This window comes from Loigolactobacillus zhaoyuanensis, from assembly GCF_003946385.1.
Lineage (GTDB): Bacteria > Bacillota > Bacilli > Lactobacillales > Lactobacillaceae > Loigolactobacillus > Loigolactobacillus zhaoyuanensis.
The window spans coordinates 1-57,671 of sequence record NZ_RHOE01000004.1 but is presented as its reverse complement, the minus strand read 5'-3'; the positions used below and the strand labels follow the sequence as shown (position 1 = coordinate 57,671).

The 57,671-nt window shown below is 41.8% G+C and carries 53 protein-coding genes (1 of these 53 running past the window's edge); 4 read left to right on the top strand and 49 right to left on the bottom strand.

Annotated elements, in window-relative coordinates; all coding sequences use genetic code 11:
- The 12 genes from EKM76_RS01665 to dapB form a co-directional block, all read right to left on the bottom strand.
- Positions 1-619, bottom strand: partial view of a ribonuclease HII gene (locus EKM76_RS01665; protein ID WP_125548936.1) — the 5' portion only. Its footprint begins 140 nt before the window's first position; only the first 619 of its 759 coding nucleotides appear in the window; its start codon is at positions 617-619; its stop codon lies beyond the left edge, outside the window.
- Entirely contained in the window at positions 619-1,470 is an 852-nt protein-coding gene (gene ylqF / locus EKM76_RS01660) for a ribosome biogenesis GTPase YlqF (protein WP_125548935.1), read from the bottom strand. The genes EKM76_RS01665 and ylqF overlap by 1 nt, the downstream gene beginning before the upstream one ends.
- A 137-nt stretch (positions 1,471-1,607) precedes the next feature.
- On the bottom strand, positions 1,608-3,080 hold the full coding sequence (locus EKM76_RS01655; protein WP_125548934.1) for a S41 family peptidase: 1,473 nt from the start codon (positions 3,078-3,080) through the stop codon (positions 1,608-1,610).
- A gap of 21 nt (positions 3,081-3,101) precedes the next feature.
- Positions 3,102-3,329, bottom strand: a complete 228-nt coding sequence (locus tag EKM76_RS01650; RefSeq protein ID WP_125548933.1) for a YozE family protein — start codon at positions 3,327-3,329, stop codon at positions 3,102-3,104.
- A 41-nt stretch (positions 3,330-3,370) separates the two neighbouring features.
- Positions 3,371-3,979: a YpmS family protein gene (locus EKM76_RS01645; protein WP_125548932.1), complete on the bottom strand. Its 609-nt coding sequence runs from the start codon at positions 3,977-3,979 to the stop codon at positions 3,371-3,373.
- Between the two features lie 9 nt (positions 3,980-3,988).
- Positions 3,989-4,864, bottom strand: coding sequence for an SGNH/GDSL hydrolase family protein (locus tag EKM76_RS01640; protein ID WP_225417851.1), 876 nt, complete (start codon positions 4,862-4,864; stop codon positions 3,989-3,991).
- Positions 4,865-5,054: 190 nt separating this feature from the next.
- Positions 5,055-5,900, bottom strand: coding sequence for a DegV family protein (locus EKM76_RS01635; RefSeq protein ID WP_125548931.1), 846 nt, complete (start codon positions 5,898-5,900; stop codon positions 5,055-5,057).
- A gap of 145 nt (positions 5,901-6,045) precedes the next feature.
- Entirely contained in the window at positions 6,046-6,546 is a 501-nt protein-coding gene (locus tag EKM76_RS01630) for a dihydrofolate reductase (protein WP_125548930.1), read from the bottom strand.
- A gap of 37 nt (positions 6,547-6,583) precedes the next feature.
- On the bottom strand, positions 6,584-7,531 hold the full coding sequence (locus EKM76_RS01625) for a thymidylate synthase (protein WP_125548929.1): 948 nt from the start codon (positions 7,529-7,531) through the stop codon (positions 6,584-6,586).
- A 53-nt stretch (positions 7,532-7,584) separates the two neighbouring features.
- Positions 7,585-9,471, bottom strand: coding sequence for an ABC-F family ATP-binding cassette domain-containing protein (locus EKM76_RS01620; protein WP_125548928.1), 1,887 nt, complete (start codon positions 9,469-9,471; stop codon positions 7,585-7,587).
- Between the two features lie 123 nt (positions 9,472-9,594).
- Positions 9,595-10,806: a CCA tRNA nucleotidyltransferase gene (locus EKM76_RS01615; RefSeq protein WP_125548927.1), complete on the bottom strand. Its 1,212-nt coding sequence runs from the start codon at positions 10,804-10,806 to the stop codon at positions 9,595-9,597.
- Positions 10,803-11,591, bottom strand: coding sequence for a 4-hydroxy-tetrahydrodipicolinate reductase (dapB, locus tag EKM76_RS01610; RefSeq protein ID WP_191986891.1), 789 nt, complete (start codon positions 11,589-11,591; stop codon positions 10,803-10,805). Before dapB ends, EKM76_RS01615 begins: the two co-directional genes overlap by 4 nt.
- Positions 11,592-11,743: 152 nt before the next feature.
- On the opposite strand from dapB, the gene EKM76_RS01605 reads away from it, so the two are divergent.
- Both EKM76_RS01605 and EKM76_RS01600 read left to right on the top strand, forming a co-directional pair.
- A complete protein-coding gene (locus EKM76_RS01605) occupies positions 11,744-12,616 on the top strand; it encodes a YitT family protein (RefSeq protein ID WP_125548925.1) in 873 nt (290 codons plus the stop codon).
- Between the two features lie 92 nt (positions 12,617-12,708).
- A complete protein-coding gene (locus EKM76_RS01600) occupies positions 12,709-13,524 on the top strand; it encodes a site-specific integrase (RefSeq protein ID WP_125548924.1) in 816 nt (271 codons plus the stop codon).
- Positions 13,525-13,570: 46 nt separating this feature from the next.
- Here EKM76_RS01600 and EKM76_RS01595 read toward each other — a convergent pair whose 3' ends face one another.
- The 13 genes from EKM76_RS01595 to EKM76_RS01535 form a co-directional block, all read right to left on the bottom strand.
- Complete coding sequence (locus EKM76_RS01595; RefSeq protein ID WP_191986889.1) at positions 13,571-14,839, bottom strand: tetratricopeptide repeat protein; 1,269 nt, start codon at positions 14,837-14,839, stop codon at positions 13,571-13,573.
- Positions 14,840-14,969: 130 nt separating this feature from the next.
- Positions 14,970-16,034 (bottom strand): DUF916 and DUF3324 domain-containing protein, encoded by a 1,065-nt coding sequence (locus tag EKM76_RS01590; RefSeq protein ID WP_125548922.1) that lies wholly within the window; start codon positions 16,032-16,034, stop codon positions 14,970-14,972.
- A gap of 35 nt (positions 16,035-16,069) precedes the next feature.
- A complete protein-coding gene (locus tag EKM76_RS01585; protein ID WP_125548921.1) occupies positions 16,070-16,786 on the bottom strand; it encodes a WxL domain-containing protein in 717 nt (238 codons plus the stop codon).
- Positions 16,787-16,798: 12 nt separating this feature from the next.
- Positions 16,799-17,116, bottom strand: coding sequence for an LPXTG cell wall anchor domain-containing protein (locus EKM76_RS01580; protein WP_125548920.1), 318 nt, complete (start codon positions 17,114-17,116; stop codon positions 16,799-16,801).
- 13 nt (positions 17,117-17,129) lie between these two features.
- Positions 17,130-18,512: a cell surface protein gene (locus tag EKM76_RS01575; protein WP_225417850.1), complete on the bottom strand. Its 1,383-nt coding sequence runs from the start codon at positions 18,510-18,512 to the stop codon at positions 17,130-17,132.
- Between the two features lie 195 nt (positions 18,513-18,707).
- On the bottom strand, positions 18,708-20,180 hold the full coding sequence (locus EKM76_RS01570) for a helix-turn-helix domain-containing protein (protein ID WP_125548919.1): 1,473 nt from the start codon (positions 20,178-20,180) through the stop codon (positions 18,708-18,710).
- A 306-nt stretch (positions 20,181-20,486) separates the two neighbouring features.
- A complete protein-coding gene (locus EKM76_RS01565) occupies positions 20,487-20,774 on the bottom strand; it encodes an HU family DNA-binding protein (protein WP_223877021.1) in 288 nt (95 codons plus the stop codon).
- A gap of 220 nt (positions 20,775-20,994) precedes the next feature.
- Positions 20,995-22,305 (bottom strand): ribosome biogenesis GTPase Der, encoded by a 1,311-nt coding sequence (gene der / locus EKM76_RS01560; RefSeq protein ID WP_125548918.1) that lies wholly within the window; start codon positions 22,303-22,305, stop codon positions 20,995-20,997.
- A 197-nt stretch (positions 22,306-22,502) separates the two neighbouring features.
- On the bottom strand, positions 22,503-23,753 hold the full coding sequence (rpsA, locus tag EKM76_RS01555) for a 30S ribosomal protein S1 (RefSeq protein ID WP_125548917.1): 1,251 nt from the start codon (positions 23,751-23,753) through the stop codon (positions 22,503-22,505).
- A gap of 80 nt (positions 23,754-23,833) precedes the next feature.
- Positions 23,834-24,526: a (d)CMP kinase gene (gene cmk, locus EKM76_RS01550; RefSeq protein WP_125548916.1), complete on the bottom strand. Its 693-nt coding sequence runs from the start codon at positions 24,524-24,526 to the stop codon at positions 23,834-23,836.
- A 68-nt stretch (positions 24,527-24,594) separates the two neighbouring features.
- Positions 24,595-25,167: an SAG1386/EF1546 family surface-associated protein gene (locus EKM76_RS01545; RefSeq protein WP_125548915.1), complete on the bottom strand. Its 573-nt coding sequence runs from the start codon at positions 25,165-25,167 to the stop codon at positions 24,595-24,597.
- A gap of 149 nt (positions 25,168-25,316) precedes the next feature.
- Complete coding sequence (locus EKM76_RS01540; protein ID WP_125548914.1) at positions 25,317-26,777, bottom strand: RecQ family ATP-dependent DNA helicase; 1,461 nt, start codon at positions 26,775-26,777, stop codon at positions 25,317-25,319.
- Complete coding sequence (locus tag EKM76_RS01535; RefSeq protein WP_125548913.1) at positions 26,770-27,804, bottom strand: helix-turn-helix domain-containing protein; 1,035 nt, start codon at positions 27,802-27,804, stop codon at positions 26,770-26,772. Before EKM76_RS01535 ends, EKM76_RS01540 begins: the two co-directional genes overlap by 8 nt.
- Before the next feature lie 26 nt (positions 27,805-27,830).
- Here EKM76_RS01535 and EKM76_RS01530 point away from each other — a divergent pair, with 26 nt between their 5' ends.
- Positions 27,831-28,061: a ferredoxin gene (locus EKM76_RS01530; protein WP_125548912.1), complete on the top strand. Its 231-nt coding sequence runs from the start codon at positions 27,831-27,833 to the stop codon at positions 28,059-28,061.
- A gap of 95 nt (positions 28,062-28,156) precedes the next feature.
- Here the strand turns inward: EKM76_RS01530 and EKM76_RS01525 are convergent, their stop codons facing one another.
- The 11 genes from EKM76_RS01525 to dnaE all read right to left on the bottom strand — a co-directional run bounded on the left by EKM76_RS01525 (position 28,157) and on the right by dnaE (position 40,121).
- Entirely contained in the window at positions 28,157-28,888 is a 732-nt protein-coding gene (locus EKM76_RS01525) for a pseudouridine synthase (RefSeq protein ID WP_125548911.1), read from the bottom strand.
- Complete coding sequence (gene scpB / locus EKM76_RS01520; protein WP_191986893.1) at positions 28,888-29,472, bottom strand: SMC-Scp complex subunit ScpB; 585 nt, start codon at positions 29,470-29,472, stop codon at positions 28,888-28,890. The genes EKM76_RS01525 and scpB overlap by 1 nt, the downstream gene beginning before the upstream one ends.
- Positions 29,473-29,474: 2 nt before the next feature.
- On the bottom strand, positions 29,475-30,230 hold the full coding sequence (locus tag EKM76_RS01515; RefSeq protein ID WP_191986887.1) for a segregation and condensation protein A: 756 nt from the start codon (positions 30,228-30,230) through the stop codon (positions 29,475-29,477).
- Complete coding sequence (locus EKM76_RS01510) at positions 30,205-30,588, bottom strand: N-acetyltransferase (protein WP_125548908.1); 384 nt, start codon at positions 30,586-30,588, stop codon at positions 30,205-30,207. The genes EKM76_RS01515 and EKM76_RS01510 overlap by 26 nt, the downstream gene beginning before the upstream one ends.
- Positions 30,589-30,748: 160 nt before the next feature.
- Positions 30,749-31,636 carry a site-specific tyrosine recombinase XerD gene (gene xerD, locus EKM76_RS01505; RefSeq protein ID WP_125548957.1) on the bottom strand — a complete coding sequence of 296 codons (888 nt, stop codon included), beginning with the start codon at positions 31,634-31,636 and terminating at the stop codon, positions 30,749-30,751.
- 24 nt (positions 31,637-31,660) lie between these two features.
- The gene (gene fur, locus EKM76_RS01500) at positions 31,661-32,152 is read right to left on the bottom strand and encodes a ferric iron uptake transcriptional regulator (RefSeq protein ID WP_125548907.1); all 492 of its coding nucleotides are present in this window, start codon (positions 32,150-32,152) and stop codon (positions 31,661-31,663) included.
- A 93-nt stretch (positions 32,153-32,245) separates the two neighbouring features.
- A complete protein-coding gene (locus EKM76_RS01495; protein ID WP_125548906.1) occupies positions 32,246-33,124 on the bottom strand; it encodes a CvfB family protein in 879 nt (292 codons plus the stop codon).
- A gap of 49 nt (positions 33,125-33,173) precedes the next feature.
- Positions 33,174-33,638, bottom strand: coding sequence for a DUF441 domain-containing protein (locus EKM76_RS01490; RefSeq protein ID WP_125548905.1), 465 nt, complete (start codon positions 33,636-33,638; stop codon positions 33,174-33,176).
- A gap of 181 nt (positions 33,639-33,819) precedes the next feature.
- On the bottom strand, positions 33,820-35,580 hold the full coding sequence (gene pyk / locus EKM76_RS01485) for a pyruvate kinase (protein WP_125548904.1): 1,761 nt from the start codon (positions 35,578-35,580) through the stop codon (positions 33,820-33,822).
- A 97-nt stretch (positions 35,581-35,677) separates the two neighbouring features.
- Positions 35,678-36,637 (bottom strand): 6-phosphofructokinase, encoded by a 960-nt coding sequence (gene pfkA / locus EKM76_RS01480; protein WP_125548903.1) that lies wholly within the window; start codon positions 36,635-36,637, stop codon positions 35,678-35,680.
- A 142-nt stretch (positions 36,638-36,779) separates the two neighbouring features.
- On the bottom strand, positions 36,780-40,121 hold the full coding sequence (gene dnaE, locus EKM76_RS01475; RefSeq protein ID WP_125548902.1) for a DNA polymerase III subunit alpha: 3,342 nt from the start codon (positions 40,119-40,121) through the stop codon (positions 36,780-36,782).
- Between the two features lie 229 nt (positions 40,122-40,350).
- Between dnaE and EKM76_RS01470 the strand changes: the two genes are divergently transcribed.
- Positions 40,351-40,533, top strand: coding sequence for a YjzD family protein (locus EKM76_RS01470; protein WP_125548901.1), 183 nt, complete (start codon positions 40,351-40,353; stop codon positions 40,531-40,533).
- Between the two features lie 34 nt (positions 40,534-40,567).
- Here the strand turns inward: EKM76_RS01470 and clpB are convergent, their stop codons facing one another.
- The 13 genes from clpB to EKM76_RS01405 form a co-directional block, all read right to left on the bottom strand.
- The gene (gene clpB, locus EKM76_RS01465) at positions 40,568-43,177 is read right to left on the bottom strand and encodes an ATP-dependent chaperone ClpB (RefSeq protein WP_125548900.1); all 2,610 of its coding nucleotides are present in this window, start codon (positions 43,175-43,177) and stop codon (positions 40,568-40,570) included.
- Positions 43,178-43,375: 198 nt separating this feature from the next.
- A complete protein-coding gene (gene pepT / locus EKM76_RS01460) occupies positions 43,376-44,614 on the bottom strand; it encodes a peptidase T (protein WP_125548899.1) in 1,239 nt (412 codons plus the stop codon).
- 80 nt (positions 44,615-44,694) lie between these two features.
- The gene (locus EKM76_RS01455) at positions 44,695-45,819 is read right to left on the bottom strand and encodes a Nif3-like dinuclear metal center hexameric protein (RefSeq protein ID WP_125548898.1); all 1,125 of its coding nucleotides are present in this window, start codon (positions 45,817-45,819) and stop codon (positions 44,695-44,697) included.
- Positions 45,812-46,510 (bottom strand): tRNA (adenine(22)-N(1))-methyltransferase, encoded by a 699-nt coding sequence (locus EKM76_RS01450; RefSeq protein WP_125548897.1) that lies wholly within the window; start codon positions 46,508-46,510, stop codon positions 45,812-45,814. Before EKM76_RS01450 ends, EKM76_RS01455 begins: the two co-directional genes overlap by 8 nt.
- Positions 46,511-47,018: 508 nt before the next feature.
- A complete protein-coding gene (gene rpoD / locus EKM76_RS01445) occupies positions 47,019-48,134 on the bottom strand; it encodes an RNA polymerase sigma factor RpoD (protein WP_125548896.1) in 1,116 nt (371 codons plus the stop codon).
- A gap of 91 nt (positions 48,135-48,225) precedes the next feature.
- Positions 48,226-50,079, bottom strand: coding sequence for a DNA primase (dnaG, locus tag EKM76_RS01440; protein ID WP_125548895.1), 1,854 nt, complete (start codon positions 50,077-50,079; stop codon positions 48,226-48,228).
- Between the two features lie 158 nt (positions 50,080-50,237).
- On the bottom strand, positions 50,238-52,319 hold the full coding sequence (glyS, locus tag EKM76_RS01435) for a glycine--tRNA ligase subunit beta (protein WP_125548894.1): 2,082 nt from the start codon (positions 52,317-52,319) through the stop codon (positions 50,238-50,240).
- A gap of 2 nt (positions 52,320-52,321) precedes the next feature.
- A complete protein-coding gene (gene glyQ, locus EKM76_RS01430; RefSeq protein ID WP_125548893.1) occupies positions 52,322-53,224 on the bottom strand; it encodes a glycine--tRNA ligase subunit alpha in 903 nt (300 codons plus the stop codon).
- 274 nt (positions 53,225-53,498) lie between these two features.
- The gene (gene recO / locus EKM76_RS01425) at positions 53,499-54,272 is read right to left on the bottom strand and encodes a DNA repair protein RecO (protein ID WP_125548892.1); all 774 of its coding nucleotides are present in this window, start codon (positions 54,270-54,272) and stop codon (positions 53,499-53,501) included.
- Positions 54,273-54,292: 20 nt separating this feature from the next.
- Positions 54,293-55,204 (bottom strand): GTPase Era, encoded by a 912-nt coding sequence (gene era, locus EKM76_RS01420; RefSeq protein ID WP_125548891.1) that lies wholly within the window; start codon positions 55,202-55,204, stop codon positions 54,293-54,295.
- A 276-nt stretch (positions 55,205-55,480) separates the two neighbouring features.
- Positions 55,481-55,870, bottom strand: a complete 390-nt coding sequence (locus EKM76_RS01415; RefSeq protein ID WP_125548890.1) for a diacylglycerol kinase family protein — start codon at positions 55,868-55,870, stop codon at positions 55,481-55,483.
- The gene (ybeY, locus tag EKM76_RS01410; protein WP_125548889.1) at positions 55,854-56,330 is read right to left on the bottom strand and encodes an rRNA maturation RNase YbeY; all 477 of its coding nucleotides are present in this window, start codon (positions 56,328-56,330) and stop codon (positions 55,854-55,856) included. The genes EKM76_RS01415 and ybeY overlap by 17 nt, the downstream gene beginning before the upstream one ends.
- A 32-nt stretch (positions 56,331-56,362) precedes the next feature.
- Complete coding sequence (locus tag EKM76_RS01405; RefSeq protein WP_125548888.1) at positions 56,363-57,325, bottom strand: PhoH family protein; 963 nt, start codon at positions 57,323-57,325, stop codon at positions 56,363-56,365.
- Positions 57,326-57,671 lie beyond the last annotated feature (346 nt).

The following is a 57,671-nucleotide window of genomic DNA, read 5'->3' as shown; positions in this document are numbered from 1 at the left end:
AAGCTAGCATCAAACGATCACGAATCACTTTGGCCACGATACTGGCTGCAGCAATACTGATACTATGACTATCGCCTTTAAACATACTGATCGTCGGAATATCAGTTTTTAGCTTAACAGCATCGATCAATAAATGGCCGGGCCGCACGCTGAGTCCCGCGACCGCCTGCTGCATGGCTAATTTTGTTGCTTCTAAAATATTAACTCGGTCGATCGTTGCGGCGTCACTAACACCAATTGCAACACTGACTGCTTGTTCTAGGATCTGGGAGTAAAGCTGTTGCCGCAGTGTAGCGGTCAGCTGTTTGGAGTCATTGACCGCATAAACCGCAAAGTCATGGGGTAAAATTACTGCCGCAGTGACCACTGGACCAGCTAGTGGCCCACGCCCGACTTCATCGATCCCGGCAATTTGTGGATATTGTGGCCAAAGTTGCTCTTCATAATGACGCCGTTCCAAAAAAGCAGCACGTTGTGCGACTAATTTGGCTTGCTGCTTCTGATATTGCAGTAAACAACGTTGAACCCCTTTACGCGGATCACTTGCTAATTGGGCCAAATATGCAGCGGTAGGTTGAGTCATTAAATGTTGTTTGATCTGGACAATTGATTCACTCATTAGCTGCCCGCTTCAATGACTTGATCTAGCGTGTAACGGCCTAACTTACCTTTGCGACAATCAAGAATTAATCGTTCACTAGCCCGTTCGTAATCCTGCTTAAGTCCAAAATCAGCGGTTAATTTCATCAATAAATCAGGATCGGTCAAAGTAAGATCTTCTTCAGTTATATGGTAACGTTGCTGTAGGCGTTCAGGAAAATATTGCTTAAAGAATGCTAGCATATAAAGGGCAACATCATCTGAATGATAGAGTGAATCTTTGATCGCACCAGTTAAGGCTAATTTTTGACCAACCAAGGGATCTTCAAATTTAGGCCAGAGAATCCCGGGAGTATCCAACAGTTCTAAGTGCTTGCCGGCCTTTAGCCACTGTTGTCTTTTGGTGACACCGGGATGATTCCCGGTGATCGCAATATTTTTTTTGACTAGTCGATTGAGGATGGTTGACTTACCTACATTGGGGATGCCAATACAGATTGCGCGGATCGGCTTATTTTTGATTCCTTTAGCCTGTTGCCGAGCGATTTTATCGGCTAAGATCACTTGTGCCTGCTTTTCGATTTGCTGCACGTTATGATTATGTTGTGAATCAATACTGATGGCGGGTAAGCCTTGACGCTTAAAATAATCAAGCCAAGCAGCATTTAATGCGGCATCAGCTAAATCGGCCTTGTTAAGGATCATTAGCCGCGGCTTCTGTTGAATGATCTGATCTAAAATTGGATTGCGGGAAGCTAACGGTAAGCGAGCATCAACGATCTCTAAAACAATATCTACCAAATGTAATTTTTCTTGAACCTGCTTCTTGGCTTTTGCCATGTGGCCAGGAAACCATTGAATCGTACTCATATATAAAAATCCTTTCGTTTGCCGGCGTTAAACGCCTGGCTTCGTTCTGTTTTATTCTATCATATTTTTAAACCGAATTTGCGCAGACGAAAAAACAAGGTACTGACAACTTATTTTATCAGTACCTTGTCACTTAATTATTCTTTAGTTAATTGTTCGACTGCTTTATTATAAGCCACATCATTATCGCTAATTTGTTTAGTGATCGCGGTTTGTAATTTATCGATCGTTGCTGGGTCTAACTTGCCGGATTGGGTTAAGTTATTGGCAGCTTGGAAAGCAGTCACAGCTTGTTGTGTTGTGTCACTAAAGTAGCCATTGATCGTTCCTGGATCTTGCCCTACGGCTTTTAATTCAGTTTGTATGGTTTTGATCTTACTGGAAACATCATTCAACTGGTAAGTCTTTGCATCACTGACAACAGGTAAATAAGCGTAACTAGGATATTTAGCCACAATATTAGGCGTTAATCCACGTTTGTTGATCCAGCTACCATTAGGTGTTAACCACTTGGCAATCGTCAACTTAAATTCACTCTTTTTATCGAGCTGGACGACCTGTTGCACAGTGCCTTTACCAAATGATTTGGTCCCGATCAATTCTACATTAGCAGATTGATTTAAAGCCGCCGCAAAAATTTCGGAAGCACTGGCACTACCGTCATCGATCAAAACTTTAACGGGTTCTTTGACTTTAAAGCCGCCGTCCTCAGATTTACTGGCGTGATAAACCGTTGCTTGTCCAGTCCGCGGTTTAACTTGCATTAGTGGCTTGCCATTAGCAACAAACATACTAGATATCTTCAGGGCTTGTTGCATAATACCACCAGGATTACTGCGCACATCGATCACAAATGATTTTGCCCCTTGTTTGCGTAACTTAGTAATTGCCGCTTTAGTTTCCTTGAAGGTTGGTTCTGAGAAACTTGTGATCTGGATATAACCAATGGTTGGTTGATTTTTGTCTAAATGGGCATTCACTGTTTTCACCGGAATCACATCACGCTTCAGTGTTACTTTAAAGCTTTGCTTATCCCGCTTGATCGTTAATTTGACCGTCGTATTCTTTTTACCACGAATCTTATTAGTTGCTTTAGTTGCACTCCAGCCAGCCGTTGATTGGTCATTGATCGCGGTGATCACATCATTGGCCTTCAAGCCAGCTTTTTTAGCTGGACTACCGGCAATTGGCGAAACGATCTCGATGTACTGGCCTTTTTTCTGGATCTCTGCACCAATACCTTCGAAGCTACCGGAGATCGTATTATCTAGGGTGCTGGCGTCACTACCGCTTAAATATTCTGAGTATGGATCGCCTAAGCTAGCGATCATACCCTTGACCGCTCCGTTGATCAATTTATTTTGGTCAGTTTTACGATAATATTGCTGATTGATAGTTTGGTAAACTTGACTAAGTTTACTAAAACCTGTAGTAGACGTATCTAACGATTGACTAGTGCGACTATTTAAGCCGATCACCAAGATCGTCATAAAAATACCGACAAAAAGGGCTAATAACGTTGAACTAATATAAACCAATAAACTAACCCGGCGTTTACGCCGTTTTGGTGCTTTTGGATCTGATTGTGGTTTCTCTTCCAATAAATTCACCTACTTATTTAGCTGCCTCGATTAAAGTTCACGTGCTTGTTCTTGATATTTTAGAAAAGCATCATCAAAAATAGTCATACTAGGTAAATAACCTGCATTTTCTTCCAGATAATGGGATAACGGTTCATAAGCTTGTTCCAACTTGGGGAAACTTTGATCGAAAAAAGCATTGGCGGCAAATTGGGAAATTTCATCATGACTTTCTGGGTCACGTAGCGTCATTAAAAATTGATAAAAACTTTTGCGCATTGATTTCACACCTCTACTTCACGATTATAGTTATTTATTGATCAATTAAATTGGGGAATATAAATATTAAGATTGATTTTATCATTTGGTAAGTCGATTCGAGTTGCCTTGATCTGCATACCGTTTTTCATTTTAAATTCATTCAATTTCAGTAAAATTGTTTTTTGCTTACTATCAAGCACGACCCATTTAGGAAATTTATAACTATGACTAATATAATTCATTACCGTCGTAATTGGTACAGATAAACTACCGATCGCCATTCGCCGCGCCTTCAATTGCACGTCGCCATTTTCTCTAACGTAGGGATCAAAATAAATTGAAAACGGGACCGGATAACCTAATAGCTTAAATTTTCCCTTGAGAACTGCTTGATCGTCCAAGGTAAATTCATACTTGATTTTACTGTTTTTCAGATAATGGCTCAGGTAATAACTGGTGACCGCATTGACCTGCGATTTATTCAAGTTTACAGCAAAGGTTGGCTCACGTTTGATTAATTTTTCGCTACTAGTCGTTGTAGCTGGTGGTGTCGTTAATTTAGTTCCTAAATAAGCCCCACTGCCGATAATGATTGCGACTAAACCGATAAAAAGCCACTTCCACCAATTAAGCGGTGCCTTTTTTGTTGTTCTTTTTTTTGTGTTCATATTCATATCCTATCTATATAACCACTTATTCTTTTGTTGCATCATTACTTGATATAGATCATCCGCCATGACCTGATAGCCGGAATGGTTGGGATGAAAGTTATCTTCCGTAAAAATCAAACTATTTTTGTCACTACTACTGTCGCTGGTAGCTTTAGCCGTTGTCTTTTTCTGAGTTGTCAGTTTTTCACCTTTCGATAATTGATCACAGATATCGATCAAATAACTATTTTTTTGTTGTTTAATGATCTTAGCGGAGGCACTATTCCAATCCTCAACTGCAGTCTGCATCTTAGTCATCTTGGGGAAATAAAGGTAAAACGGATTATAGATGCCGAAAACAAAAATCGGTGCCGTTGTATTTTGTTGACGGACATCTTGTAATAATGTTGTCAAATGACCGAGATAGGCGGTTTGCGCTTTTTTGATGTCCGCTTCATTCAGGTTAAGCATTTGTTGGCGCAGGACCGCCATTAAATCATTGCCACCGACCGACATTGTAATTACGTCCGCTTTTTTTAAAGCTTGTTGTAAAGATCGATCAGTCTTTACCCGCTGATCGATTTGGGTACTCGTTTCACCAGCGATCCCGTAATTTTGGGTCTGGGTCTTAACCGTTTGCTTAGTAGTCAGCTCATCTTTGATGATTCCAACGTAGCCGCCTTGCTTTTGACCGTCACCGATCCCTTCAGTTAGAGAATCGCCAACAGCCACTAGCTGGATGGTTTTCTTCTTTTTAACTGTTGGTTTTGGACGCGTATTAGTCACTTGATCACTAGCTGTGCCTGGAGCAAAATAATTAAGTCCAGCATAAATACCACCGGCAATAACACCAATGATGACGACGACCAAGACGATCTCTTTTAGAATTTTTAAACCGCGCAATGTTGCAACTCCTTGTATATTGATATTTCTTCTAGTAAATTCTCAGCTAAATATTTACAGCTATATTAAAAGGGCTTTGACAAACGCGTCGCAGCCCCATTTTACTACAAATTTTTGATGAGCATGTCTTTGAGATCATCTTTTTAGACACATTTACATTTAATCGGTCAGTAAAGACTTCATTTACTGACTAATCCTCCGTATAATACATGATCGCAAAAGCACCCATACCCGCGTAAGTCGCAATAATTGGACTGGTATCGCGGATCAATAACGGCACATTAGGTAAAGCTGCCTGAATGTCGGCCTTAAATTTTTCCATCACACTATTAGCAGCAACATGTGAAATGCCGATTCCTTTAATGTTAGGTTTAGTTGCTAAGTCAGCAATTAAGTCACGCATAAAATTATTAACGGTTTTTGTTCCGCGCCCTTTAGTTCTGACGTTCAACTCACCATCGATCATTTCAAAAATAACTTTCATGTTTAAGATGCTCGAAATTAAACCAGTTACTTTGCTGACCCGACCACCCTTAACAATGTTATCTAAAGTCATAACAGCCATGTACAATTTGGTACTGTTACGTACCCGGTCGATTGCCGCGATGATAGTTGCCTTATCAGCACCTGATTGTGCTAATTGAGCGGCCCGTAAAACTTGAAAGGCCATACCACGATCAGTTTCACGCGAATCGATCACGGTTACATCGCTTTTACTGAGGTTAGCCGCTTGCCGTGCTGTATTCACAGTACCACTGATCGCGTCAGTCATATGCAACGCAATGACTTGGCTACCGTCAGCCCCTAGCTGATCAAATAATTCAATGAATTCCCCAATTGGTGGTTGGCTAGTTTTAGGTAGCGCTACTGATTGGTTCATTAACTCAACGAACTGTGGGCGGGTAATGGTTTTACCATCGATATATACGGTACCGTCAATCATAACTGAAAGTGGAATGACCGTGATGTTGTATTTTTCAACTTCTTCAGAGGTTAGTTGAACCGACGAATCGGTTACGATTTTTATAGATGCCACGAACTTCAGCCACACTTTCTTACAAATTGTTTTCAACCTGTTATTACTGGAACAAAATTACAGTTTTTAATGATTTGAGCCCAGTAACTAAACACTAATTTAGTATAGCAGATTAACCCTGATTTTTCACTTGCCACTCAAAAAATTATTCATTTGTACGTTGGTAAGTAGCAAATGAATAGGGATATTTATTTTTAGCGTCAACTACCCCTGGCTGAAACGCAACACGCGTAAAAGCTGGCCAATCTAATTCAGGCATATAGGTGTCACCGCTGAAACGGGCCGCAATCTTAGTGACATATAAGCGCGTAACCTGATCCTTGAATAAGTTGAAAATTTGTGCGCCCCCAATAATGATCGTTTCCTGCTGTGGATGCGCTGCTGCATACGCTAAAACTGCCGCAACATTATTTAATAGGATCACGCCAGGTGCAACTGGATAATCAGTTTGTTGGCTAAGAACAATGTTAGTCCGCTGCGGCAACGGCTTGCCCATACCCGCATAAGTTTTCCGGCCCATTACTACGATTTGATTCACCGTGACTTGCTTAAAATGCTGTAGATCAGCAGGTAAATGCCAGGGCAATTGCCCCTTAGCACCAATTAAATGGTCTTGCGCTTCCGCCCACATAAATGCAATTGTCATTTAGTGTCCTCCTCTAAAATCTAATGTAACGTGGGTTCTACACCGCAACTGGTGCCTTAATTACTGGATACGGATCGTAATTTTCTAATTGAATGTCCGCCACATCATAATCAAAAATACTATGTTTATCAGGATTTAATTTCAATGTTGGCACTGACCGTGGGGTGCGGGTCAACTGTTCCTTGACCTGGTCCAGATGATTACTGTAAATGTGCGCGTCACCTAATGTATGCACAAATTCGCCGACTTCTAAGCCTGCTTCTTTGGCAATCAAAGCGGTCAGTAAAGCGTAGCTAGCAATATTAAATGGTACACCTAGAAAAACGTCGCCACTGCGTTGATAAAGTTGGCAGCTAAGTTTACCATCGGCCACATAAAATTGAAATAATGTGTGACATGGTGGCAATGCAGCTGTTGGTACATCTTCGGGATTCCACGCCGTCACGATCATGCGCCGCGAATCCGGCGTTGTCTTGATCATTTCGATCACGTTTTTGATTTGGTCGATGGTTTCGCCATTACGCGTCTGCCAAGCGCGCCATTGTTTGCCATAAACGTTACCTAATTCACCATATTTAGCTGCAAATTGATCATCGTTTAAGATTTGGTCACAAAAAAGTTGCTTCTGTTCCTTATAAGCTGCTGCAAAAGTAGCATCGGTCAATTGCCGATGACCAAAATCAGTCATATCAGGGCCTTGATAATCACTACTTTCCACATAATGCTTAAACGCCCATTCGTCCCAAATATGGTTGTTATGCTGTAACAGGTAGCGAATATTGCTGTCGCCTTTTAAGAACCACAGCAGCTCGCTTTTAATTAAGCCAAAAGGTACTTTTTTTGTTGTCAATAACGGAAAGCCTTCACTGAGATCAAAGCGCATTTGATAGCCGAAAACACTATAGGTACCAGTCTGTGTACGATCATTTTTATGATGACCTTCTGCTAAGATTTTACGTGCTAAATCAAGGTATGCTTCTTCCATAGTCGTTATTTCCTCCTACTAGATAAATGTGGTCACTCACCAGTCAATATTCATTAGGCTTCAGCGTACTGGCTTAGGTAATCCCAGCGTTGCATTTTATCTTCGATCTGTTGATTCAATTGCTCAACTTCACGTTGTTGCTCAGCTAATTTACCATAGTCAGCGCCATTAGTTTGCATCGCTGTTTGTACCGCAGCCAATTGTTGTTCTAGTTGATCAATATCAGTTTCGATAGTCGCCCACTCTTTTTGCTCATTATAAGTTAACTTAGTTTTTGCTTTGGTCACTGACTCAGCGGGCACTGTCGGCTGAGTAACCACAGTTGCTTTAGCTGCTGGCTGCTGTTGTTGGGCTAGATAGTCACTTAAATCACCGGTAAAGCGATCGACCTGTGCATCACCATTAAAAATAAGTAAGTCATCCGCGACTTGATCCAGAAAATAACGATCATGAGAAACTGTGATCACCGCGCCATTAAAGTTGGCCAAATAATTTTCTAAGACAGTCAAAGTACTGATATCTAGATCATTAGTTGGTTCATCTAATAACAGGACATTGGGCTGCTGCATTAAAATTTTCAGCAAATACAAGCGGCGTTGCTCACCGCCAGATAACTTACGAATTAGTGTTCCGTGCATGAAACGAGGGAAAAGAAATTGTTCCAATAACTGCGTTACGCTCACTACCGATCCATTACGTCCGGTAACTGCTTCGCCGACTTCTTGCAGGTAGCTGATTACTCGTTTGTCCGGATCCAACTGTTCAGTCATCTGTGTGTAGTAACCTAAACGCACCGTTTCACCTAAAGTAATAATTCCAGAATCAAGTGGTAGTCGCCCAGCTAAAACGTTCAAAAAGGTCGACTTACCGGCCCCATTCTCACCAGTAATACCCAACCGTGCATGATTTTGTACCATCAAATCAAAATCTTTAATAATGGGATGCTGGTGAAAGCTCAGACTGGCCTGCTTTAGTTCTAATACCTGTTTACCTAATCGTTGTTGGCCTAAATCAATATCGACCGCGGCAGCCTGCTCGATACCCTTATTAACTTGGGTCTTAAGATCATTGAACCGATTAATGCGGGCCTGTTGCTTAGTTGAGCGTGCTTTAGCGCCTGCATGCATCCAGTCTAATTCTTTTTTATAAAGTTTCTCTTGTTTTGCCGCCTGTTCGCTGGCTTGCTCAGCGGCAACGGCACTTTGCTGTAGATAATCCTCAAAATTACCGGTATAAGTAGCTAGTTGGCCAAATGCTAGTTCATAGATTTGATTAGTTACTCGATCCAGGAAATAACGATCATGGGTCACCACTAACAGCGCGCCTTTGTAACTGGCCAGATAATCTTCCAGCCAAGCGATTGAGGCAAAATCCAGATGGTTCGTTGGTTCGTCTAAAATCAGTAAGTCAGGTGATTCGATCAAAACTTGCGCTAAACCGACCCGCTTTTGCTGACCACCAGACAATTCACTGATCGGCTGATCTAAATCAGTGAGTTTTAGCTGTGATAAAATCGTTTTGATCTGCGTATCAACATTCCAGGCATCGCCTTGATTCATCGCTGCTTCAGCCTTAGAATAAGCCGCCTGCGCTTTAGGATCATCACCAGCAACGCTAAGTGCAGCTAAAGCCCGCTCATAGGCAGCAATTACCTTAAACAGTGGATTATCACCGGTAAAAATAGCTTGCATAATAGTGAGCTCTTGTGGTAATTGTGGAACCTGTTGTAAGTAGCCAATTCGGTATTGTTTCGGCGTGGTAATATCCCCTTGATCAAAGGTATCGTTGCCGGTTAAGGCATTCAATAAGGTTGTTTTACCGGCGCCATTGGTTCCGATCAAGCCGATCCGGGCACCTTCTTTAATAAAAAAGGAAATATGATCGAATAGCATTTTTTCGCCATAAGTTTTGGTTAAATTTTCCGCGGTTAAAGTTTGCATTGATTTATCTACCTCAGTTTCTACTTCGCACTCATCATAAAAGATTGCAATAGAAAACGCAATCATGGTTACTTACAAAATAAAAGTGAGAGTCACTGATACAATATCAGCACACTCACTTTATTAAATATGACTCAATTTTTCAGCTGCCGCAATCAAAGCTTTTTTTTGATTTGGCAATGTTGCGGCGACCACTGCCTTTTCTAATTCAGCTAATAATTGGCCTAGTTGTGGTCCTGGCTTCAAGCCTAGTGCTTGTAACAAGTCACCACCGTTCACAGCAAGCTCACTACGCCGCTTTATTGGTAATTGCTGGTATGCAGACTGCAATACCGCTTCCGCTTCACCAGCACCGTATAAATGAGCGATCCGATTAGCAGCTAAAATATTAGCTGATCCAGTTTCATAATAATTCCAATTGGTTAACGGGCTATGCGCTAAAAATTGTTGCAATATGGGTAAACTAAGACTAACGGCTTGAATCAACTCGTTTGCTGATTTCCATTGTCGCAAGAACGACTTAGTTGCTTCAATACTTAGATTCAATTGATGGGTGATCAATAACCAGACATCTTGTTCGTTAACTAACGGCGTTGCTGGCAATTCAGCAATTATCTTTAGCGCTGCCTGAGCTTGAGCAAGACCTGGACATTGACTATATAATTCAGTTTCAATAAAACTAGCTAGGCCATTTCGCCGCGCTTGCCCCAGCATTAGCTTAACAAATTCATCATGAATTCGTTCAATGGCAATTTTACTTAGCAATTGATGCTGGGTTTGAATCGCCAGCGCCGTTGCTGGCTCAATGGTGAAAGCTAACTGGCTTTCAAACCTTACCGCCCGCATCATCCGTAGCGCATCTTCATGGAACCGTTCGTTAGGATCGCCCACAGCACGAATCAACTTATTATCTAAATCAGTTAGACCGTCAAATAAATCGATGATCGTTCCATCGTGTTGTAGTGCTAGGGCGTTGATCGTAAAATCACGGCGCTTTAAATCCTCGCGCAATGAACGTACAAACGTGACTTGATCTGGTCGGCGAAAGTCCTGATAAGTCGATTCAGTTCGAAAAGTAGTGACTTCGTATGCATCGTCTTGCTGTAAAACAGTAACGGTACCATGTTGGATACCCGTATCAACTGTCCGCCGAAAAATCTGCTTAATTTCTTCTGGGTACGCACTAGTGGCAATATCCACATCATGAATTTTTTTACCAAGAAGTGCATCACGCACACTACCACCAACAAAATACGCCTCAAAGCCAGCTTGGATAATTGCATGTAGCACCGGTAACGCTTGGACAAATTCATCAGGTAACTGAGTTAATTTCATAGTAGATATTCAAGTCCATCGTAGAGTTGACTAGCTTGGCGAACTTTACGACAAGCTAAAGCGACGCCAGTCATAAAGGATTCACGGTCATAGGTATCTTGGCGAATCGTCAGCCCTTCCCCAATGCCACCAAATTGAACTTGTTGATGCGCAATTAAGCCGGGTAAACGTACGCTGTGGATCCGCATGCCCGCATAATTAGCACCACGCGCACCAGGAATACTTTCTTTCTCATCTGGATTACCTTGTGGCTTGTCGCCGCGAACTTCGGCCAGCATTTCAGCTGTCTTAACGGCCGTTCCACTCGGTGCATCTAATTTATTATCATGGTGCATTTCAATAATTTCAACATCAGGGAAATATTTAGCCGCTTGCTTAGAGAATTGCATCATCAAAACGGCACTTAAACTAAAATTAGGCGCAATTAAGCCACCAGTTTTCTGTTGTTCAGCTAATGTTTGCAAAGCTTTAATGTCCGCTGCCGTAAAACCAGTCGTCCCCACAACTGGCGATATTTTGTGTTCCAAGGCGAATTGAGTGTTAGCCACTGCCGCTTTGGGAATTGTAAAATCGATCCAAATTTCTGGTTCAGCTACCAACGTTGCGTTCAATTCAGTGAAAACTGGTGCGTGTTGACCAGCAAATTCAGGTAACTCAGCTAAATCTTTTTCAGTAGCGATTGGATCATAAACCCCCACCAATTCAAAATCAGCATTTTTTAAAACCATTTGTGTTGCAGTAGCGCCCATTCTACCTTTGAAACCTGCGACAAGAATTTTTGTCAAAAAGATCACCTTTTTCATTTAATTTAATTCGTTACTTAACATACTAACAAATTCTCGTGGCAATTAAAATATCCGTAAGCGCTAAAATCCGGTATAATGCAGGCAGGGGTAACGTTTATTTTCTTCTACTATCAAACAAGGAGGCGGTATTTTTGGTAGAGCAACATGGTATTCGGGGACGCGATTTATTTTTAATTGCTTTAGGTTGTGCACTTTATGCACTGGGTTTGGTGAGTATTAATATCAATAATAATTTAGCTGAAGGCGGAATTACGGGGGTTACATTGATTCTGCGCTTTTGGTTCCATCTGGATCCAGCCTATTCCAGCTTATTACTTAATATTCCGTTGATCATCGTTGGTTATAAATTTCTCGATCGTAACGCACTTATACTAACGGTTTATGGAACGGTAATGTTATCGCTGTTTCTGTGGTTGTGGCAACGATTACCGGTGCAGCTTAATTTACACCATGATTTATTTATCGCTGGGGTTATGGCGGGACTTTGCGGTGGTTTTGGCAGTGGGTTGATCTACCGAGCTGGTGGGACTACTGGCGGTAGTGATGTTGTCGCCCGTGTCATCGAACGGCAACGCGGCATTTCAATGGGCCGTTCACTACTTTTCTTTGATATTATCGTATTGGTTTTATCATTAAGTTACCTTGATATCCGGCATATGATGTACACCCTGCTCGCCTCTTTTATTTTTTCGCAAGTCGTTGATTTCACTCAAGAAGGCGCTTATGCCGCGCGTGGTATTTTGATCATTAGCGATGATTATCAAGTAATTGCTGACGATATTATGGCCCAACTAAATCGCGGCACTAGTTTCTTACAAGCTGAGGGTGGCTATCAACACGCTGAAAAAAAGGTGATTTATTGCGTGGTGGCACCAAATGAAATCGCCCTTATCAAACGCATTATTGCTCAACATGATCCACAAGCCTTTATTTCAATTATTAATGTCCATGAAGTCTTAGGCGAAGGTTTTACTTACGAACGTAAACGCCGGTCTATTTTTTAAATTTATGCGCAGCTTGTCTGCGCTATTTGTTTTTTATTAAATAAGTTAAAGTAACTTTTTTATGATATACTTGCTTAAAGGAGTTGGTATCAATGGCCTATCCCTATCAAAAAAACTTTCAGCATTTCTTAGCTGAAAAAGAGTTAGCGGAAATAACGATTGCTGAATATTCCCGTACGCTCGAAGACTTCTTCACCTACCTACAGCGCTTCAACTGGGCCTTTAGTAGTGATCCCAGTCTAGATAATATTCTAGAAAACGACATCCGCGATTACTTGAGCATGTTGCTAAGCCAGCGTGAGTTAAAAAATGACACCTACAATAAAATACTTTCGCACCTCAACGGCTACTTTAAATTTTTATTCACCCATGAATTGATCGCGCATTACCCAACTGTTGGCTTGAAAGGATTAAGTAAAGAAATACTACAACCAACAATTGACTTTACTTGGCTTGAACAATTGGCAGCACATCTGCAAAATCAGCAATTAAGTTTCTATACCCGTGCGCTACTGTTGTTTAGTGCTCATGGTTTTACCAGCCAAGAAATGTTAGCCCCTGATTTTTATACGATTGCGGCTGAGCTAAGTTTTAATGCAACCGAGCGCGTGTTTATGCAGGCTTTTCATGACTATCTGCGGCCACGCCAACTTTTACAGAATAGCGCTGAACTGTTTTTAAAAACGCGGCTCGACCGGCAGCATCCCAGATTATCGGCGCCAGCTTTACACAAGTATTTAAAAAAAGATGCCCCTTTATTAGATTTCGCCTTAACGCCACAGAAACTACATCAAGGCTATATCCTCCACTATTTAATCCAGCACCGTGCTGCCAGTCAAACTGAACTGCAACAGCAATTAAGGCTGGATCCCGCTTCACTAGACTACTACCGCAGTTTACTGCCTTAAATTAGTCACAAAAAATGCGTAACCACTTGGCTACGCATTTTTGCTATCAATTTTCATCCGCTAAATAATCATCAAGCAGATAAGCCATTTCATCATCCGTTGGCACGATCTTCACGTAGCGTTGTAAAGCAGCCAACGTTTCAGCACGTAACCCCATACTGCGGAAGAAATTAATGATTTCTTTCAGAAAATTAGCCTCATTTTTAAAAGTCGGATAAGCCAACAAGTAGTTTTCACGCGCGATAGCAGCATGATCTAATTCAGCCGCCGAACGCGCAAAGTTCCAGTAAGCTTGCGGATCGACATCTCCTTGTTGCAATGCGGATTCAAGCAAGTCGTAATTTTCTTCGTGGCGGGCTGATTTAACGTACAAATTACTTAATTCGATCAATGCCTGCATGTTTTCCGGATCGATCGTCAATAGTTGCTGTAAATATTGCTCTGCGGTGGCGTCATCTTCTAAACGTAACGCCAAATGGGCCCCTTTATCGAATAACACCTCGTTATACTGGTCAACGGCTAAACCAGCTTGCACCACCCGTAACGCTGCTGGTAATTGCTGATCAGCTTCCAACGCTTCGGCATAATAGGGATAAACTGAACTATACTGCGCATCTTGTTCCACTACCCGTTCAAAACTATCGATGGCCCGCGTATAATCTTTCAACTGCAACGCAATAAAGCCACTTTGAAATAAAGTATTACTATCCATTTCGGCTTCCGTGATCTGTGCTAGATAATCGCGAGCCTGTTCAAACTCACCACTATTGGCATAGGCGACCCCTAAGCGTTGGTAAAGATTGACTTGAGCAATCGTTGTTTCACCGGTAGCCACCAATGCTTCGTAATGAACGATCGCCTTTTGAAATTCGCCGCTATCAAAATAAAATTCGGCCAAAGCAAAACTAATGATCGGTTCATCAGGAAATAAGCGGCGGGCGGTCAATAATTTCTGCTCACTGACTTCGTACAAACCCTGTTGTTGATACAAATCAGCGCTGACCAACAGACTTTCTGCGTACGCTGGCGATTCTGGTTTAACTTCCTGTAAATAAGTCAGCGCCTCATCAGTTTTACCATCACTGATAGCAATATCGGCTAATGTTGTTCGTAGCTCATCTTCAGTGGGGTATTTTTTTAGTAACTGTAAATAGGTGCGCCGTGCTTGCCGTAAAAAACCTGAAGCGTACAGATCCTCTGCTAAACTGTATAACGTTTCATCATCATCCCGGCGTAAAGCGTGATTAAATGCTGTTTTGGCTTCTTCTAATCGTCCAGCTTGCAAGTCATCTAACATTTGTTTTGCGTAACTCAATTGACCGCACCTTCCATTCATCCGAATTCTTTCAAACTAAGCTATTCTAGCATATTTAGACTTAAATTTAAAAAAATCAGCTGTCGAACCAAAATAGCGGTGGACTGCAACCAGTCACACCGCCATTTTTTTAATGCTTATGCTTATCTAATTCTGCTCGTAAAGCCGCATTTTCTCGCTCTTTAGCCTTTAACTTACGCCGGCTATAGAACCAAAAGCCACCAATCAGCGCTAATAAAATGATCACGCCAATCAAGGTATAAAGCCAAGTATAATCAGGCTTGATCGTGACATCCCGCTTATTCAACTTAGCCGCCCGCTGACCATCGATCTCAAAGTTACGTTTAAAGTGCCATTTATGCCCTTTAGAAGTCGCAACCAGATCCATAGTGTATTTACCAGCCTTTAGTGGTTGACCATTTAAACGAACTGGAAATACTAGTTGAGAGTTAGGCGCCATTTGCATCCCTTTATTGGTCTGCTGGTACTTCACTTTTTCACTACCGCGGGGATAAATCTTTGCTTTAACCGTTAATTGATTGATATAGGTTGCGGTCACGTTGCGTAACGTTGCGTTGATCACATTACGGTAGTTGGACTGACTAGCCTTGACTTGACCTAATTTCATCTGTGGGGTCATCGTCTTCGTGTTTTGGTGCAAAACAATGCCGATCACGTAGGCATATTGATTTTGTACTGTTGTCCCTTTTTTGGCCTTTTTTTGGGCCGCGATCGCGTTGACATCTTGTAATCTGAGACCACCAGCGATGATCCCGTTAAAATGACCTGCCGGCATAGTGACGTTTAATTTGACCTGTCGTTGTTGGTGCGCTGGTATGTCGACCGTCGCTTGTTCCGGCTTAACATAATCAGCTAACGAATAACGCAAAGTAGTGTCTGCTTTAGCTTTGGCCTTAGTATATTCCACAACGCCATTTATATTAGTTGTCGCTGCATTAACTTCCGGTTTTAATTTAACCGTCTTATCGGTCAGATTAGTCACCGTTGCGCTGATCGTTTGCTGCGTCCCTGGCGCTAATTTTAAATCAAAATAATTAACGTCTTTGGCGACTTGATTATCTGGTAGATTGGTTTCTACCCCAAAAGTCAACTCACTAGCGGCGGCCGGCCGAAGCCAGACAAACATCCCTAAAATTAACGCTAAAGTAGCTAATACTAAATTTTGTCGTTTCAACAGAGACACATCCTTTGTCCGTTAGTTTTTATTGATTACGCAGTTGCAGGCACGTCCGTTAAGGTCCACGTTAAGTTTGATGTGTAGGTAGCCGCATCTGGATGCGCCGCAACCGGTACTTTTAATGTAGCAGTCGAAACGTCTTCTTCATCGGTAACTTTGCCCCATTTATCAGCCCAAGTACCGAATCCAGCGCCAGCGCCAGCATCCATAATAACTGCTGAAGTCCCGGGATCTAAAGTAACAGCATGGGTCGTAGGCGCCTTTTCAGTATTCCCCGTTGTAGTAACGGCTGTTCCTGAGAATTTTAATTGTGCACCCTCTAATTTTCCGTTCGCATCATTTGTAAATTGGGCATCTTGCATAACGGTCAAGGTCCAACCTTTAACCGCACCAGAACGTTGGTCAGTCACCTGCACAAAGTTAGGAATTGCTTTACCATCAGTAGTTTTATCATTTGCCGCTGTATAGGTTGCATCTGCTTTTGGGACATCATGAGTTCCAAAATCTAAATCTGAAACGTAATCAATGGTCAATGGGCCTGTTTCACCGGTACCAGGGCCAGGACCAGGATTACTAGGATCAGGATCTTCGGGATCGATTGGATTAGTTGGATCGGTCGTATCAGTGAAAGTCGCTGTTGCCGTTGACTTCTCGGTTTGGGATACAGCTGCACTCACACTTGTTGCTAACCCACCCGCTAATAAGCCACTTAACATTGTCATTGTTACCAAAGCACTTTTTTTAATCATTTTGGTCACCTCTTAGTTTAATTTATGTTGCATTAATTTATTTCTAAACATAAAGCCAGCTAAACCAAACAACAGAACACTACCCAAGAGCGTCAAACCCCAAGAAGTTTGCCCATTGGTTTGTGGCAATACAGTTTGTATATTGCCCTGAATATTATTTGATTGCACATCATTGGGAACTATCACCTGATTTGGCACGTTTGGCTTAACTATCGGACTAGGCACAAAACTGGTTTGTGCTTGACTATTTATTGCCGCATAACTAGCCGTACTCGGTAAAAGGAGCGCCGCAGCTAGTAACAAATACAAGACGAGCTTTCTTGCGTTCATCAGCGTGCTCCTTTCATTTATTCGGTAATGTTTCTTGTAAAGTCCAAGTCACCGTACCAGCATATTTTTCAACTTTGGGTTGTCCCGGCTTAGGCTTAAAGGCTAAGCCTGTTTTTGTATCCCATTTACTAGAAATATTGGTTGTTTTACCCGGAGTTGCCGTAGCCAAGCTGGCAACGGTCACGGCAGCGCTAGACAGCGTACTGTCAGCCCCATTATTTAGATAATGTAAACTGTCCGTTAAAACCGTGCCTGTCGTTTCACCAGTCATTTGTTTAGTCAAAGTAGCGGTTAATTGCCATCCGTTGATCTTCACACCAGACGGAAAAACACGGGTATCTTCCACCGCCAATGATTTATCACCCGTCGGTATTTTACCCATATACGTTATTGCACTGGTTTCCTTCACATTGAGATCCTCACCAAAATTGATCAAACTCGGTGCGGTGATACCGATCATACCTTTGATGTAGGCTAAATTAAAACTAGCATTACCGCTATCCGTATTAGTCGACCTGCGCGCTTCAAGCCTAAACTTATAAACAGTTCCAACCATACTATCACTATAGTCCGGCAAATAACTATCGGGAACGACATACTTCCAGTTTTGGCTTACTTCAGCAGTTACATTAACAGTTCCCAGTGTTCTGTCTTTAAGCGCTGGTCCATTACCGCTAACACTCACTGCCACGAGAACAAAGGTCAGTTTTTCGGTCAGTCCATCCTTAACAGTACCAGAAAGCGTAAAATCACCACCATAATAAAAACTGGTTTGGAAGTCACTAGTACCATTAGATTGATCCGCCTTTAAAGAAATTGCAGTGCTTGCTCGAGCTGCTGTAGCTGACTCAAGACTTGAACTTAAATCTGGGGTACTTTGGGTTGAGGTTGAGGGTTGATCCACGACAACAGAGCTACTGCTATCTTCAGTTTCACTAGTTGCTGCTGATCCAGAAGATTCTGTAGTCGCTATTACTTGGAGCTTAGACTGCAGTGTTCCTGCACGTGCCTGTAATTGATAACTGCCTGCCGTGACTGCCGTTATGGGAATCGCCAACTTAAGCGGTATTGCGTCATACGTGGTGATCAATAAATTTGTTGCGTCAAGCTGTGCGCTAAACTGGTCACTATTCGCATTATTAAGCTGATTAAGCGCCGTTACGTCTGTTTCTAGCCCTGCAGGTAATGTTATCGCCACCTGCGTCTCAGCTGGAACATTAGCGACAGTCAAGCTTAGTTCACTACTTGTGCCAACTTTTAAATCACTGGCACCGCTTAAGATCAATTCCGGTCGTGCTGCTGTGGTCGCCGCTTGTACTGAACTACCTACAATTCCCACTAACAAACTGACAAGTGCAAATAAATTCAGCCAGCGGCGCCACATCCTAGTCCGCATAAGTCCACCTACTTTCCTCACATTTTTCAACAAATTAATTGTAACCGTTGTCAATAAATTAGCTAATCAATTTTGATATTTTTTATATCAAAATTGATAGTATTAATTCCTAATATAAATAAAAAAATAGTGATAAATCACTATAATTAGTGTTATCACTGGTTAAAACTATTGATTGCGTAATTTTTATATCGCCTATTTATACCCAATGTAATTTATTATTTCTTCTATATTATGAATATCTCGTTTAGTACCCAATTGAGTTAGTTGGTACACTTGCTGCCCAGCGGCAATTATGGGTAAAGTCTGGTTGGTTATCACTAAATCATAATCATGCCCTGGTTGATACATTGTAATGTTGATCAACCACTGATCATGTAGTTGCCGTTGCAATTTACTGATCAATAAACGTTCAAAAATATCGGTGAAATCAGTGGCCAATCCAATCGTAATTTCCCGTTGTTGTTGACCTTGAAACTCATTAAGTATCAATAGCAAGCAATGCTGAAAATAAGCACTGTTAGTTGCAACAAGCAAACGTAACTGTGGACAAGCACTTTGTTTTAATTTGGCCAATACTTTAGCTACCAGCGTCTGTAACTCAGTTGTGAAATAAAATTGCCGATAATAGGCCGCAGCCGGTGGATTAAAGGTCGTTAGCTCACCATTAAATAAATAAGGTTTCACTAAAGCATCAAACAATAATTTAGAAAAATTAAACGGCCATTGCTCTGGCTGAAGCAACAATTCCCGGCGAATAACTTGATTAAAAGCTGCCAGCAACTGACTTAATTCAGTTTGATTATGCTGATAAATATCCGCAAATTTTTGGACTACAGTCGCATAACTATTAAAAACACTCGTACTCAGCAACATAGCAAACAAAGCTTTAGTTTCAAAATCAACAGATGCATTCGGTGTCCGCGCAAATAGTTGTAGATAATAGTCATTGATTCGTTCAAATAAAATATTATCGCGACTAAGCTCGTTGATTGCTGATGGTAATTGTTGGTCAAACTGATTGATCGTTAATTGTCGCTGCTGCGAGATCGTGATCCACAATTTGATTCGCTGGTTAGCCACAGTATTAAATTGATAAGCAAAATAACTTTCCAAGTGTTCAATATATTGATTATGTAAGATATTTGGTTGAATTTCTAGCGGTAACACTTTAGTAAACAACTGATAATAAAAATAACGAATCTGTAACTCTGGACCTACTAATTGACCATGGCGGATCGTTATTTTAAACTCGCGTAGCACGCGATTGATATGTTGAATGTGTCGATACAAAGAAGCTTCACTAATCGCTAACTTCAAAATCAATTCATGTAGATTTATTTTACCCTTACGGTACATTAATAATAAAATTTGACAATCAATTGAATTGTGGAAAACGTCATCTAAATAAAGCTTATTTAGCGTCACCTGACCGTCTAAACTTAACTGTAACTGATTAGGCGTTAACTCCAACTTAACTAAACCAGCAGTAATTGACGCCTGTAATTCTAATACTAATTGGTTAACATAACGATTTAATGAAGATACTGAGATCGACAGTTGCTGGCTAAGTGCTTGCTTACTAACCGCACCGTCGGCCAAGTAAAGTTGTTCCAACAATGACACCATAATGCGATCCTGCTTATCTAATAAGTCTTCCTTAAACATTACTAACCCCTTTTCTTCTCACAATCGACGATGTATCAACACCACTTTTTGCTAGCAAGTCTGGATCTATAAATAACTTAAGCCACATTGATTTTCAATTTTAAAGTTAACTTAACGCTAAATCATGAAGAATTTAAGAAGTTAGCCTGTCAAATATACTATTCCATGTTAGCTATAACTTAAGTGTCGATGTATATCAGCCCTGAGCACTTTTTAATTTGTATTAAAAAAGGCTCAATCCAATAGTGGATTGAGCCTTTCGATTGATATAAAAACTAGCAACCGAAATTGCTAGCTCAACATACCTTATTTAACTGCATCTTTTAATGCTTTACCAGGTTTGAATGCAGGTACTTTGCTGGCTGGAATTTCAATTTCAGCACCAGTTTGTGGGTTACGACCCTTACGAGCAGCACGGTCACGAACTTCAAAGTTACCAAAACCAATCAATTGAACCTTTTCGCCTTTTGCTAATGTGTCTTGGATCGAACCAAAAACAGCATCAACAGCAGCGGTTGCATCTTTTTTAGTCAAACCAGTTTGGCTAGCGACGTTTTCGATTAATTCAGCTTTGTTTGCCATAGTGAATGTCACCTCCTGAGCAACAATTAGACATCTGTCTAATATAAAATGAGTACTGCAATAAGCAGTTCTGAAATAATGAACAACGTCATCATTTCTGAATCAAAGATATCATAGGAACGCCGTGATAGCAAGGTTTTTTCATATTTTTAAGCGCTTTTTTCGTAAAAACCGCCTAAAATGAGAAAACTATTCATAAATCGGTGTCTTTAGTGTTAAATCAAGCTTTAGACTACTTCCGACGGCGAACAATAATATGAATGGGTGTACCGGAAAATTCAAAGGCATTTCGTAATTGATTTTCTAAGAAACGCTCGTAAGAAAAATGCATTAAATCTGGATCATTAACGAAAACAATAAATGTCGGTGGCTTAACCGCTACTTGCGTCGCATAGTAAATTCGTAATCGTTTACCATTAGATGACGGGGTTGGATTAGTTGCAATTGCATCCAATAGCACATCGTTTAGCGTTGACGAAGTAATACGCCGATTTTGATTTTCGCTCACTTTTTCGATCATTCCAGGCAATTGACTCAGTCGTTGCTTAGTTTTGGCCGAAACGAACACGATTGGTGCATAGTCTAAATAAGCAAAGTTAGCCCGAATTGCTTGTTCAAAGTTATTTAGTGAATGATTATCTTTGGTCAAGGTATCCCACTTATTAACGACAATGATGATACCACGACCTGCTTCATGGGCATAACCAGCAATTTTTTTATCCTGTTCCCGGATACCTTCTTCAGCGTTTAAAATCACTAAAACAACATCTGAACGATCGATTGCTGACATCGCACGCAAAACACTATATTTTTCAGCATTTTCATACGCTTTACCGCGCTTACGTAAGCCAGCAGTATCGATCATATTGAATTCAGTTCCATCAGCAGCTTCAAAACGCGTATCAATTGCATCACGCGTTGTACCAGCAAGATCAGAAACGATTACTCGATTTTCACCTAAAATTGCGTTTACTAATGAAGATTTTCCCACGTTGGGGCGGCCAATCAAACTAAACCGAATTCGACTTTCATCTTCAGGTTCAATATCAGTTGGGAAATGTTTAATAATCGCATCAAGCAAATCACCGACACCGATCCCGTGGACACCAGAAATACCTAAAGGTTCATCAAACCCTAACGCATAAAAATCATAAATATCCTGTCGAATTTCCTGGTTATCAACTTTGTTAACTGCCAATACAACTGGCTTATCTGAACGGTAAAGAATCCGTGCCACATTTTCATCAGCATCCGTCACACCTTCACGAATACTAGTAACAAACACGATCACATCAGCTTCTTCGATCGCAATTTCTGCTTGTTCTTTGATTTGCTCAACAAACGGTTGATCGACAATGTCGATTCCCCCAGTGTCGATCAAATTAAATTCATGACCTAACCATTCAGCGGAAGTATAGATGCGATCGCGCGTTACGCCAGGCGCATCGTCAACGATGGAAACACGCTGGCCAGCAATACGGTTAAATACAGTTGATTTACCCACATTCGGCCGCCCAACAATGGCAACTACTGGTTTCGCCATTTTTTCGCCTACTTTCTCAAAATTTTATTGATTATTTTTAAATTGATTGCAATCACTTGATCATAGCATAAATAACCTCTAAATTGTAGACCGACAAGCTCACCGGCTTACAAAATCTCACTCAAACAACAAGTATTGGTGCAAATAAAAAGAGATTGGTCAATGCCAATCCCTTTCGACCATCATTTGAGATCAAGTTATTTTTGATTGTCTTCAGTACTGCGTTTTAACTCATTACCAATCAAATCACCTAGTGTGAAGCCACCATCATCGGTATCTTGATAACTAGTATTATTATCTTGATAATCATTTGTTTTAGCTTTAGGTGCTGCATGACTCTCTTCACCAGCTGGCTTTGGTGTCAAAGCTTTGATCGATAATGCCAAACGATGTGCATCTGGATTAACTTCAAGTACTTTGACCTTAACATCTTCACCCTCAGCAAGAACATCATTAGGTGTAGCAATATGTTCGTGTGAGATTTGTGAAATATGAACCAAACCTTCTACACCAGGGAAGACTTCGACGAAAGCGCCAAAAGTAGTTAGACGTTTAACTTTACCGTCTAATACGCTACCAGCTGGAGCTTTTTCTTCGATATCAGTCCAAGGTTCTGGTAGAGTCGCTTTAATCGACAATGAGATCCGTTCGCGTTCAGCGTCAACTGACAAGACTTTGACCGTTACTTTTTGACCAACCTTTAAAACGTCAGCTGGTTTTTCAACACGGTCAAATGAGATCTCAGAAACATGGACCAAACCATCAATACCACCAAGATCAACAAAAGCACCGAATGAAGTTAAACGAGCAACTGTGCCTTCAACTGTATCGCCAGCTTTAAGCGTTGCTAATACTTGTTCACGTTGACCCGCTTTTTCAGCTTCAACGATCGCACGGTGTGATAAGATCAAACGGTTTTCGCTTGGTTCGATTTCAATGATCTTTAATGCTAACTCTTTGCCTTTATAAGCATTTAAGTCATCAACAAAATGATCTTCAATCATTGATGCTGGGATAAAGCCACGCACGCCAGCATCTACGACCAAGCCACCCTTAACAACTTCGGTAACTGGTGCAGTGATGTTTTCGCCAGCATTGAATTTGTCCTGAATTTCAGACCAAACTTTGCGCGCTTCCAGGCGACGTTTTGAAAGTAAGTAACTGCCATTTTCTTTATCTTTGCCGATCGTAGAAATGACAACTAGATCAAGTACATCCCCGACCTTAGCAACCTCTTCAATATCAGCAACTGGTTGGCTAGCTAATTCTTTAACCGGAACTACCCCTTCAACACCAGTACCTTGGATCCCAACGATCAATTGTTTATCATCGTCGATCGCCAAGATCTCACCCTTCACAATGTCACCGACTTTTACATCGTGGACACTGTTTAATGCGTCCGCCATGACACTTTTATTTTCAACTTGGTTTTTATTATCTTCACTCATGCCAAAATCCTCCTTAACAGCTTGAAACTACATTATCTATTTTATAGTAAAATGGCTTAAATTGCCACAAAAAGCTGTTATTATTTATGATCTTTCTGTTTTTCTACCGTGATCGCGATGATTCTAGCGACAACTTGTTCGATTGATAGCGCTGTCGTATCAACTAGTACAGCGTCTTTCGCCTGAGTCAATGGAGAAATTGCGCGCGTCGAATCTTTTTTGTCGCGCACTTCAATTTCTTCTTGTAAAACCGCTAATGGCGTGTTGATCCCCTTACCAATATTTTCAGCATAACGGCGTTGCGCGCGTTCAGCAACACTGGCCACCAAGAAAATTTTAACCGCAGCTTGGGGTAAAACCGCTGTTCCGATATCACGACCGTCCATAACGATCGCGCCTGCCTTAGCAATCATTTGTTGATGCTGTACCAATTGCCGGCGAACACCAGCCAACGCTGCAATCGTAGAAACATTATTTGTTACATCTGGTTGACGAATTGCTTGCGTCACCTCTTGAGTCACCTCTTGAGTGTTCACAAAAACCTGCTGCGGTTCCCCAGGCTTAAAGCTGATCGTAATTTTAGCTAAAATAGCTAACACGGCAGCTTCATCATGTAGATCAACCTTAGCTTGCATAGCTGCTAAGGTTAATGCGCGGTACATGGCGCCTGTATCACAATATGTATAATGTAACTGCTTAGCCACCAGCTTAGCCACTGTACTCTTGCCTGCCGATGCTGGCCCATCAATTGCAATTTGTAAACCTACTGTCATTCTAAAACTCCCTATCCAAAAAATCGAGATCGTGACCTGCGCCGCGATCTCGCCATTACCTAATTTTATTATTTAACCCGTAATTGCTGCCCTGGTTTAATTGTACTGCTATTAGAAAGTCCATTTAACTGTAATAATTCTGAAACGGACAATCCATTATTAGCCGCAATTCGATAAATACCTTGTCCCGAGCCGACTGTAACGTAGCTAGCAGCTGCAGAACTTGAGCTACTTGCTGAGCTGGCGTCACTACTAGACTCACTAGCAGCACTACTTGAACTGGCAGCCACAGCACTACTAGATTGTACACTAGTGCTACTTGACTGATCGGTAGACGCTTTAGACGATTGTTTCTTGGTCGTTTTCTGCTTAGCCGCCACTGATTGCTTAGAACGACTGCTGGAAGCCACGCTTTCGGTTGCCACTGGTCGATTCATTTGATTCTGCCAAATCGTCCAGGCACCAACCGGCAAAGCTGCTAAAACAAGTAACGCAATCGTTAAAATGGTGACAAATAAGGCATTACTTTTATCTTTGCGGTGTGTTGCCGACCGCGATAAATTACCCTTATCATCCCGGTCGTCCGTAAATTTGGTATCCCAAGGTTTATCCTCAGTTGATTTCTGATCTCGTTTACTCATCGATGCTCCTTCTCGCTCACCAAGCATTCATGTTTAGCAGAAAAATAAGCCAGTGAGTAACTAGCATGTGAGCAATTAGCGATAGACTTTCTGCCAAACCTTCAGCAAATATTGTAACATAATCTTATTTAAAATTCTTTAAATTTCGTTTAAAGCTGGGGCGATGTCGTAAAAATTGCAGCTAATCGTTCTTGCCAATTTTGCTGCTGGTCAGCTGCAACTACAGCGGTTGGATCACGCTGTAAGTCTAATTCAGCAAGATTTGTTGACTGTGTGGCATCACAGCAGGTTGGATCATGAATGACCGTCGTTGGGTCAGTAAAATAGTCGAGAATAAATTGGCGTTTACAACCTGGCGTTTGGACAAAAGCTAACATACTGCGCAACGCCAACATTTTTTCATCCCGCCGCTTAGCAAATAATTGCTGAATTGCAGCCGCATCCTGACCATGTTGCCGATAAAATTTCAATAAATCAATTTCGGGAATAGCTGCAGCAGCGAAACGTTGTGGATGAGCAAAATATTGCTTGATCAAAGCGGCCTCCGGTAGCGTGTTGGTCACTAAATTAGCTTGTAGTTGAAAATCACGTGCTGTATATAGCAAAATAGCGATGCTTTGCTGACCGTCCCGCCCAGCCCGACCGATCTCTTGTAAATAACTTTCTAAGCTACTAGGTAGATGGTAGTGGATAACAAAGCGTACATCAGCTTTATTGATTCCCATCCCAAAAGCATTAGTCGCACAAATAATTTCCAATTTACCATGCATAAATTGCTGCTGCACCGCAAAACGGTCCTGACTTGTCATCGCACCATGATAAAAGGCCACCCGCTGCGTCACTTTTTGCTGCAGCAATACCGTGATTTCTTCCGCTTTTTGGCGACTAGAAAAATAAATTATCCCTGGTCGTTTTAATTGCTGACATAAAGCGATCAATTGCTGATCCTTTTCGGTTTCATCAGCTACTGCTTCGGTCGCTAAATAAATATTACGCCGATCGACAGAATGAATGATCTGCTTGGTGTCGGTTGCCGTTAAGCCTAATTTAGCTAGAATATCGGCTTGTACCCGTTTAGTTGCTGTGGCAGTTAATGCCAACGTCGCGCGTGGTTGGATCGTCGTGCGCAATGATTTTAAAGCCAAATAATCTGGCCGAAAATCGACGCCCCATTGTGAAATACAATGGGCTTCGTCGATGACTAATAGATCGATCTGACTCTGCTGCAACTTTTGCCGAATCTGGGGCTGATTGGCCATTTCTGGTGATAAAAAAACGAACTTATATTGTTCTAGATGAGCCAAACCATACCGCCGGGTTACTGGATCAAGCGCAGAGTTCAGTGCTAATACACTCTTTTCACCAAGATAATGTAACTGTGCCACTTGATCCTGCATTAATGAAAGTAACGGCGATATCACGATGATCTGTCCAGCTAATAAATAGCCAGGCAACTGATAGCACAATGATTTACCGGTACCAGTGGGCAAAATAGCAAATGTATCCTGACCGGATAAAACTGCCTGGATCACCTCAGCTTGACCTGGCTTAAATGCCGTATAGCCAAAACGCGCCTGTAGCACTTGCTTAATTTTTTCTACGCTAATCATCAGCTTTCCTCCGCTCAATTTGATATAAACGAAACTCAAAAAAACTAAGCTTGGTCGTAGCTAATTGTTCATAACGCCATTGCGCTAACGGTTGCTCCGCAAATTTTTCTGTTAATATTTGTCGCGCTGGTGCCGATAAATAGGTGTTGAATGAAAAATCAGGCAATAAAATCGCGGCTTCTAATAAATGTTCCTTTAGCGTATTCAGCTTGACCTGCCGGCGCCGACTGATCATCGATAACGATAGTCCCTGTTGCAACAGGGACATTGTTTGCGCCGCACTTTTACTTAACAAACCACTGGCTAACGGTTGCCACAGTGTTGCCATTAACGGAAACCGTGCCGCTTGTGTGGTGATCAAGTGCAGCAAGTGGTGACTAATATCTTGACGGACTAATTCACCAGTCAAAGCGGTCCAGCCAGCTAATTGATCCGCCTGTGCCGTTGTAGCTCGCTCGACCTGATGACCTAGCAAGAACTGACTATAATAATCTGCCTGTGCGACTGGCAAAGCAGCTAATAGTAATTCCCATTCGTGTTGTAAACGCTCAGCAATTAAACTAATATCCTGCTGTTGAAGCCATTGCTTGACCCGCTGCTGCGTGACAAAGCTAACATTCAACGGAAAGTAACGACGGTTATGCGCCTGCAATTCAGAAACGACCTGCGTCGCTAAAAATAAACGATCACTAAATTCATGGCTGTAATGAAATTCAAAACCAGAATAGTAAGTCGGCAAAAAAATCTTGTTGCGATATTTTTCCTTGACTGCTACCCCCGCAGCCGTCAGCCGGATCGTGCGCTCTTGCTGAACCAATAGCCCGGCTGCAAGTAACTGCGTCAAAGCTTGCTGAAATTTAGCAGTCACCAGATGGGGTAATAGTTGGTATAATGGTAATAGATCATAGTCAAGTCCGGCGTAAAGATTAGAAACAGTACGCTTACCCTTGAGTAATGCTTGAATTGCTAACGGACGCCGCCACTGATTTTGATCAAACAAATAAAGTAAATATAATTGATCGTCCATATTTTTCACCTGAAGGAGATTTTTTCATGTATAGTCGTGTTCAACCTGAACAATGCATTGCGTGCGGTTTGTGCCAACTGCGTGCCCCAGAATTATTTGATTATGACGCAGTCGGAATCGCTTATTATCGCTTAGACCACAATCAAGGAACAACGCCGATCCCTACTGAACAACTTACCGCATTTAAACAAGCCTATCGTGACTGTCCAACTGGTGCAATTAAGCGCCAGTCCAAACCATTTTCGGTTGATAAATAAAAAAGCGGCGCACTCGTAAGCGCCCCGCACATAACTATTGTGCTACTTGTTTATGCTGTAAAATTATTGCTACACCTATTTTAGTTTGGTACTGGTTAACGTATTTTACCAGTCCGAGCTAATTTTTTTAGTGCAGCAACCTCTTGTGGCTGCAATGGTCGTGAATCGCCGGCAGTCATGCTTTCTGTCGTTAGGAACGCATAACGTTCACGGCTAAGCTTATTCACTGGATAACCAACTGCATTAAGCATATCGCGAACTTCGTGGTTCATCCCTTCATGGATCGTCAAACTAACTAGCGCCGTTTTCTTAGCCCGATCACTAGATAACAGCTTAACTTTCGCCGGCGCCGTTTTTTTCGTTGCCAGCTTAACCCCAGTTCGTAATTGCTTTAAAGCGTCCGTCGTTGGAATGCCTTCAACTTTAGCCGCATATTGCTTTTCAATTCGATAACTAGGATGGGTCAGCAAATTAGCTAGCTCACCATCGTTAGTCAAGATGATCAAACCAGACGTATTATAATCTAAACGTCCAATTGGATAGATACGTTCATTGATTTTGGGAAAGAAATCAACTACAGTTTTACGACCTTTTTCATCATGAACTGATGAAATCACGCGCCGTGGTTTATATAGTAAAAAATAACGCTTTTGTTCGGTCGCCAAAGGTACACCATCTACCTCAACGTGATCGTGTGGCTCAACTTGAATTCCCATCGTTGTAACAACTTCACCATTGACCTGAACATGGCCCGTACTGATCAGCTGTTCTGCCTTACGCCGTGACGCAATACCTGCAGCTGCAATCACTTTTTGTAGTCTTTCCATTAATGATTTTCTTCCTTATCTTTTAATTGTGCTTCAAATTGGGCAAATAGATCCTGGTTAGTTTCTGTTGTTGGCTCAATTTGTGGCGTTGTTAACGCTGGTAGTTCCGCCAATGATTTTAAACCGAAATAATCCATAAAAAAAGCACTAGTGCCATAAAGAATTGGTCGGCCAGGGGCATTTTTTCGGCCCTGCTCTTCAATTAACTGGCGCATCATTAACCGCTGCAATGCACCACCGCTTTGGACACCGCGAATTTCATCAATTGCAATTCGGGTGATTGGCTGCTTATAAGCAATAATTGCCAATGTTTCCAGTGATGCTTGGCTTAAATTCGTAGTTAAAGGGGTCTCAAAATACCGTTTGATCAACGCCGCATAAGCTTTTTTTGTTACTAGCTTATATCGTTCACCAAACTGGAATAAGACTAAGCCCCGTTGCTTATCAGCACGCAATTGCTGAGCAAACGTCTCTAGTGCACGTTTACTAGCTGCTCTAGAAGTCGTTAGCAAATGATTTAATTCATCCAGACTAATGCCTTCATCACCAGCAACGTATAATAAACTTTCTAACTCTGCCATGATATTCATGCAATTTCCTCTTTCAAGGCAACCGTGATCGGTGCTAACGTTTGTGCTTGAAAACAAGCGATTTGTTTATTTTTCATTAATTCTAAAACAGCCATAAAAGTGGTCACAGTTTCTTCAGTCGACGGAACCGCGGAAAGTAAGTGCGTGAAGGTTAATTGGTGCTTTGCACTAAGTTTTAGCGCCTGCGTGATTTGGGTCACCTTTTCCGCCACTGTTATCGTTTCACGTTGAACATTGCGCATCAATGCTGGCTGAGCTGGCAGCTGACGGCGTAACAATGCATTAAACGCCGTTGTCAGCGCCGCAATATCTAACGGCTGCTCTGGCATTGGTAGCGGCTCAGCACCCGCCAATAAGCTAGGTGCCTTACTGAAATGAGCCTTTCGTGTCTGTTCGCGCGTTTGTAAATCTGTCGCCGCTTCTTTATAGGCTTGATAAGTCAATAACTGAGCAACTAGCTCATCCCGGGGATCCTCACTAGCTTCTGCCACATCTTCAAGTAATGGTACCTCCGGCTGCGGTAGTAACCACTGACTTTTAATCCGCATTAAAGTTGCCGCCATCACAAAATAATCGCCAGCAATTTCTAATTTGATCTGCTGCATAGAATGCAGATAATCCATGTACTGTGACGTGATCGCCACGATCGGAATATCATCAATATTCATTTCTGAAACTTTGATTAAATGCAGCAACAAATCTAAAGGTCCCTCAAATTCGGGTAATTTAACCGTTAAGGCCACTAAGCTCATCCTTTTTATGTCGTTGTTCCCATTTACCAATTAAGGGTGATGTCGCGATCGTACCCATTAATTTGTCTTCCGGATATAAACGGGCCAATTCATCTAAAATTGTAAAACTATTACCTTCATCACGATCAGATGGACTCAATGATAAGTGCCGGACAATTAAGTAATCTTTATTTTGTTCAACGCCAACTACCCCAACAATATCACCAGTTGCATTCTTCCATAAAAATAATTGCCGACCTGATTCGGTTTGATACCATTCAATCTCAGCGTTTAGGTGGCTAACATCATTCAGATCAGGAATAAAGGAAAGAAGACCCATTGCGATCTTCTCGTAGTCCATTTTATACTTTAATAACATGCTAGACCTCCCAGTCCTTACCGTTCATTTATAACCATAGCTATCCTATCATAACAATATTTGCGTCACAATGCCACTCTCATATTAACCAGTTGTTATTAATGAATTTGATAAAACAGTACTTATTTAACCGATATTTCATTCATTTATACCAGATGATTTAAGCCCGTGGATGATAGCGATTATAAACTTCGCGCAGGTGTTTTTGGCTAACATGTGTGTAGATTTGGGTCGTCGAAATATCTGCATGGCCTAATAATTCTTGTACCACACGTAGATCGGCACCATTTTCCAAAAGATGGGTTGCAAACGAATGCCGCAAAGTATGTGGCGTAATATCCTTATTTATCCCAGCTGTTTGGACCATTTTCTTAAGATTTTTCCAGATACCTTGCCGGGTAAACGGTCGACCATAGTGATTTAAAAATAAAATCGGCTCACTTTGCCCAGGCTTCAAGAAAGTTGACCGACTCATTTCCAGATAACGCTTGATCCACTCGATTGCAACATCACCGATTGGAATTAACCGCTCCTTATCACCCTTGCCGAGCGTTTGGATCAAGCCAAGACTCAAATGTAGTTCTGCCATTTTTAAATGCGTTAATTCGCTGACCCGTAAGCCAGTTGCGTAGAGCACTTCTAAAATAGCACGATCACGTATTCCGATAGCAGTGGTCGTATCTGGCGCTGCCAATAAGCGGGTAACCTCGGCTTGCGAAAGCACTTGTGGTAAATGTTGCTCTTTTTTAGGCGAATCAACTTGTTGCATCGGATCAATGGTGATCTGATCAGTTTCCAAAAGGTAGCGATAAAATTTACGTAAACTAGAAACCATTCGAATCACACTATTATTAGCCATTTTTTTAACTTTTAAAGTCGTTAAAAAATCAAGGATCACGAAACGGTCCTGATTAAAATCCATCATTTTTTGTTGATCTAAATACGACGTAAATTTGGTTAAATCACGGGTATAACTGCTCACGGTATTTTGTGATAAACCCTTTTCGACTAGCAAATAACGTTTAAAATCAGCAAGCTGATTGGTCATTGCGTCCAATCTAGTTCCAACTCTCTATTCTTTCTTTTCTTGAGCCGCAGCTGCCTTGACCTCACGATTATGACGTTGACAATCAGCGCATAAACCCTGAAAAGTCAATTTATGATCTTGAACTTCAAAGTGATACTGCTGTTCAACTAGTCGCTCAACATCGTGTAATAAATCTTCATGTATCTCCTGAATTTTACCACATTGCATGCACTGCAAATGATGATGAAAATGGTGCTGAGCGCCTTCCCGACGTAAATCATATCGTATCAAGCCATCGTTGAAACTCACTTTGTTAACGATATTTAGTTCAGTCAGAATTTCTAAGGTCCGATAAACGGTTGCTAGACCAATATCAGGCGTTGATTCCTTGACTAGTAAGTAAACTTCTTCTGCGCTCAAGTGCCCGGTCTCATTTTGCAGCAATGACACTACAGTGGCTTCTCGCTGCGGTGTTAGTTTAAAGCCGGCTTGATGCAACTGCGCTTTAATTTTTTTAACGTACGCCTGATCTACCATCTTGATCCCTCCGCTTTTACGCTTACTAGAGTACCTCATAAAACTATTCCGATTGCTATTTAACCAAAAATAGTAGCTTAGCGTCCGACATAATTATTGTTCGTCTTGTGCCACCAAAATCGTTTCTCCGGCTTCTTGTTTGACCACACCAGCCTTCATTAAGTGACCTAAAGCACGCTTAAATTGGCCTTTGCTGATCCCGAAATATTGTTTAATATCTTCTGGATTACTTTTATCGGTATAAGGTATTCTGCCAGCAGGTTGGTGTTGTAGTACGGCCAAAATCATTTGTGCATCGTCACCGATTGCTTCATAAGCTCGTGGTCGTAAAGAAAGATTTAAGACACCGTCTGGCCGAACGCCGATCACACGTGCTTTAACTTGTTGGCCCAATCGTGGTTCAGCATCACGTTCGCTGGGATGAATAAAACCTAAATAATGTTCTGACGTGTAAACATAGCTACCCACCATCTTTAATCGATAAATAGTGCCTAGCACATTGGTATTATTTAATTCTGGCGCCGCTTTTTTACCCATTTGCTGGAAGCGTTCATCATCAGCTAAATCAGCCCACAAACGGCCTTTATTATCAACTTTTAGGCTGATCAATAAATAATCACCGCGTGCTGGCCATAATTGTTTGATCGTTGGTAATTCGTCTAAAGAAAGTACCACATCCTTGTCAGGTAACCCAATATCAATAAAAACACCTAGATCGTGGCGTACCGCAACGACAGGAGCAAAATCAAAACGGCCGATCTGCACATAAGGAATTTTAGTCGTGATTTGTAGCTCGTGATCCTCGTTTTCATAAGCAAAACCGGTGATTGCATCTGTTGCATGGTGTATCTTATCAAATTCCGATTTGGCCACGCGGTATGTAAAACCTTCGTGTTGTCCAAAATAATAATCCTGATTTTCGTCGGTAACGGTCACCGAGATTTTTTTACCAATAGCTTGATTTGTCGCCATAATATCTCCTATCTCGAGTTCAGCTCAATGCTGTTTAATTTCATTAGATTTATTTGATCAGTGATAAAGACTGCATCACTTGGATGATCACAAAAGTCATGCCTGAAGCAATTACAGGACCGGCGGCAATTCCTTTAAATAGAACTACGCCCATGATCGTACCAAAAACAAGGGCCACCGTAATTTCCGGACTTTGGGATAATAGCCCAACACCCTTACTGGATAGAACTGCTACTAAAACACCACAAGCGACCGCTATAAATCCTACTGGCGACTTAAAAGCATTAAATAGATCTTTAAAGCCAATTTGCCCAGTAGCGATCGGTACTAAAATAGCAACGGAAATCACGGTCACGCCCCAATTGATCCCTTTAGCTTGGATGGTTGTTAATAGTTTTTGCGTATTTGGTATTAGTTTTAGCGCTAAAACAACCGCAGCAGCGATCACTAATGATTGGTTTTTACCCAAAAAAGCGACAACTAAAATAATCGCTAAGAATAGCCAGCTTTCCATATGTCCTCCCCAAATGTGATTTATTGGTGTTGAACGATTCACCATAAGTATTTTAAAACTAACTTTAGTAAATAATAACGTCTATGTGTTATCTATCAAGATTGCCACTTTAACTGTTCATTGATTAATGATAGCACAAAAAAAAGCCGTCGTGTAAAACACGACAGCTTTAATTCAAAAATTACATTGCGTTAGAAGCACCACGATAAATGATACCACGACGTGAATCAACAGTAATAACTTCGTCATCAGCAATCAATGAAGTTGCGTCTGTAGCGCCGACAACAACTGGAATACCCATTGCAATACCAACAACTGCAGCATGACTTGTTAATCCGCCAGCTTCAACGATCAAAGCACTTGATTTTTCAATGGCTGGTAAGTAGTCTTTATCAGTTGTTTTAACAACTAAGATACCACCTTCGACAGCCTTTTGGTTAGCTTCAGCAGCTGAAGTAGCGATAACTGTCTTACCGATAACGGTTTGATCGCCAACGCCTTGGCCTTCAACTAATTTAGAACCAATCAATTGGATCTTCATAACGTTAGTTGTACCACGTTCGCCAACTGGCACACCAGCAGTGATCAAGATCAAGTCGCCTTCTTTAGCGAAGCCAAGGTCTTGTGCTTTTTGTGAAGCCAAGTTAAACATGTCATCAGTTGATGATGGCTTGTCAGTTACGATTGGTTGAACACCCCAGTTAACGGCTAAGCCACGGCGAGTGCGTTCGTCAAAAGTAATTGCCAAGATATCAGACTTAGGACGATACTTGGAGATCATCCGGGCAGTAAAGCCAGATTCCGTTGCAGCAACGATTGTACGGATGCCTAAGTTACGAGCAGTATGGGCAACGGATTGACCAATTGCTTCTGTAACATCAGTTTTGCTGAATTCTTTTAAAGCAAATGAATCTTGATCGATCATTGATTTTTCAGCACGAACTGCAATTTTAGCCATTGTAGCAACTGATTCTACAGGGTATTTACCGTTGGCACTTTCGCCTGAAAGCATTGTTGCATCAGTACCATCAAAGATAGCATTGGCAACGTCAGTAGCTTCAGCACGAGTAGGGCGTGGGTTTTCTTGCATAGAATCTAACATCTGTGTTGCTGTAATAACTGGTTTGCCCAAAACGTTGCACATCTTGATCAAACGTTTTTGGATGATCGGTACATTTTCAACAGGAATCTCGACGCCCATGTCGCCACGAGCAACCATCAAACCATCAGAAACCTTTAAGATTTCGCTGATGTTGTCGATACCCTCTTGTGATTCGATTTTAGGGAAGATTTGAACATGTTCCATATGCTTCTCTTCTAATAATTCGCGAATATCTAAAACATCTTGTGCTTTACGAACAAAGCTAGCAGCGATGTAGTCAATATCATGGTCTAAACCAAAACGAATATCAGAAGCATCTTTTTCAGTGATACCTGGTAAGTTGATTGAAACACCAGGTGCGTTAACACCTTTACGGGAGCCAAGTAAGCCGTCGTTTTCAACTTCAACGATCAGTTCTTTGTTGGCGTCATCTTTTTCGGTAACCTTCATGTCGATCAAACCATCATCAAATAAAACGTGGCCGCCAACGTGAACATCATCAAACAAACCTGGATAAGTAACCGCAATCTTTTCTTTAGTCCCTTCAATGGAATCATCCATTGAAATACGTGTTACATCGCCGGTTTTGAATTCGATCTTGCCAGGTTTTTCAACTGTAGTGCGGATTTCAGCACCTTTAGTATCTAACATAAAGCCGATCATTTTACCAGTTTCTTTGACTGCATCACGTGCTTGTTGCATCCGATCTTCATGTTCTGCATGGTCACCATGTGAGAAATTGAAACGGAATACGTTAGCACCAGCTTCGATCAATTTCTTGATTGTTTCTTTATCGGAACTAGCAGGACCAAGTGTACTTACGATCTTGGTTTTCTTCATAGGTAGAATCTCTCCCTTGGAATTTTTTATAAAAAGACTTTAATGTCATTTTTATCTTAGATTAGTTGTGTCTTATCGACACACTTTTAAAACTAACTTAGTATGAAATATTATTGTTTAAATCAAACAACGATAATTCAGCATGATGCTTAGAATCAAATAAATCAAGAATATCGTGTGATACGATCTTGTTATTTTCAATTCCAACTGCTAAGCCGCCCTTACCTTGCAATAAGAGGTCAACTGCATAAGCACCCATTTGTGAAGCCATTACGCGATCACGAGCAGTTGGTGAACCGCCACGCTGTACATGACCTAGTACGGTTACACGGGTATGGAAATCACCAAATTTACCTAATTCTTCAGCAAATTCATCAGCGTGCATAACGCCTTCTGCTAAAATAATCAAGCTGTGTTTCTTCCCACGATTACGACCAGCGCGGATCTTATCCGCAATAGCTTGCATATCGAAAGTTTTTTCTGGAATGATAACTGCCTCAGCACCACCGGCAACACCAGACCAAAGCGCAATATCACCAGCGCCACGACCCATGACTTCGATTACGAAAGTCCGTTCATGACTAGTGGCAGTATCGCGAATACGATCGACTGATTCCAAAACGGTGTTAACGGCCGTATCAAAACCAATTGTGAAATCCGTGTAAGGAATATCATTATCAATTGTTCCTGGTAAACCGATAGCATTATAGCCATGTTCCGTTAAGCGTAAGGCACCATGATAAGAGCCATCGCCACCGATAACGACTAAAGCTTCAATACCGAACTTGTTTAATTGTTCAATACCCTTTAACTGTCCCTCAACTTGAGCAAATTCTGGATATCTAGCAGAATACAAGAAAGTCCCACCACGCTGAATCTTGTCACCAACTGAGGATTCGTCCATCTTGAAGATATCCCCGGCAACTAAGCCAGCATAGCCGTAATTAATTCCGTATACTTCTAGTCCTTCGTGGATTGCTTTCCGAGTGACTGCACGAATTGCCGCGTTCATACCCGGCGCATCGCCACCACTGGTTAAAATCCCAATGCGTTTCATTTCTTCACCTCAGGCATTTTGATTAGTTGTTAAAGTACAAGCACCTGCACTCAAACCCAGACAATATCATACCACTTTTCTGAAAATATGTCTGCTTTATCTTTGAATTTTTCATCACAAATTAACTTTAAATCGTTTTCAGTCATGGCGCAGGTAAAGTCTGCGCTTTCACCACCACATTAGCATCTCCTAGAACCACTGCTAACTGATCAACGACCTCACTAGCTAAGTCGATCCAATATGGTTGGCGCAATAATATTTTACGTTTCGTTGTTGGATAAAAAAGTAAAACTGGCGTGTTTCCCTTATTCTGTTGGAGCAAAGTTTGCACTGCCTCAGTTTGCTCATCGTTTAAGCGTAGAAATAACATTTCTTGTGGTAGTTGTTGTTCTAAATCGGCGGCCGTCTGAATCTGTTCAGCAATCAATTGTAGCTCGCCACGCTGCTCATCCGCCTTACCAGCAACATAAATCACTTGGCCCTTTTCCAGCCACGGACTAATTTGCCGGTATAACCGCGGAAAAACAGTGACGTCAAGTTCATCAGTTGGGTCATTAGCCGTCAAAAAAGCCATTTGCTCGCCGCGTTTTGTCCGAATCACTTTGATCCGTTTGACAAACAGCAATACCGCTTGCCGTTTACCAGCTACCAGCTCACTGATTGCAACTGTTGGTTTCAGCCACTGCAAATTAGCGTATTTCTCAACTGGATGGCCTGATAAATAAGCACCTAAATACTTTTCTTCTTGGTCTAGTTTATCCGCTAACGTTAAATCAGGCACGGCTTCTTCTTTCAGGGCTAGTTCTTCAGCTAATAATTCATTTTGACCACTAAAAGCTGTATTCGCAACTAGTTGCGGTACTCGTTTCAGTAAGGCCCCACGGTTATCGTTAAATTCATGAAATGCATTGCTATAGATCAAGGGCGCCAAATAATTCATGGTCAGCCATTTATCATCTAGGCTAGCCAATCGTTGCAAAAATTGCTCCAATGAAACAAATCGTCCATTAGCACGCCGTTCAGCCAATAACGCAGTCACAAATTGCCGGCGTAATCCCTTGATACACATTAAACCAAATAAAATCTTATTCGGTCGTTGAACTGTATAGGTCAACTGACTTTGATTAACGTCTGGGGCCAGAATTGTTAAATGGCGCTTCTTAGCTTCAGCTAAATAGCTTTTTGTTTTGGTTGGATTACCGATCACTGAATTTAATAGTGCCGCAAAAAAGGCTGCTGGATAATGGGCTTTGAGATAGGCTAATTGGAATGCCACCATGCTGTAAGCCACCGCGTGGGAACGATTAAAACCATAATCGGCAAAGCTTTCAATATAATCATACATTTGTGTTGCGACTTCGCGCTTATAGCCGCGCGCAAGTGCCCCAGTTAAAAATTCGTCTCGTTTTGCATCGATCACCGACTTTTTCTTCTTACTCATCGCCCGGCGCAGACTATCGGCTTCACCTAAGCTAAAACCACCCATTACTGCCGCTACTTGCATGACTTGTTCCTGATAGACAAGCACACCATAAGTTGGCGCTAAAATGGTGGCTACCCGTTGATCAGGATAGTGTGGTTCCTTTTGTTCATGCTTGCGCTTGATAAAAGTTGGAATATTTGCCATTGGTCCTGGTCGATAAAGTGCATTGACTGCGACGATATCTTCAAAGCCAGTTGGTTGCAACTCGCGCAAAACATTTTTGATCCCTGCTGATTCAAATTGGAAAACACCATCCGTGTCCCCACGTTGAAATAGTGCTAACGTCGCAGCGTCATCTAGTGGCACTTGGGCGATCGGTAAAGCCTTACCCGTCTGCAACTTAATTAAATTCAATGTATTGGCTAAAATACTTAAATTACGCAACCCTAAGAAATCCATCTTCAACAAGCCCAGTGCTTCAACATTGCCCATCGGTAACTGGGTCAACAAAATGCCTTCACTACCAGTTTGTAGCGGTAGATAATCGGTTAAGTCTTGATCACTCAGTACGATCCCGGCAGCATGAGTCGAATAATGACGTGGTAAACCTTCAATTTTTTGCGCAGTGGCAAATAGCAATTGATTACGTGGACTATCGCTGACCAGATTACGCAAACGTAACGATTGCTTATAGGCGGTTTCCAAATTAATATGCAGTACAGCAGGAATGGCTTTAGACCAATCTGCCATTTCAAACTGGGTCAATCCTAGTACGCGACCAACATCGCGCAAGGCTTGTTTTGCTGCTAACGTGCCGAAGGTAATGATCTGCGCCATATGCTGCTGACCATATTTTTCATGAACGTACTGCAACAGCTGTTCACGCTTGTTATCAGGAATATCTAAGTCAATATCAGGCATATTATGCCGTTCTGGATTTAAAAAACGCTCAAACAACAGATCATACTGCAGCGGATCAACCTCCGTAATGGCTAAAGCATAAGCCACTAACGCACCAGCAGCGGAACCCCGCCCCGGACCAGTTAAAATATTCACTCGATGTGCATACTGCATGACATCCCAAATAATTAGAAAATAGTCTTCAAAACCCATTTTTTCGATTATATTTAATTCATAATCTAGCCGTTTTTGATAGGCAGGCGGCACTTGACCAGCATTGAACCGCTGTGCTAGGCCTTGCTCCGCAACTTCGCGCAAATAAGCATGACTGGACTGGATAGTCGGTACAGGAAACTTAGGTAACAAAGAATTATGCAATTTAATTTCAAGCTGACTGGCTGCTGCTAACTGCTCAGTTGCGGTTACAGCAGCTGCTAAGCCATTGGCCCGGTAACGTTCAGCAACTTCCGCAGCGGGCATTAAATAATGTGTTCCTGATTCTTGTGTGACTGCTGTATCCAGTGTTGTGCCGGCCTTAATATGCTGTAGCACGGTGACACTAAACGCATCTTGCGGATCTAAGTAACAGACATCCTCCAGCGCGATCAAAGGTACCCCGCTGGTTTCACTTAATTGTTTTAACATAGCAACATAGGCTTGTCCCTCTGGTTGTAAACTGATTCCTAGTCGCAGCTGTGCAGGTTTTAATGCTTGCAATTGTTGGATATAGTGTTGTGCTTGTTGTCGGTCAGTTATTGCCAGCTCTGGTAGTTCAGCAGCATAAGCCGGTGTCACTACAACTAAATCACCTAAATAGGGCTGTAATTCTTTTAAGGTCAATTGTGTGTCGCTGGTCATTACCCGCGTCGATAATTTCAGTAAAGCTTGATAGCCTACTTGATTTAAAGCATAGACTAATAGTGGCGCTGGCTGCTCCGACGTAAATAAACCGGCCGGCGCGATCGTCAAGCCCAAAATTGGTTGTAAACCCGCCGCTTGACAGGCAGTATAAAAGTCAATACTGGCCGATAATGATTGAAAATCGGTCAGTGCTAAAGCCTGATAACCACGTGCTTTTGCGTTTTTCACTAGTTCAGCGATCGTCAACGAGCTTTCAAGTAAACTATACGCACTTTTCACTTGTAATTGTACAAAGGTCAACTCGCCACGTCCTTTCTACTTCAAAATGAAGATCGCCAGGTTAAAACATGGCACCACTTCACAAAATATGTTGCACTATAATTATAATACCAAACGAAAACAAGTTCCCCTAATTGATTGTGCAATTTAGCAATGATATTAATGTCACCGCCGCTTTGATCAAATCGAAATTCGTCTTTCACTTAAACGTAAATTATGCTAGAATCATCAAGTAGAAAGAGGTGGCGGCATGAAAGAAATCATCGTCGTAATCTGGGCTTTAATCTTAGGACAACTAGTTGGTTACATCGGTTCTGCCGTAACTTCATTGTCTTACAGTCCAGTTACTGTGGCAATCATCTCGGCAATTTTCGGATTGATCGTATGCATTTTACCACATGTTTTAGGCACAAAAACTGCAACTAATAAATAAAAAAAGACCGGGATATTTCCGGTCTTTTTTTATTTTATTCGTTTTTTTCAGTACCTACACTGTTATTTTCAAAAACTAACTGATCATTTAACAAATTAATATTGATTGTTGTGTGTGGTGCGACACGGCCGGCAATGATTTCTTTAGCCAATGGGGTCTCGACTTCACGCGTAATAAAGCGCCGCAATGGTCGTGCCCCAAAGGCTGGATCATACCCCTTTTCTGCCAACCATTCCTTAGCACTATCCGAAATCGTCAAGGTGATTTCTTGATCAGTCAGGCGCTGACCAAGTTGTTGCAACAACTTCACCACAATTTCCTGAACATCGCTTAAGCTTAACGGTGTGAACATGATAATATCGTCGATTCGATTAAGAAATTCTGGCTTAAACTTAGTTTGGATCAACTGCTGAACTTGTTCTTGACTTGCATTAGAAATCTGCCCATTGTCATCAACGCCAGCTAACAGAATTTCTGAACCTAAGTTAGAGGTCATGATAATAATCGTATTCTTAAAATCAACGGTGCGTCCCTGACCATCGGTTAAGCGACCATCATCTAAAACTTGCAATAGAATATTAAAAACATCGGGATGGGCTTTCTCCACTTCATCAAGTAAAACGATTGAATATGGATTACGTCGAACCGCTTCGGTTAGTTGGCCACCTTCTTCATAACCGACATAACCAGGTGCCGCACCGACCAAACGTGAAACTGAACTCTTTTCCATATACTCACTCATATCGATTCGAACTAAATGTGATTCAGAATCAAACAAGTTTTCAGCTAATGCTTTAGCTAGTTCAGTTTTACCGACCCCAGTTGGTCCTAAGAATAAGAACGATCCTAGTGGTTGATTAGGATCTTGTAACCCGGCACGTGACCGTAAAACGGCATCGGTCACAGCAGTTACTGCTTGATCTTGACCAACTACCCGTTGATGCAAGCTATCACCTAAATGTAACAACTTTTGGCGCTCGCCCTGCACTAATTTGGCAACTGGAATTCCGGTTTCACGGCCAACTACTGCAGCAATTTCATCTGCGGTAACTGATTCTTGGACTAACCAGTCGTCAGGACGATCTTGTTGCTCTAAATCAGCCAATTGTTTCTCTAGTTCAGGGATCGTTCCGTGCTGGAGCCGGGCCGCTGTTTCTAGATCATAATTTCCTTGCGCATCCTGTAATTCGCGTTTGGCTTTATCTAACTCAGACTTTTTGGCGTTGACCGCCGTTATATCTTCTTTTTCAGCTTCCCACTGCATTTTTAAATTATTAGCTTCCTCACGTAAGTTGCTTAACTCACCTTGTAATTCGGCTAATCTTTTCTTTGAAACTGTATCCGTTTCTTTTTTTAATGCGGCTTCTTCGATTTCCATCTGCATTAGCCGCCGCGTGACTTGATCCAGTTCAGTCGGCTGTGAATTCATCTCTACATTGATATTAGCACTGGCTTCATCAACCAAGTCGATCGCTTTATCCGGTAAAAAGCGATCAGTGATATAGCGATCGGATAACGTAGCCGCTGCGACCAAAGCATTATCATGGATCCGGACACCATGAAAAATCTCGAAGCGTTCTTTTAATCCACGAAGGATGCTGATCGTATCTTCAACTGTGGGTTCTTGAATCAAGATCCGCTGGAAACGTCGTTCTAACGCCTTATCTTTTTCCATATATTGCCGATACTCATCCAACGTTGTCGCACCGATCAAATGTAGTTCTCCACGGGCTAGCATGGGTTTTAATAGGTTGCCGGCGTCCATACTACCTTCAGTTTTACCAGCACCAACAATATTATGGATCTCGTCAATAAAGAGAATAATTTGCCCGTCACTTTTCTTGACCGCCTTAAGCACGCCTTTGAGCCGTTCTTCAAACTCACCACGGTACTTAGCACCAGCAATTAAAGCGCCCATATCCAAACTAAAAATCGTTTTATCCTTTAAGTTATCAGGCACATCTTTATTAACGATCCGCTGGGCTAAGCCTTCAACGATTGCTGTTTTACCAACCCCAGGTTCGCCAATTAGAACTGGATTATTTTTTGTTTTCCGCGACAAGATCCGAATCACATTACGAATTTCTTCATCGCGGCCGATAATTGGATCCTGGTCACCAGTCCGGACTGCTTTAACTAAATCAATACCATATTTCTCCAACGCTTGATATTGTTCTTCTTGATTTTTTGAAGTCACACGCTCACCTGCCCGCATTTCAACAATTGTTGCCTTTAATTTTTTTTCGGTAATTCCAGCTTGAGTTAAGAATTGCGTCAAAGGCTGATATTTCAAAGTCATCAACGCTAAAATCACACTCTCAGTGGCAATAAAATCATCATCAAAACTGATTCGGATCTGATCAGCGGCCTGTAATAATTTAGCTAGATTCTGGCTCATGCTCTGACCATACTGCACATTGCCTTCAACCGCTGGTGCCTCGTCTAACAATTGATCGATGCGCGCTTCAAATTGGCTAAGATCCACGCCAACTTTTTCATAAATTTTTCGCCCTAATTGCCCAGGTTGTACTAAAAATTTAAACAAATGAGCAATATCAATTTCTTGGTGTTTACGTGTTACTGCGATCTGTTGTGCCTCAGCTAAAGCATCTTGGACAGCTTGTGTTAATTTTTCTGGATTCAAAATATAACCTCCTGACAATAAAATTGTTAATAAAAGGTCGACAGATTTACACTGTCGACCAATTCTTTAACTATTTGATAACCAAATTATAGCGCGAACAAATGTTTCGTTCAAGAATTTTGACTATCTTTGACTAATCAATCGACCCTTTTATACTAGCATGATTTCCGCTTAACCTGCCTCAGACTCAAGACTGAATTATTTTTGACTATTCAACCGTGAAATTTCTAAAATAACGCCAACCGCATTAGCCATTACCTGTTCAGAAACAAATTCATAGCGACCGTGCATGTTTTCCGGACCGGCAAATAAATTAGGGGTCGGCAGGCCCATGAATGAAATTTTTGAACCATCTGTTCCGCCACGAATGGGTTCGATCAATGGCTTGATATCCATATTTTCCAGCGCTTTTTTAGCTAGGTCAACGCTGGTCATGTCTTTTTTCAAGACTTCGCCCATGTTGTAATACTGATCAGAAATATCTAAGGTGAATCGTTCCATACCCAGCTGCTGGTTTAACTTAGCAGCCAACGCTTTAGCCTGTTCCTTACGTGCTGCTAAACCATCGCGTTCAAAATCACGGATAATGTACAACATTTCTGCTTCTTCTACAGTACCATTTAATTGATACAAGTGGAAAAATCCTTGCAGACCATCCGTTTTTTCTGGTACTTCTGCTTGAGGTAAGCCATTTTGAAAATCGACGGCCAACTGTAACGCGTTGACCATTACACCTTTAGCGGTTGCGGTATGAACGTTTTTACCTTGAATGTGGACCTTCATTGCTGCAGCATTGAAAGTTTCAAATTCCAATTGACCTTCCTCACCACCATCGATCGTATAGGCAAAGGCGGCATTAAAGTCAGCAACATCAAAACGATCGGCACCGGTACCAATTTCTTCATCAGGACCAAAGCCGACGCGTAGTTCACCATGCTTAATCTCTGGATGTTGAGCTAAATACTCCATTGCCGTCATAATCTCAGCGACACCAGCCTTATTATCACCACCCAATAATGTGCTGCCATCAGTTGTGATCAGCGTATGTCCAGCATAATTTGCTAAGAATGGGAAATCCGTTGTATTCAACGTATATTTTCCGGCTGGATCCAATTTGATTTCTGACTTACCGTCATAGTCGTTGACGATTTGTGGATCGATTCCTTCAACATTAAAATCGGCTGTATCAAAATGAGCTAAAAAGCCAATAACTGGCACGACACGATCCAAGTTACTCGGTAGTGTTCCGATCACATAACCATTTGATTCAAGATAATGGACATCCTGTAGACCAATTGTACGCATTTCTTCTGCTAAATTTTTGGCAAATGTCACCAAGCTAGGCGCCGATGGTACTGTGGTTGAGTCGGGGTTAGAACGAGTATTTACTTTCACATAACGTAAAAAACGTGGAACTAAAGTTGTATAAGTTGCCATTTAATTTACCTCCATCTAAAAAGTTAATTTTTTTGTCATTCAAACTCAATTAAGTCACAAAATCATTTTAACGTACGAACCTAAACGATAAACGTAAACGGGTCCGTGCTCAACGCTGAAGCCATAAAAGTGACATCATTCCAACCGGCTACCCGTGCCCATTCTTGAAATAAAGGGACTGCCTTGGTCTTAACAATACTTTCAATATGATGACCAGGATCGATTGCTGACAATCCGGCAGCTAACATATCATGTGCAGTGTGGTAATAAACGTCACCGGTCACAAAAACATTTGCTTGCTGCTGTAAAACTGCCGGATAAAATTTACCGCCATCGCCACCAAGTACTGCAACACGCTTAACCAGTTCATCAGGATGCTGGGTCACTAAGCGTAACCCTTGAACGGCAAAAGCGTCTTGGGTAAATTTAGCAAATTCACGAATCGTCATTGCCTGTTGCGGCTCACCCACCCGACCGATACCAAACTGTTCACCACTAGCATTATCTAAGGTAAATAAATCATAAGCCGGTTCTTCATATGGATGTGTCTGAAACATTGCTGCTAAGACAGCGTTAGTCAGCGCTTCAGGAAAGACAACTTCGACTTTGGTTTCAGCAACTGCCTCAGCTTGATCAACCTGGCCAATAAACGGCTTTGCGCCGGCATTCGGCGTAAAGCGGCCGGTACCAGCATAGCTAAAGCTAGCTGCCGAGTAATCACCTAGTTGACCGGCACCGGCAGCAGCCAGCGCCTGACGCATCCCGTTTGCATTTGCTTCTGGAACATAAGTTGCTAATTTTTTTATTTTACGTTGATAATTAGGCTGTAAAATCTGAACATTTTTTAACTGTAATTGCTGGGCCAGCCAATCGTTCATCCCACCGTTAGCACTATCTAAATTAGTGTGCGCCGCGTAGACCGCGATATGGTGGCGCAACAGTTCTGCATACATCGCATTTTGGGGATCATCTGTGACTAAGTTTTTGGCTGGGCGAAAAATAACGGGATGATGGGCAAAGATAAAATCGATTTTTTTAGCGATTGCCTCCTTCACGACCTCTGGCCGCACATCTAAGGTTACTAATACTCGATGAATCGTTTGTTCCGTTGATCCAAGTTGCATGCCAACCGGATCGCCACTTTCCGCTAAGTACTGCGGTGCAAATTGCTCGAATCGGCGAATAAAATCCTTCACTCTAACCATGTAGCACCTCCTCAATCTGTTGGTTCTCAGTCCGTAAAGTCGTTATTTTTTGTTGGGGTGGATTTTGGGCTTGTTCAAGATTAGCTAAAATACGTTGATTCGTAACTAAGCGATGCTGCCATTTTCCTTGAAAAACAGGTGCTTTCTCCTGTACCAGACACGGGCCAAACTTCACCTGTAGCTCCGTGTACTTCACTGGTTGCGCTTGACGTTCAGCGACAATTATTTCATAAGTATGCTGATCTTCGCGCAAAATTTTTTCTTGGATAATTGCGAATTGTTGCTCAGCTAACCAAGTACGCACAACATCCTCTTGTACATTTGGCTCTAAGACCAGTCGTTTAACAGTTTTTAATTCTTGCTGTCCCCGAGCCAAAATATCGCGGATCAAGATACCACCCATACCAGCGATCACCACTGTATCGATCTGATCCATTGCGCGAATAGCCGCCAAGCCATCCGCCAAACGCACCCGAATTTTAGGTGCTAAACCAGCGGCGACCACTGCATTTTGTGCCCGAGCAAACGGACCAGCGATCACTTCGCCAGCAACGGCATAATCAACTTTTCCACTGGTCACTAGATTGATGGGTACCATGGCATGATCCGAACCGATGTCTGCTACGCGGGCACCATTTGGGACACACGCTGCTATTGCTGCTAAACGCTTTGTTAAATGATTTTTATTCACAACATTCAAATCCTCTACTTCACAATTATGTTGGTTTATTCGCGTAGTTCGCTAATAAACTTTTATGTTACGGACGATGCGACTTAGACTTGCCACACTTTGGCTTAGTCTAATCGACAACGGGGAGCAAGCAATTACTTTGCAAAAAAGCATCAGCAATTAATACTTGCCAATACTGTCCCTCAAAACGAGTGACAGTATCCATTCAACTACGGCAAAATTCGCCAAGTTGAAACATGGTTCTACTTCACAATTATGTTGGTTTATTCGCGTAGTTCGCTAAATTAAAACATAACTATATTACAAATATGTTGCCATCTGACTCTATTGTAACAGCCCCATGCATCATTTAAAATATAGCGATACCAATTTAATTATTAATTATTTCTGTAAGCGTGTTAATAGCTATAAAAACTGACGATTTAGTTAAATTAATGCCCCGAATATCCTACTTTTTCTAAACAAAAAAGCAATCGCCATAACTCGACGATTGCTAGATCACAAAATACTATTCTAAGAAATCTTTTAATTGTTTAGATCGACTTGGATGGCGTAATTTACGCAAGGCTTTAGCTTCGATCTGACGAATTCGTTCACGCGTAACACCGAAGACTTTACCAACTTCTTCCAAAGTCCGCGTCCGGCCATCATCTAGACCAAAACGTAACCGCAAAACGTTTTCCTCACGATCAGTTAGTGTGTCCAAAACACTTTCTAACTGTTCCTTTAGCAATTCGTAAGCAGCATGGTCAGCTGGACTAGTCGCATCTTGGTCTTCAATAAAGTCGCCTAAATGTGAATCGTCCTCTTCACCAATTGGTGTTTCCAACGAAACAGGCTCTTGGGCAATTTTCAGAATTTCGCGGACCTTATCCGTCGGCATATCCATTTCGGCACCGATTTCTTCCGGTGTTGGTTCGCGACCTAAATCCTGCAATAATTGACGCTGGATCCGAATCAATTTATTAATGGTCTCGACCATGTGCACTGGAATACGAATCGTTCGTGCCTGATCAGCAATTGCACGAGTGATTGCCTGACGAATCCACCATGTTGCATAAGTGGAGAATTTGAATCCTTTACGGTAATCAAATTTTTCGACAGCCTTCATCAAACCCATATTACCTTCTTGAATTAAATCCAAGAATTGCATTCCACGACCAACATACCGTTTAGCAATTGAAACAACTAAACGCAAGTTGGCTTCAGCCAAACGTTGCTTAGCTTCGCCATCATTTTGTTCGATCTTCAATGCTAACGCAACTTCTTCATCAGCCGTCAATAAAGATACACGACCAATTTCTTTTAAATACATCCGAACCGGGTCATTAATTTTGATTCCGGCGGGCGCAGACATATCTTGCAAAGCTTTTTTAGAAACTTTCTTTTCTTTTTTCAAACTTTGTTGTGAAGGTTCACCATGTTCATCAACTACGCTGATACCTTGATCTTCAATCCGCTGAATAACTTTTTCAATCGCATCTGATTGCAAACTAAACGGTGTGACGATCGTATCGGTTAGCTTATCTTCCTGAATCTGTTTTTCAGGCTTATATTCTTTGATGAGTGCTTTGAGTGCCGTTTCTAGTTTCTTGTCTCCGCTCTTCACAATCTCTTTTGCCATTAGATCGGCCTCCCTATTTCAATCTCACTATAATTATTAATTCATTCGCCTACTTTTTCGAAAGCATAGCGAATTCAAAAATAAGCAATGGTTATACCATATCCGTATTAATCGTAGGCTGCATTTGCCGTTTTAAACGAATGATCGTTTGCACAGCATTTAATGAACTAGCACTATCGCCGCTACGGCTTGCTTCCTGTAACTGAGCTTGCGCCGCATCCAACTGCCGCTCTAAGCCAGCCTGCTGTAATGCATGCAGATAATCTTGAAACTGATCCGTTACTGTCGCTTCATCAAACGCCTGTTGATCGATTGCAATGACCAAACTTTGCAACTGATTGTCAGTGACCTGATCCATAAATTGTGCGATCACAAACTGATCGTGTTTCGCAAAGTAGGCAATTGCTAACTGATAAATCGCCTGATAAGCTTCATGAACAAATTGAAAATCAGCCTGTTCATTTAACGCGATCCGCACATCGGCAGCCTTAAAATATAAATTCAGTAAGCCACGTTCTGCTCGTTGCGTCCTGGTCAGCTTAGTCTGCTGTTGATGAACTTGCGGCGTCATTGGTGCTGTTTCGCGCCGTGGCTGCGGCGCTGAACGCCGCGTTGTCGTTGCATCAACCAAATAATCTTGTAATTGGGTCGCTAACGCTTCATAGGTTACCTGCAGTGATTCACTTAACCGATTTAAATAAATATCACGTTCGACAGCTGAACTCACATTGACCAGTTCGTGCAATGCAGCATCAATGTAAGTTAACTTGTCCTGCTCGTTATCTAAATTACGTCCTTGCTTTAAATAACGTAATCGGAACCCGACCGCCGTTTCCATACTGCCATTGATGATTTGTTGAAAACGTTCGGCGCCATATTTATTAACGTACTCATCTGGATCAAGTTGTTCCGGTAAGGTCACGATACTTAATTGAAACCGTGGATCACTATGCAATAATTCAATCACGCGATCAGTTGCCTTCAGACCAGGCAGATCACCATCGTAACAAACAACTAAATGATCTGTGGTTCGCTGCAATAAATATAGCTGTTCGTTAGTTAAGCTAGTTCCCATTGAAGCAACACCATATGTGATTCCCGCTCGATAAGCCGCAATCACATCCATGAAACCTTCAAACAAAATAACTTGCTTAGCTTTACGAATCTCAGCCTTAGCCACATCAAAATTAAATAAAACATCGCGTTTATTAAACAATTCAGTTTCGGGACTATTTAAATACTTCGGTTGACCCTCGCGCTTAGTTAACGCTCGCCCTGAAAAAGCGATCACGTTACCTTGAGCATCTTTAATTGGAAACATTACTCGATCAAAAAAGCGGTCACGCAAGGTACCATCATTATTTTCAATAAACAAACCCGAATGACGCAATAAATTAAAATCAACCTTTTTTTCAGCAAAAAAGCGCGTCAATAAATCGCGTTCATTCGGTGCGTAACCAATATCAAACGTTGCTAATAATTCTGCCGATAATTGACGTTGCTGTGTATAAGCTAATGCCGTCTCACCAAGTTTGGTATTTAATAAAATATGATGAAACAGGGCCGCCGCATCTTGATAAAGTTGACGTAATTGTTGTTGCTGTGAATTTGGAGCTGGTTCATTATGGGACTGTGTGTCATAGCCAGCTAGATCAATATCAACATGACCTAATTCGGCAACTCGCGTTACTGCCTCCGGAAAAGATAAGCTCTCCACTTCCATGATAAACTTAAAAACATTACCACCACGACCACAACTAAAACAATGAAAAATCTGTTTATCTTCTGTAACCGAAAATGACGGTGTTCGCTCTTCATGAAACGGACATAAACCAAATAAATTACGTCCGGACTTCTTTAACTGGACATATTGTCCCACCACATCAGTGATATTAACAGCACCGCGGATTTGTTCCACAACATCTTCTGGGATTCTAGTTGCCAACTCACTCACCTTACTCTCAAGCCATAAGCTTCGAAAAGTCGCACCCAAATTGAGTGCGACTTTTCTGAGTCTTAACGAGCACAAAAATACTTCATTTACTATAGCACAATTTGGCCTAACCAGCAACCGGTTTGCACGACCAAAAGCACCGGAAAACTTTACTTAACGATCAATTGATTCAGATCAGCAATACTGAAAATTAAGCGCGCTAAGATCACTAACTGCTGCAAGCGATTATTACGAACTGCAGTATCATCTACCATAACCATGGTAGCATCAAAATAAGCGGCGATCAGAGGCCGTAGTTGTTCTAACGCTTCGAAGTTCTCCGCAATCGTGCGTTGAGCCACTTGGGTACGAACTTCTTCAACAGCGGTATAAAGCATTTTTTCAGCATCGTTTTCAAATAGTGTCGGATCAACGGTCAGTTGCTTTTGGTCAGCAAAATCAGCTTTTTCACTTAAACGTAAAACACGTGTCAAAGCCTCTATTGTCGCCTTAAAGTCAGGTGTATCTTTACGTTGCTTCAATACTTTAGCTGCCGCAAACATCTGCTGTAAATCATTTTCATGACTAGCTAGGACTGCATCAACAATATCGTAGCGAACTTTATGCTGGCCAAACCATTGGCGCATCCGTTCATTGATAAACTGTTGGAATTGACTACTATTAGTCGCTAGGTCTAGGCCAAAGGTCGCCTTATGTTCAGCCAACACTTGACTACTTTGTTGTTGCAAAGCAGTGATATCCAAGTGCCAATTTTCAGCTTTAATGATGCGGACGATTCCCGCCGCTTGCCGCCGTAACGCATAAGGATCGTTAGAACCATTTGGAATTAGGCCAACCGCAAAGAAGCTGGTGATACTGTCAAATTTATCGGCAACCGCCAAAACTGCGCCCACCTTAGTTTGTGGCAGTACACCATCCGCTGAAATTGGTTGGTAGTGTTCACGGATAGCCGTAGCTACAGCTGGCTTTTCACCTTGTAACAAGGCATATTTTTCGCCCATGGTCCCCTGTAATTCAGGAAATTCGCCGACCATACCGGTCATGAGATCAAATTTATAAATTTCACTAGCTCGTTGTAAATCGGCAAGTTCATCAGCTGCTAAACCAATGTTTTTACCTAAAAGTTGGCCAATAAGCTGTACTCGTTGCATTTTTTCATACATTGTACCAATTTTTTCATGGAACGTGACTTTCTTTAAGCGCTCCACATAAGCAGCAATTGTTTGTTGTTGATCTTCATTATAGAAGAATTGTGCATCTTCCAGCCGTGCCGTCAGTACTTTTTCGTTCCCACTGATCACATTGTCCAAGTAGTCACGATTACCATTACGAACTGAAATGAAAAGCGGTAATAGCTTGCCAGCTTGATCACGCGCGTAGAAGAAGCGCTGATGATCTTTCATCGAAGTAATCAAAACTTCATCTGGCATGTTTAAATACTTAGGGTCAAAACGGCCAGAAAAAGCAGTTGGGTATTCAACTAAATTATTGACCTCTTCCAATAAGTCAGCATCAAGTTCGACTACCCAATTATTTTGTTCTGCCAAAGTCATAATTTGTTGCTTAATTTCAGCTTTGCGCTTTGCTGGATCCACGATCACAAATTGTTCCGCCAAAGCTACTTCATAGTCAGTAGCTTGAGCTAAATCAACTGGCTGGCCTAAGAAACGATGACCTTGCGTTGTTCGACCACTGGTAATATTCAGCACCTGCAATGGCACAATGGCTTGATCTAGTAATGCAACTAACCAGTGGATCGGCCGAATATACTCAAAATCATAGTCGCCCCAATGCATGTTAGTTGGGAAAGTCATGCTGGTGATAACTTCAGCCATCCCGCTCAAAACTTCAGCCGCCGACTTTCCGGGAATGAATTTATTAACGAAGACATAATCTTCACCTTTTTGCTGCTTAAAGGTAATATCAGCCGTTGTCAAACCTTGGCCGCGGACAAAACCTTGTGCCGCCTTGGTCCAATTGCCTTCGCTATCTTGTGCAATTCGTTTGGCTGGCCCACGGAGTTCTTCTTTGACATCTTCTTGCTTAGCTGCAACATCAGTCAATAAAACGGCTAAACGTCGCGGCGTCGCAAATGACTTGATCTCACCATAAGTTAAGCGTTGTGCCTTTAAAAAATCCGCCGTGCGTTTAACTAATTGTTGCCGACTTGGCGTCACTACATGCGCCGGAATTTCTTCTAATCCAATTTCTAATAAGAATGTTTGACTCATGGTTATGCCTCCTCCTTTTTAGCCGCATCTTTTAATAACGGAAAACCTAACTTTTCCCGTTCAGCAACGAAAGCACGCGCAACTGAACGAGCCATATTACGAATACGGGCTAAGTAGCCGGCACGCTCCGTCACACTAACGGCCCCACGCGCATCCAACAGATTAAAGGTATGACTACACTTCAAGATATAGTCATAGGCCGGGTGAACCAAACCATTTTCAATTTGTTTTTTCGCTTCACGCTCATACATATCAAATAGTTCCAGTAACATTTCTTGATTGCTTTCTTCAAACGAATACTTAGAATGCTCGTACTCTGGTTCTTTGAAGATTTCACCATATTTAACGCCGTCACCCCATTCAAGATCGAATACATTGTTCACATCCTGAATATATGAAGCTAAACGTTCGATCCCGTAAGTGATTTCGGAAGTAACGGGTTTAACGTTTAAGCCGCCAACCACTTGGAAATAAGTGAATTGAGTCACTTCCATGCCATCAAGCCAAACTTCCCAACCAACACCGGCACAGCCCATTGACGGATTTTCCCAGTTATCTTCCACAAAACGAATATCATGTTCCAATGGTTCAATACCCAATTCCCGCAAACTACCCAGATATAATTCCTGAATATTAGCAGGTGAAGGCTTCATGACCACCTGGAATTGATGATGTTGATACAAACGGTTGGGGTTTTCACCGTAACGACCATCAGCTGGCCGCCGCGAAGGTTCGACATAAGCGGCGTTCCACGGTTCTGGTCCAATTGCTCGTAAAAATGTATAAGGGCTCATGGTACCAGCACCTTTTTCCGTATCGTAAGCTTCCATCAACATACAACCTTGTTTACTCCAATAATGTTGCAAGGTCAAAATCATTTCTTGAATATTTAATTTTTGACTCATCATGAATCCTCCACTCTTTATTTAACTGAAAACAGTAAAAAGTCCCTATGTCGCAATAAACACGACATAGGGACGCTTGTGCGCGGTTCCACCCTAGTTCTAGTGACATACTGCCACTAACACTTAATTATGTTTTATTTCGAACTCGAGAGTGCCACGCTAAACAATTCCTTACCCGACTCACACTACCACGGGCTCGCTTAAAGTATTGTTTAACACCGTTCTGTCTTCATTCACTGATACAGATTTTACGGCTTTTCCAGAAAGTTGTCAATCATGGTTTCAGCAGATCATCCCAATTAGCCATTTCATCAATAAAATGTTTACTTTTTAACGATAAACCAACACTATCCTGATAAATTAAATCTAGCATTTGCCGTAATTCTTTTTTAGTCGCTGGCTTAACTGTGATCGAATTTAGTTTGTGTAGGTCAAGCACCGAAAATAACCGCAATAGGTAAATGGCGCGTGCACTGGCGTGAAACCGATAATGATCAAGCTGCCAATGTTGCTGACATAATAAACCACCGTAGCTTTGCGAATAATCAAACGGTAAATCATTCCGCTGGCACACCACACAACTTTCTAAGTGCGGTGCCACACCGAAGATTCGCAATAACTGCACTTCCATAATATTAGTAATGATTTGTGGATCAAAACCGTCATCAATATAACGCAATGCTAATAAGGTTTGCTCGTACCAACCTTCTAACGGCTGACCATCCGGAAATGCAGCATCAATTAAACTTAAAATATAGGTTGCATAAGCGTTTAAGGTGATATCTTGACTGATCGACTGCCACTGCCGGTATTCCTTAGCCGTGTTAACAAAAGACAATCCATCCATTCGAACATCGCCAACGAATGTTCCATGGGTAAACGGTAAAATAGCCGCTGCCAAGCGGAACCCACGCTTACGCGCACCACGAATAAAAAACATTTTTTTGCCAAAACGGTTGGTTAGAATTTTAACCAGCATGTCACGTTCGCGATAGTCCTTGCGCAGCATGACAATACCATTAAAATCAGTAATTTCTCGTTGTGCCAACGCAACCTCCCACGACTATTTTAATAATTCTTTTTCTGATAGCCTAATTCAGTTAAATAGCGTTGATTATCACGCCAATTTTTATCAATTTTGACCCAGAGCTGCAAATAAACTTTATCACCTAATAGGTGTTCAATATCTAAGCGGGCACGGGTACCAATTTCTTTAAGCATTTTACCGCCTTTGCCGATGATAATGCCTTTTTGGCCCTCGCGTTCGACAATGATCGTTGCTTCGACTTTTAATTTATCCTGATCATTGCGCCGCATCCGTTCTACATTAACCGCAACAGAATGCGGAACTTCATCACGAGTTAATTGTAATATTTTTTCTCGGATCAGTTCCGACACCACAAAATATTCGGGATGATCCGTAATTTGATCATCCGGATAATATTGCGGACCTTCTGGCAAGTTTTGGTTTAAAGTAGCCAATAGTTCATCAACATTGTTACCTTCTAATGCAGAAATCGGAAAGACTTTAGCAAAATCCATTTCTGCTTGATACTGTTCAACAAACGCTGGTAATTCATTGGGATGCACCGTATCAATTTTGTTGACGACTAAATAAACGGGCTGTTTGACCCGCTTTAATTGATCAATGATGAAAGTATCGCCAGGACCCATATGTTCATGTGCGCTAACCATAAATAATACGGCATCGACCTCATTTAAAGCTGAGGTTGCAGAACTCATCATGAATTCATCTAATTTATTTTGCGGTTTGTGAATACCAGGTGTATCAATAAAAACGATCTGGCTTTGTTCAGTGGTATAGATACCTTGGATCTTATTACGGGTCGTCTGTGCCTTGTTAGACATAATTGCGACTTTTTGACCGACAACGCGGTTTAAAAAGGTCGATTTACCCACATTGGGCCGACCAACAATGGCGACAAAGCCAGAATGGAATGCTGCTTGTTCTTCACTCATTTGTTAACTCCTGTTCATGTTTAAGGATAGTTTCGTTTCCGAAACGCTTATTTTCGCGACGGATGTCCTTGCTATGGTTCTTGCGGCATGCACTTTGCCACAAGAATAGACATCGCCCGAAACATCAAAGATTATTAGCGTACTTAGCTAATAATTTTCTACTAATGTGGAGTAGTCCGTTCTAAGCCAGCAAGCTGGCAAGACGGACAGGCTCCTGTTCATATTTAAGGGATAGTTTCGTTACTGAAGCACTTATTCTTGCGACGGATGGGTTCCTTACAGTAACTGTAGCAGCTTAGGTAAGAAGATGATCAGTCCCACCAATATGGCAAATAATGCTGCAAATAAAACTGCTGCTGCAGCCATATCCTTAGCGTATTTAGCTGCCAAGTCATAGTGGCGGGCTGTCAGTAGATCAACTACGTTTTCAACGACCGTATTCGCAATTTCACTTTGAATGACCAAAAAAATAGCTAAGCAGAGCCATAACCATTCATTTTGTGCTAATTGTAGCCACCAGCCGCAACCCAGTGCTAATAAACCGGCCAATAAATGCCAACGCATATTGCGTTCGAGCCGTGCAACCACTATAAAACCCATGAACGCATGCCGCACACTCTGCAGTAGATTACGATTCTTAGTGGTTTGTTTATCTTTTAAGGCCATACGCATCTAATATTTCGCGTTGCAACGCGAACATTTCTTTTTCTGCTTCTGGTGAACGCATATGATCATAGCCATTCAAATGTAAGAAGCCATGCACCACCAAAAAGCCTAATTCACGTTCAAAAGAATGCCCATAATCGTCAGCCTGCTCTTGCGCTTTATCAACTGAAACCATTAAATCGCCGATGTTCCGCGGAACGTGCATTTCTTCCGGCATAATAATAACATCCTGATCATCAGGGTCTTCTTCAATGGCAAAACTGATCACATCCGTTGCTCGATCAGTATCGCGGTACTCCTTATTGATCTGATGAATTTCGTCATTATGCATTAATGTGACTGACATTTCCGTGTCAGCTGGTAATTTCATATAGTTACCGGCAAATTCTAATACGTCTTGAATCAGCTTCAAATGTTCTGGTGATGCTGCTTCCGTATGGTCAAATATTTCTAAATCCACGCGACTTCCTACCCTTCAAAATAATATTGTGCTTACCGACTTTGCTGATCATAAGCCGCAATGATACTGGCAACAACCGGGTGCCGTACCACATCAGCGGCACTAAAACTGACAAAGGTAATATGATCAATGTCCTGCAAAATACGCTGCGCCTGCACCAAACCGCTATTTGCGCTACGAGGAAGATCAATTTGCGTAATATCGCCATTAACAATCATTTTTGAGCCAAAACCAAGCCGAGTCAGAAACATTTTCATTTGTGCTGGCGTTGTATTTTGTGCTTCATCTAAAATGACAAAAGCATTATCCAACGTCCGTCCCCGCATGTAAGCCAATGGCGCAATTTCAATAACACCGCGATCCATCAACCGTGTGGTATGCTCAGCACCTAAAATATCGTATAACGCGTCATATATGGGGCGCAAATAAGGATCAACCTTTTCTTTTAGATCACCAGGTAGAAAACCTAGGCTTTCCCCAGCTTCAACTGCTGGCCGGGTTAAAATTATTTTTTCAACGGTACCGCTTTTTAATGCGGCAACGGCCATAACCACCGCTAAATAAGTTTTCCCAGTGCCGGCTGGACCAATACCAAAAGTAACATCATTATGCTGGGCTGCCTGCACGTATTGTCGCTGACCAAAGTTCTTGACCCGAATCGGCTTGCCCCGCCGATTTTTAATCAATTCCGTTGCGTATAGATCTTGAAAATACTCTAAGGTCCCACGAGTAGCCATTTTAATAGCACTGACCACATCTTCTGCGCTAACGGCGATCCCTTGACCCAGCAGCTGTAGCAAATTAGTCAAAACAGCATAAGTTTGACTAGTTGCTGCGCTAGTGCCGGTGATTTTAATTTCGTTACCGAACGCATTTAACGTCACTTGAAGTCCATCTTCCAATAACGCCAAGTTTTTATCCTGATTGCCCATTAAACTGACTGCCTGTTCCGGACTACTAACACGGAATACTTTAACGACTTGTTCTTCTGTCAAAAGCGTGCTCCTTTTCAATAAATTATACTACCGCTTTTATCGCTATTAATTTATTAATTAGTTACCCAACCGCTGATTTTATTGATCAACAATTAGCTGAATAATTTCCATAAATGTCCTTATAAAATCGTCAATTCTTTATTAAAAATGATAGCACAACCCAGCTTAAAAAGCATCCGCTTGTCACGGCAGATATTTTGGCTCTATACTTTTTCCTGTTGATAGATTGACCAACGTGGTAATCTATTAACAGGATTTTTGTGTAAAATAAAAAAAGCCCACAGGCCCCATACACAAATTTCACCCACTACAGCGTCATTTGAAAGGATATGAAGACCCATGAACT

Bases quoted from the DNA above. Each gene is read 5' to 3' on its own strand.
- ylqF (WP_125548935.1), bottom strand. From the start codon at position 1,470: ATGAGTACGATTCAATGGTTTCCTGGCCACATGGCAAAAGCCAAGAAG.
- EKM76_RS01650 (WP_125548933.1), bottom strand. From the start codon at position 3,329: ATGCGCAAAAGTTTTTATCAATTTTTAATGACGCTACGTGACCCAGAA.
- EKM76_RS01645 (WP_125548932.1), bottom strand. From the start codon at position 3,979: ATGAACACAAAAAAAAGAACAACAAAAAAGGCACCGCTTAATTGGTGG.
- EKM76_RS01630 (WP_125548930.1), bottom strand. From the start codon at position 6,546: ATGACAATTGCATTTATGTGGGCGGAAGCGCAAGACCATTTAATTGGT.
- EKM76_RS01625 (WP_125548929.1), bottom strand. From the start codon at position 7,531: ATGGAAGAAGCATACCTTGATTTAGCACGTAAAATCTTAGCAGAAGGT.
- EKM76_RS01620 (WP_125548928.1), bottom strand. From the start codon at position 9,471: ATGCAAACTTTAACCGCGGAAAATTTAACCAAAACTTATGGCGAAAAA.
- EKM76_RS01615 (WP_125548927.1), bottom strand. From the start codon at position 10,806: ATGAAATTAACTCAGTTACCTGATGAATTTGTCCAAGCGTTACCGGTG.
- EKM76_RS01600 (WP_125548924.1), top strand. From the start codon at position 12,709: ATGGCCTATCCCTATCAAAAAAACTTTCAGCATTTCTTAGCTGAAAAA.
- EKM76_RS01585 (WP_125548921.1), bottom strand. From the start codon at position 16,786: ATGATTAAAAAAAGTGCTTTGGTAACAATGACAATGTTAAGTGGCTTA.
- EKM76_RS01580 (WP_125548920.1), bottom strand. From the start codon at position 17,116: ATGAACGCAAGAAAGCTCGTCTTGTATTTGTTACTAGCTGCGGCGCTC.
- EKM76_RS01575 (WP_225417850.1), bottom strand. From the start codon at position 18,512: ATGCGGACTAGGATGTGGCGCCGCTGGCTGAATTTATTTGCACTTGTC.
- EKM76_RS01570 (WP_125548919.1), bottom strand. From the start codon at position 20,180: ATGTTTAAGGAAGACTTATTAGATAAGCAGGATCGCATTATGGTGTCA.
- der (WP_125548918.1), bottom strand. From the start codon at position 22,305: ATGGCGAAACCAGTAGTTGCCATTGTTGGGCGGCCGAATGTGGGTAAA.
- rpsA (WP_125548917.1), bottom strand. From the start codon at position 23,753: ATGAGTGAAGATAATAAAAACCAAGTTGAAAATAAAAGTGTCATGGCG.
- cmk (WP_125548916.1), bottom strand. From the start codon at position 24,526: ATGACAGTAGGTTTACAAATTGCAATTGATGGGCCAGCATCGGCAGGC.
- EKM76_RS01545 (WP_125548915.1), bottom strand. From the start codon at position 25,167: ATGAGTAAACGAGATCAGAAATCAACTGAGGATAAACCTTGGGATACC.
- EKM76_RS01540 (WP_125548914.1), bottom strand. From the start codon at position 26,777: ATGATTAGCGTAGAAAAAATTAAGCAAGTGCTACAGGCGCGTTTTGGC.
- EKM76_RS01535 (WP_125548913.1), bottom strand. From the start codon at position 27,804: ATGGACGATCAATTATATTTACTTTATTTGTTTGATCAAAATCAGTGG.
- EKM76_RS01530 (WP_125548912.1), top strand. From the start codon at position 27,831: ATGTATAGTCGTGTTCAACCTGAACAATGCATTGCGTGCGGTTTGTGC.
- EKM76_RS01525 (WP_125548911.1), bottom strand. From the start codon at position 28,888: ATGGAAAGACTACAAAAAGTGATTGCAGCTGCAGGTATTGCGTCACGG.
- EKM76_RS01515 (WP_191986887.1), bottom strand. From the start codon at position 30,230: ATGAGCTTAGTGGCCTTAACGGTTAAATTACCCGAATTTGAGGGACCT.
- EKM76_RS01510 (WP_125548908.1), bottom strand. From the start codon at position 30,588: ATGTTATTAAAGTATAAAATGGACTACGAGAAGATCGCAATGGGTCTT.
- xerD (WP_125548957.1), bottom strand. From the start codon at position 31,636: ATGACCAATCAGCTTGCTGATTTTAAACGTTATTTGCTAGTCGAAAAG.
- fur (WP_125548907.1), bottom strand. From the start codon at position 32,152: ATGGTAGATCAGGCGTACGTTAAAAAAATTAAAGCGCAGTTGCATCAA.
- EKM76_RS01495 (WP_125548906.1), bottom strand. From the start codon at position 33,124: ATGGCGACAAATCAAGCTATTGGTAAAAAAATCTCGGTGACCGTTACC.
- EKM76_RS01490 (WP_125548905.1), bottom strand. From the start codon at position 33,638: ATGGAAAGCTGGCTATTCTTAGCGATTATTTTAGTTGTCGCTTTTTTG.
- pyk (WP_125548904.1), bottom strand. From the start codon at position 35,580: ATGAAGAAAACCAAGATCGTAAGTACACTTGGTCCTGCTAGTTCCGAT.
- pfkA (WP_125548903.1), bottom strand. From the start codon at position 36,637: ATGAAACGCATTGGGATTTTAACCAGTGGTGGCGATGCGCCGGGTATG.
- EKM76_RS01470 (WP_125548901.1), top strand. From the start codon at position 40,351: ATGAAAGAAATCATCGTCGTAATCTGGGCTTTAATCTTAGGACAACTA.
- pepT (WP_125548899.1), bottom strand. From the start codon at position 44,614: ATGGCAACTTATACAACTTTAGTTCCACGTTTTTTACGTTATGTGAAA.
- EKM76_RS01455 (WP_125548898.1), bottom strand. From the start codon at position 45,819: ATGGTTAGAGTGAAGGATTTTATTCGCCGATTCGAGCAATTTGCACCG.
- rpoD (WP_125548896.1), bottom strand. From the start codon at position 48,134: ATGGCAAAAGAGATTGTGAAGAGCGGAGACAAGAAACTAGAAACGGCA.
- glyS (WP_125548894.1), bottom strand. From the start codon at position 52,319: ATGAGTCAAACATTCTTATTAGAAATTGGATTAGAAGAAATTCCGGCG.
- glyQ (WP_125548893.1), bottom strand. From the start codon at position 53,224: ATGAGTCAAAAATTAAATATTCAAGAAATGATTTTGACCTTGCAACAT.
- era (WP_125548891.1), bottom strand. From the start codon at position 55,204: ATGAGTGAAGAACAAGCAGCATTCCATTCTGGCTTTGTCGCCATTGTT.
- EKM76_RS01415 (WP_125548890.1), bottom strand. From the start codon at position 55,870: ATGGCCTTAAAAGATAAACAAACCACTAAGAATCGTAATCTACTGCAG.